The sequence below is a fragment of the Rhodococcus sp. C26F genome, from assembly GCF_053345925.1.
The window spans coordinates 187,104-239,939 of record NZ_JBKFBA010000004.1; the positions used below are offsets into that span (position 1 = coordinate 187,104).

A 52,836-nucleotide genomic window follows, 5' to 3' on the forward strand; every position below is an offset into this window, starting at 1 on the left:
CCGCCGGTGCGGTTTTGCGGGCCGAGGACACCGAAGGCCCCGACCCCGCTGCCGAAGCAGCGGGATCAGGGCCTCGAGTGCCGGACCCCTGGGGGTCAGAGCGCATCCGAACCTCGTTCTCCGGTGCGGACCCGGACCACGGCTTCCACGGGCGTGACCCACACCTTGCCGTCGCCGATCTTGCCGGTACGGGAGGCCTCGACGATGGTCTCGACGACCTTGTCGACAGCGGAGTCGTCGATGACGACCTCGACGCGGACCTTCGGCACGAAGTCGACGGAGTACTCGGCTCCGCGGTAGACCTCGGTGTGGCCCTTCTGGCGGCCGTACCCCTGCACCTCGCTGACTGTCATTCCCAGCACACCGGCCTGCTCCAGGCCTGCCTTGACGTCCTCGAGCGTGAACGGCTTGATGATCGCCGTGATCAGCTTCATATCCTCATCCTTCCCAGAGCCCGCTGGCCGCTGTCATCCCTGCTCGCTGTCGTGGTCTTCTTATCACTTGAGAGCCGGCGCGAAGTCGTATGCGGATTCCGCATGTTCGGCTTCGTCGATACCGCGGGCCTCTTCCTCGTCGCTCACACGCCAGCCCATGGGCTTGAGTGCGAAGGCGATCACCGCGGTGACAATGGCGGTGAACACCAGGGCGACGACTGCGATGACGATCTGGATGACGAGCTGCTTGTAATCGCCACCGTAGAACAATCCGGTCTCGGTGCCGAGGAAGCCGATGGCGACCGTGCCCCACAGGCCGGACACGAGGTGGACACCCACGACGTCGAGCGAGTCGTCGTAACCGAACTTGTACTTCAGACCCACGGCGAGGGCGGACAGGACACCGGCGATGACGCCGAGGGCGATCGATCCGACCGGGCTCAGCGAGCCGGCAGCGGGGGTGATTGCGACCAGGCCGGCGACGGCACCGGACGCGGCACCGAGGCTGGTGGCCTTGCCGTCACGGATGCGCTCGGTGAGGAGCCAGCCGAGGATGGCGGCGGCGGTGGCGGTGGTGGTGTTGACCCAGGCCAGGCCGGCAGTACCGTCGGCGGCGAACGCGGAGCCGGCGTTGAAGCCGAACCATCCGAACCACAGCAGCGCGGCACCGAGCATGACGAACGGCAGGTTGTGCGGACGGAAGGCGGTGCGACCGAAGCCGGCACGCTTGCCGATGACGACGGCCAGGACGAGAGCGGCGATACCGGCGTTGATGTGGACGACCGTGCCACCGGCGAAGTCGATCGGCTCCACCGCGGCGCTGACCTCTCCGCCGTCCTCGACGGTGCCGAACATGGCCGCTGCGATGCTGTCCTCGGAGCCCGAGAGCAGGCCGCCACCCCACACCATGTGGGCGAGCGGGAAGTAGGCGCAGGTGACCCAGATGGCCGCGAACGCCATCCACGTACCGAACTTCACGCGCTCGGCCAGCGCACCACTGATCAGGGCGGTGGTGATGATCGCGAAGGTCACCTGGAAACCGATGTCGATGATCTGCGGGTAGTTGCCCGAACCACTTGCAAGGAACTCACCATCCTCGCCGTACATGGCTCCCTGCAGACCGAACTGCTCGAACGGGTTCGCGAAGATCCCGAGCACGCTCTCGTTGCCGTAGGACATCGACCAGCCCCACAGGACGTAGATGACCCCGATCACGGCCATCGCGCCGAAGGACATCATCATCATGTTGAGCACGGACTTGGAACGGGACATCCCGCCGTAGAAGAACGCCAGGCCCGGGGTCATCAGAAGCACGAGCGACGCTGCTATCAGCATCCACGCTGCGTCGCCGGTGTTCACCACTTCCTCCACTTGCAACCTCCCTGTAGGCCGCGCCGATCGGCGCGTTGTCGAGGGAAAGCTTGCTGCCCGGATGTTTCCGTGGAGGCGCCGCGCTGTTTCGTGGGCGTGAACGCAAGAACCGACCTTGTTTCATCCTTGTTTCACACTTTTCGGACACCGCATCCCCACCGACGGAACCGGCCGCTNGCGGACAGCGGCCGGAACAACGGACGCGGTGCGGATCAGCCCAGCAGGGCTGTGTGTATCAGCCCAGCAGGGCAGCGTCGATCAGCCCAACAGGGCGTCCACGAAGGCTTCCGGTTCGAAGGGGGCGAGATCGTCGGCGCCCTCACCGAGACCCACCAGCTTCACCGGGACGCCGAGTTCGTGCTGCACCTGGAAGACGATGCCGCCCTTGGCGGTTCCGTCGAGCTTGGTGAGCACCACACCGGTGATGTCGACGACCTCGGCGAACACGCGGGCCTGCATCAGACCGTTCTGGCCGATCGTCGCGTCGAGGACGAGCAGCACCTCGTCGACGGCGGCCTTCTTCTCCACGACGCGCTTGACCTTGCCGAGCTCGTCCATCAGGCCGGTCTTGGTGTGCAGGCGGCCGGCGGTGTCGACGAGGACCGCGTCGACACCGTTGTCGATGCCCCTCGCGACGGCATCGAACGCCACCGCGGCCGGATCGGCGGCCTCCTTGCCGCGGACGACCTCGGCGCCGACGCGTTCGGCCCAGGTCTGCAGCTGGTCGGCGGCCGCGGCACGGAAGGTGTCGGCGGCGCCGAGCAGCACCCGGCGTCCGTCCGCGACGAGCACGCGGGCGAGCTTGCCGGTCGTCGTGGTCTTGCCGGTGCCGTTGACACCGACGACGAGCAGCACGGCGGGATGGTCCTCGTGCGGAAGGGCCCGGATGGAACGGTCGAGCTCGGGACGGAGCTCGTCGACGAGCACGCTGCGCAGCACGGCGCGGGCGTCGGCCTCACTGCGCACGTTGTTCACGACCATCTCCTCACGCAGACGGTCGACGATCTTGGTGGTCGTCGCGGCGCCGAGGTCAGCGACGAGCAGCGTGTCCTCGATCTCCTCCCAGGAGTCCTCGTCGAGGTCGCCGCCACCGAGCAGACCGAGCAGGCTCTTGCCGACCGCCGACTGCGAGCGGGCCAGACGGCCGCGCAGGCGGACGAGGCGACCTGCGGTGGGTTCGATCTCCTCGATCGGCGCTGCCGGCGGAACAGCGGCCGGTCCGGCCGGTTCGACGATTTCCGGTTCGACGACCTCGGGTTCGGTGACCTCGGGTTCGGCGACGGTCTCTGTCGCCGGGGCGGGCTCGACCTCGGGCTCGACGGGCTCGGGAGCGGGACGCTCCGGCTCCGGGGCGACCTCGGGCTCGACCGGCTCCGGTTCGGCAGGCTTCGGCTCCGCAGGCTCCGGCTCGGGCTTGGGCTCGACCTTCGGCTCGGGCTTCGGTTCGACCTTCGGCGCAGGCGCCGGTTCCGCCTTCGGCTCCGCGGGTGCGGGTGCGCTCGGCGGAGCTTCGGTGATCTCCTCCGGCAACGGCACCGTGCGGGGCGCGGGCTCCGGCTTCACCGCAGGCTTCGGTGCCGGTTTCGGCGCAGGCCGGGGGGCCGGCGCCGGTGGCGCGACCGTGCCCTGCGAGAAACTGAATCCGCTCTGCGCCTTGTAACCGCCCGAGCGGTCCTTGGTCTCGGCGGAATCGAGCTGCGGGGTCTCGGGCGCCTTCAGCGACACCTGCCGCCGCCGGTAGAGGGTCAGACCGACGACGAGCGCGACGAGAACGACCGCCAGCGCGGCGGCGATGACTATCCAGGCTCCGGTACTCACGCACCCATACTGTCAGGCTTGGAGCTCTTCCTCCGGTTCGGGGACCGGTGTCGCGATCTCGCGTCCGCGCAGTCGCTGCGAGATGACCCGGGTGATGCCGTCGCCCCGCATGCTCACGCCGTACAGCGCGTCGGCGACCTCCATCGTCGGCTTCTGGTGCGTGATGACGATGAGTTGGGACTTCTCGCGCAGCTGCTCGAACAGCCCGATCAACCGTCGCAGGTTGGTGTCGTCGAGCGCGGCCTCGACCTCGTCCATCACGTAGAAGGGCGACGGACGGGCCCGGAAGATCGCGACCAGCATCGCCACCGCGGTCAGGGACTTCTCGCCGCCCGACAGCAGCGACAGGCGCTTGACCTTCTTGCCCGGCGGGCGGGCCTCGACCTCGATGCCGGTGGTGAGCATGTCGCTCGGGTCGGTGAGCACGAGCCGTCCCTCCCCGCCGGGGAACAGCTTCGCGAAGACCTGTTCGAACTCGCGCTCGACGTCGGCGTAGGCCTCGGTGAACACCTGCAGGATCCGCGCGTCGACCTCCTCGACGACGGCGAGCAGGTCCTTGCGGGCGCTCTTGACGTCCTCGAGCTGGGTCGACAGGAAGTTGTACCGCTCCTCGAGGGCCGCGAACTCCTCCAGCGCGAGCGGGTTGACGCGCCCGAGCGTCGCGAGATCCTTCTCTGCGCGCTTGGCCCGCCGCTCCTGGGTGGCCCGGTCGTAGGGCATCGGTTGCGGAGCGACCACCTGTTCGCCGCGTTCGCGTGCCTGCTCGTACTCGGCCATCTCCAGCGGCGTGGGCGGCAGCGGCACGTCGGGGCCGTACTCGGCTACGAGGTCGTGGAGGGCGATGCCGTGCTGCTCGAGGATGGTCTGTTCGAGCTGCTCGATCCGGAGCGAGGCCTGCGCCCGGGCCACCTCGTCGCGATGCACCGCGTCGGTGAGCTGGTCGCGCTGCACGGACAGTTCGCGGACGAGTTCGCGGGCCCGTTCGAGCTGCTCGGCGCATTCGGCGCGGCGCCGGTTCAGGTCGTCGCGCTGTGCGAGTGCCGTCGCCACGGCCACCTCGAGTTGTTCGGCGAGTCGCTGCCCTGATTCGGCCACCGCAGCGGCGACGGCCGCCGCCTGACGACGCGCGATCCGGGCACGTTCGGCACGAGCACGGGCCTCGCGCTCGGCCTGCGCGGCACGACGAAGCGAATCCGCTTTGCCCCGAAGCGCTTCGGCACGTTCCTCGGCCGTGCGCGCCGCGAGTCGCGCCTCGACCTCGACGGCCCGGACCTCGGCGAGGGCGGCCGCGGCCATCTCCCGCTCGGCGGCGGTGTGATCGGTGCCGGCACCGTCGCTACTTCCGGCCGAGTCGTCCTCGGCCAAGCGCAGTCGCTCCTCGAGTTCGACCAGCTTCTCCCGCGCCGCGTCGCGTTCCTTCTCCGCTTCGGTGCGCTGGGCCGCGAGCCGTCCGGATTCGGCGTGGGCGGTGCGCGCCGCCTGGCCGAGCCGGCCGAGTTGTTCGTAGACGGCCGACATCGCCGCGTCGGACTCGTTGAGCGCGGCGAGGGTCTGTTCGACGTGTTCGGCACGTTCGGCCTGCTCCGCGAGTGCGCCCGCGAGGGCTGCGGCCAGTTCCTCGGAGCGGCGTTCGGCCTGTTCGAGACCGGCACGGGAAGTGTCGATCGCCGCCTGGATCTCGAGGGTGCTCGGAGCGCGGTGCGAGCCACCGACCACCCAGCCCGCACCGGCGAGGTCTCCCCCGCGCGTCACGGCGCGCAGGTCGGGCCGGGCGGCGCAGACCCCGAGGGCGGTGGGCAGGTCGTCGACCACGACGGTGCGGGCCAGCAGGCCGTCGACGCCTCCGCGCAGGTCGGCAGGGCACTCGACGACCTCGCGGAGCCATCGGGCACCGGACGGCAGGTCGCCGGTGTCGGTGGGACCGGCAGTGCCGGGCAGGACGAATGCCACCCGACCCTGGTCGGCGTCGGCGAGCGCTGCGACCGCCGAGATCGCGGCGTCGACCGACTCCACCTCGAGGGCGTCGGCCGCGGCGCCGAAGGCAGCTGCGACGGCGGCCTCGTATCCCGAGGACACCCGGAGCCGGTCGGCGAGGCGCCCCACGAGTCCGTCGCCGGACCGCGTGTCGATCAGCCAGGCCGCACCGTCGGTGCGTTCGAGGCCCATCGACAGGGCCTCGATGCGGGCGCCGAGGGAGGCGACTTCCTTGCCCGCGGCGCGTTCGGCCTCCTGCAGTTCGGTGACCCGCTCGTCGGCGAGTCGCTGCGCTTCCAGGGCTCGTTCGTGCTGCGCGTCGGCGTCGATCTCACCGGCGTCGAGATCGTCGATGCGTGCCTGAGCGGTCTCGAACTCGGCCTGTGCGGCGACGCCACGGAGGCGGGCCTCCTCGATGGCGACGGTCAGGCGCGCGATCTCCGCGTCGATCGACTCGGCGCGGGTGCGCATCGTCTCGACTTGGCCCGCGAGACGCGCGAGGCCCTCGCGCCGGTCGGCGACGGCACGCACCGCGGCCAGATGCGCACGTTCGGCGGCCGCTGCGGCCTCCTCCTGCGCGGCGAGCTGCTCGCGAGCCGCCTCGAGGGCTCCGTGCGCGATCTCGACGGCCTCGACCAGTTCCGCTTCCTCGGCGGCGATCCGGTCGGCGCGGGCCTCCATCTCGTCGGGATCCTGACCGGAGCGGTCCTCGGGTTCGGCGTGCAGGTGCCGGGCGCGTTCCTGCGCGACCCTCACGGTCGCCGAGACGCGCTCGGCGAGCGCGGACAACCGGAACCAGGTCTGCGACGCCGCTTCGGCACCCGGCGTGAGCTGCGCGAGGGCCTGTTCGTGACGGGCGAGTTCGGCGTTCGCGTCGTCGAACGCCGCGAGCACGGTGTCGAGCCGCTCCCGGACCATCTTTTCCTGCTCGTCGTGCCCGGCGAGTTCAGCGCGGCGCGTGACGAGGTCGTCGGCGACCAGACGTAACCGCGCGTCGCGCAGGTCGGCCTGGATGGTCTGGGCACGACGCGCGACCTCGGCCTGCCGGCCGAGCGGTTTGAGCTGGCGGCGCAGCTCGGCGGTGAGGTCGGTGAGGCGGGCGAGGTTGGCCTGCATCGAGTCGAGCTTGCGCAGCGCCTTTTCCTTGCGCTTGCGGTGCTTGAGTACGCCGGCGGCCTCCTCGATGAAGGCGCGTCGGTCCTCCGGGCGGGATTCGAGAATCGCGGCGAGGCGGCCCTGACCGACGATGACGTGCATCTCGCGGCCGATACCGGAGTCGGACAGCAGTTCCTGCACGTCCATGAGACGGCAGGAACTGCCGTTGATCTCGTATTCACCCGCGCCGTCGCGGAACATACGGCGGGTGACGGAGACCTCGGAGTACTCGATGGGCAGCGCGCCGTCGGAGTTGTCGATGGTGAGCGTGACCTCGGCGCGTCCGAGCGGTGGGCGGCCGGCGGTTCCGGCGAAGATGACGTCCTGCATCTTGCCGCCGCGCAAGGCCTTGGCGCCCTGCTCCCCCATCACCCAGGTGAGTGCGTCGACGACGTTCGACTTGCCGGACCCGTTGGGGCCGACCACACAGGTGATGCCCGGTTCGAAACGCAGAGTCGTCGACGAGGCGAAGGACTTGAAGCCCTTCAACGTCAGACTCTTGAGGTACATGGGTGAGAACTCTACCGGCGGGTTGTGACCGCTTTCCTAGGCCGGGTGCACCGCGCGGACCGTCCCGTCGAAACCGGTCGTGTACAGGACGTTCGGGTCCCAGCCCGGTCCCGAGCCGAAGGCGAGCGAGGACATCAGCGGGATGCCCTCGGCGATGCGGCAGCTGTGCCCGGTCGCCGGATCGACCCGCAGGACCGCGCCGGCGAGGTTGAGCGCGATGTACAGCGCGCCGTCGGGACCGATCGTGAGGTCGTCGGGCATAGAGAGCAGCCCCGGCCCGGGCAGGTCGATGCTGCGCACTGGTCCTTCGAGGTCGCGTGCGTCGAGGATGTGGAGCCGGTTGACGTTCTCGAAGGTCGTCACGGTGTAGACGGTGTCGCCGTCGACGGCGATCCCGTTGACGGATCCGAGATCGGTACGGACGACGCGGGCCTCGCCACCGCCGGCGGGCACGAGGGTGAGTCCGACCTCGCCGAGATCGCGTGAGGTGAGCATCGATCCGTCCGACAGCCGGCCGAGGCCGTTGGGCATGACCAGCCCGGTGCCGTGGGTGCCGCGTTCACCCGTGTCGAGGTCGAGCGTGTCGATCGTGCCGTCGGCGATCCCGGCCAACCCCGAGACGGTCGTGTTGCCCACGTTCAGGTACACGGTGGGAACGTCGACGACGATGCCGCCCGGACCGGTCACATCGGACAGCACGGTGGTCACGCTGCCGTCGGGAGTGATCCGGCGCAGCGCTCCGGGGCCGACGAAGGAGGTGTCCGAGACGAGCAGACCGCCCCGCTCGTCGAACGCCAGGTTCTCGAGGACACCGAGCCCCGACGCGACCGTCGTGACGGACCGCGGTGCGCAGGCAGCCGGAACGAACGCCGCCGGTGCTGCGGCAGTGGGACCGGCCGCCGCCGGTGCTGCGGCCAGGGGTGCCACTGCCACAGCGNNNNGGCTGCTGCCGCCACCATCGTCGAACGTGCACGCCTGCCCATATGTCTCCCCCTCACCGACCGCGACCCCCCGGCCGCTTGCACCCGATCGCGGCAGGATACCAAGCCGAACGGACAAACAGGACGGATGTCAGCGTTCGACGAAACCGTCGAGGTCGCCGCGCGCGGGATCCCACGATTCGACGACGAGCCGCACCTCACCGGGGGTGTCGCCGGATCGCAGCCACGCGAGGAGCTGTTCGAGTGCCGGCCGGGGGCCTTCGGCCACGACCATGACGCGACCGTCGGGATGATTCGTCGCGTGCCCGACGAGACCGAGTTCGAGTGCGCGGGCACGCGTGAACCAGCGGAAACCGACCCCCTGGACGCGGCCGTGCACCCACGCCGTGAGCCGTTCGACGTCTGCGGGGGCGCTCATCGATCAGTCCTCGGGGGTGATCGTCAGCGAGACCTCGGTGCCCGCCTTGAGGGTGCGGCCCACCGTGCACACCTTGTCGACGGAGCGTTCGACGAGGGCGATGAGGCGGTCCCGTGCGTCTGCGTCGAGCTCCGACAGGTCGAGGGCCATCTCCTCCTCGAGGTGCGGGTAGACCTCGTTCTCGCGGTCGGCGGCACCGGAGACGCGGATCGTCGCGTCGTAGTCGTCGCCGAGCCGGCGGGACAGCGGGAAGTCCGAAGCCATGCCGGAGCACGCGGCGAGCGCGATCTTGAGCAGCTCGCCCGGGGTGAAGACGCCCTCGACGCTCTCCGAGCCGATGAGCACCTCGGCGCCGCGGGAGCTGCGTCCGGTGTAGCGGCGCGTGCCGGTGCGCTCGACCCACAGCTCGGTGGCGGGAAGGTCGGAAGTCTGGTCAGCCATGGGGGAAATCCTGCCATGTCCCGTCGACCGGGATGTCGCGCAGGATGGTCACGAAGTCCTCGACCGCGGCGGACGAGGCGTCGGCGCTGCGTCGCAGCACTCCGACCGGTTCGACGGTGCCCGCGGTGGGCACGTCCAGGCGCCGGACCACGCCGTCGGCGAGGTCGTCCCGGGCCGCGCGTTCGGTGGTGATCCACACGGCGTCGCTGCGCCGGACCACCCCGCGTGCCACGGCGAGGTCGAGTGTCTCGATCAGCCCGACCGGCAGTCGCAGGCCGTGACGTTCGAACAACGCCTCGGTCGCGTGGCGCGGCACGGTTCCGCTGGTCGCGACCACCAGGGGGTGTTCGAGCGTGTCGGCGACGGAGACGGAACGCCCGGCGAGGGGGTGGCCGGGCCGGACGACGAGGATCAGCGTCTCGGCGTACAGGAGCTCGAACGACAGCCCCACCATCCGGGACGGTTCGGCCATGCGCCCGAGGACGACGTCGAGGGCGCCGGCGGCGAGCGCCGACAGCAGGACGGCATTGGGGTCGGTGCGGATCCGGATGTCCAGATCGGCGCGCACGCGGCGCAGCTCCGCCAGAGCTTCGGGGAGTACGGACCCGGCCACGGTGGGCAGGGCCCCGATCCGCAGCGGCTCGCGGGCGGGTTCGGCCGCTCCCGCCAGTGCGGCCACAGCTGCGTCCAGTGAGGTGCTGACGTCCTGCGCGTATCGCAGGAAGCGGTGACCCGCCGCGGTGAGGCGCGCACCGTGTCGGCCGCGGTCGAGGAGTTTCGCTCCGGCGAGCACCTCGAGCTCGTTGAGTGTCTTCGTGACGGCCGGCTGACTCAACTGCAACAGCTCGGCGGCCCGACCGACCTGACCCTCGCGCGCGACGGTGACGAAACATCTCAGGTGCCGGAGGCGGATGCGTCGCGCCTGCTCCGGGACGGACGAGGACGGACCGAACGCGGATTGCATTACTGAAAGTTATGAATCAACTGCTGTTTTGTCAATTTACATGAGTTTTTCTTCACCTTATGGTTGTGTCCACAGCTCAGAGATCGGAGATCGCATGTCCACCGGCGAATACGTCGAGCGCGACCACACGCTGCACCCACCCGCGCTCACCCCCGGCTACCGCACGTCGGTGCTGCGCGCACCGCGGAACGCGCTCATCACGCCGAAGCCGACCCTGTCGGAGATCACCGGACCCGTCTTCCGCAGCGACGAGCTCGGCGCTCTCGACAACGACCTGATCCTGAACTTCTCGAAGGACGGCCTGCCGATCGGTGAGCGCATCATCGTCCACGGCTTCGTCAAGGACGAGTTCGGCAATCCGGTCGAGGGCGCACTCGTCGAGGTGTGGCAGGCCAACGCCGGTGGCCGGTACCGCCACAAGAAGGACACCTATCTCGCCCCCATCGATCCGAACTTCGGCGGTTGCGGGCGGATGCTCACGGACGCGAACGGCTACTACCAGTTCCGGACGATCAAGCCCGGCGCATATCCGTGGGGCAACAGCCGCAACGCCTGGCGCCCGGCGCACATCCACGTGTCGATCCTCGGCCGTGGGTGGGCGCAGCGCCTGATCACCCAGCTGTACTTCGAGGGCGACCCGCTCATCGAGAAGTGCCCGATCGCGCGGACGATCCCGACCGTGGATCAGCTCCGCAGCCTGATCGCCCAGGAGGATCCCGCCTCCAACGCGCCGTTCGACGCCCGCGCCTACCGCTGGGACATCACCCTGCGCGGTCGCCGCGCCACCTTCTTCGAGAACACCGACCTCCCGGGAGCCCCGCGATGAGCCTGCCCACCGATCCCTACCGGCCCGTGCCCCCGCTGCTCCCCCGCGCGATGGTCACGCGTTTCCCGGAGACGCCCTCGCAGACCGGCGGCCCGTACGTCCACATCGGGCTCGCGCCACAGCAGGCCGGCTTCGACATCTTCGACAACAACTTCGGCAACGTCCTCGTCACCGACGAGACCGAGGGCGAGCGAATCGTGTTGGAGGGCCGCGTCATCGACGGCACCGGCACCCCGGTGCGCGACGCCCTGCTCGAGAGCTGGCAGGCGAACGCGCACGGCCGGTACGCACATCCGGACGACGCACAGGACAAGGATCTCGATCCGAACTTCCGCGGCTGGGGACGCACCGGCGGCGACTTCGAGACGGGCGTGTTCACGATCGAGACGATCAAGCCCGGGGCCGTCACCAACCCCGACGGCTCCGTCTCGGCACCCCACATCCTGCTGGTGATCTTCGCGCGCGGCATCAACCTCGGGCTGCACACGCGGGTCTACTTCGAGGACGAGGCCGAGCTCAACGCCGAGGATCCCGTCCTGAAGGGCATCGAATGGGAGGTGCGGCGCAACACCCTGATCGCGTCGCGTTCCGAGCGCGACGGACGCACCGTCTACACGATCGACATCCGGCTGCAGGACACTCCGGACGGTGGCGCCGAGACGGTCTTCTTCGACATCTGAACCACCATCGTTCCGAACGGCCCGGTATGCGCGTGCGCTACCGGGTCGTTCGCGGTCGTGGCTGACACTTCGGGCAGCTGTACGACGAGCGGTTCATGAACTTCTCGCGGCGGATCGGCGCGCCGCAGCGTCGGCACGGCTCGTTCTCTCGTCCGTAGACGTTCAGGGAGCGTTCGAAGTAGCCGGACTCCCCGTTGACGTTGACGTAGAGGGCGTCGAACGACGTACCACCCTGGCCGAGGGCCTCCGCCATCACCTCGGTGGCCGCATCGAGAGCCGACCGGAGCTTCGGACGCGACAGCGCGTCGGTGGGCCGGTTGCCGTGAATCCTTGCGCGCCACAGCGCTTCGTCGGCGTAGATGTTGCCGATGCCGGAGACGACGGTCTGGTCGAGCAGCGCACGCTTGATCTCGGTGTGCTTGGTGCGCAGCACGGCCACGACCGCATCCGGGTCGAACCGGGGATCCATCGGGTCGCGGGCGATGTGCGCGACCGGCAGCGGCAGACGATCACCGTCCATCTCCACGAGCGGGGCCAGGGCCCAGCCTCCGAAGGTGCGCTGGTCGACGAAACGCAGATCGGCACCGTTGTCGAGGACGGCGCGGATACGCAGATGCTTCTCGTCCGGCACGGTCGGAGGCTGCACGAGCATCTGCCCGCTCATCCCCAGATGCACCACGAGAGCCAGATCGGCCGGTTCGAGCACGAGCCACATGTACTTGCCGCGACGCTCGACCGAAGCGACCTTCTGACCGGTCACCTGCAGTGCGAGATCGCGCGGACCGGGCTCGTGCCGGCGGACGGCACGCGGATGCAGCACCTGCACCGAGTCCACAGTCGCGCCGACGACGTGCGCGTCGAGTCCGCGACGGACCACCTCGACCTCGGGAAGTTCGGGCACCTGCGGTCAGTTGTCCTCGGTGGGCGTGTCGGCGGATCCGGACTGCTGATCGGAAGCCCCGGCCTCACCGGTCTCGGCAGCAGTGCCCTCGGTCAGCGCGTTCCACGCGGCCGACGCGGCCTTCTGCTCGGCTTCCTTCTTGGTACGTCCGACACCGGTGCCGTAGGGATTGCCACCGATGAGGGCGGTGGCGGTGAATTCCTTGTCGTGATCCGGACCGGTGGCGGTGATCTCGTAGGCGGGAACACCGAGACCGCGTTCTGCGGTGAGTTCCTGCAGACTCGTCTTCCAGTCCAGACCGGCACCGAGGCGCGGGCCGCGTTCGAGCAGTGCGGCGAACAGGCGCAGAACCACTTCGCGCGCGACGTCGATGCCGTGGGCGAGATGGACGGCGCCGAGGAGCGATTCCATTCCGTCGGCCAGGATGCTGGCCTTGTCACGTCCGCCCGTCAGTTCCTCGCCCTTGCCGAGCAGGAGATGCACTCCGAGCCCGCCCTCTCCGAGACCGCGCGCCACCTCGGCGAGCGCGTGCATGTTGACGACGCTCGCGCGGATCTTGGCGAGTTCGCCCTCGGACTTGTCCGGGTGGGTGAGGTAGAGCTTTTCGGTCACCGCGAGCCCGAGGACGGCATCGCCGAGGAACTCGAGACGTTCGTTGGTGGGCAACCCGCCGTTCTCGTAGGCGTACGAGCGGTGGGTGAGCGCCAAGGACAGCAGTTCTGCGTCCAGAGGCACGCCGAGGGCGGCGAGGAGAGACTCGTGGCTCTCTTCGCCGCCCTCGGTAGCTGTTTCGGAGGACTTGCTCGTCACGTGAATACCGATTAGACGGGCGCGGTCACCTGACGGCCGTTGTAGGTGCCGCACGACGGGCACGCCACGTGGGGCAGCTTCTTCTCTCCGCAACCCCGGTTCGGGCAGGTGACGAGCGTCGGCGCAGTGGTGTTCCACTGGCTGCGCCGCGACCGGGTGTTGGAACGCGACATTCTGCGCTTGGGGACGGCCACGTCTACTTCTCCTCGTTGTTCGAGCTGTCGATTTGACTGCTGGGTTCTTCGGAGCCCGCGCCGAACTTGGCTGCCAACCCAGCCCAGCGAGGATCCATTGTCTCATGACGGTGCCCGGATTCTGCAATCGCCAGGCGAATGCCGCATTCGGGGCACAATCCCGCACAGTCGTCACTACACAACGGCTGCAGCGGAAGTTCCAGACCCACCGCGTTCACGAGGACCGGTTCGAGATCGATCAGATCGTTCTCGACGCGGTACACCTCGTCGTCCTCGGTGGTCTGCTCCGTGACGCTGTTCGGGTAGGCGAACAGCTCGGTGAGGTACACGTCCACCGGCTCGGTGAACGACTCGAGGCATCGAGAGCACTCACCGACGGCGTCGGCACGAACACTACCGGTGACCAGGACGCCCTCGGACACCGACTCCAGGCGGAGATCGAGATCGATCTCGGAGCCTTCCTCGATCGCGATCAGATCGAGCCCGATGCGCGAGGGTGACGGCACCTTCCGCTCGACCGTACGCATCGAACCGGGCCGGCGGCCCAGGGAGAGCGTGTCGAACACCAGCCCCGAGTCCCGGCCGGAACGGGACGTGCTGGAATCACGGGTGGACACGGGGAACTCACCTTCTTCGGACGACGCAGGACACGACTCGGTCGTGATAGGGCAACCGCTCCATGATACGCGATGGGCGGCAGGAGCGAAAATCCCGCGGGTCAGCGGCGACGGCTCGCCCGGTGGTCGGCCTCCGCGAAGTCGGGAGCACCCGACAGTCGCAGCTGCTGCCGGCCGCGGCCGACGGACCGCAGCGTGGTGCCGAGCAGTTCCTCGAACTCCCCCAGCTTGCCGTCGATGTACTCGTCGCACTCCGTCCGGAGACGGTCGGACTCGGCGTGGGCCGAATCGATGACACGCGCCGACTCGGCGTGTGCGGCCTGCACGACCTCGGTCTGCGACACCAGACGTGCCTTCTCGGCCTCGCCCTCGGCCACGGAACGCTCGTAGGACGCCTGCCCGGACTCGATCAGGCGGTCGGCCTCGACGCGGGCACGCCCGGTCACGCTCTCGTACTGCTTGTTGCCCTCGGCGACGAGATCGTCGGCCTCGGCCTGCGCATCGCGCACGAGTTCCTCGGCGTGGGCGCGGGCCTCCTTGACCATGCGGTCCGCCTGGGCCTTCGCGTCCGCGAGCATACGGTCGGCGTCGGCGCGCGCGTCCTCGAGGAGAGTGCGCGCCTCCTCGTCGGCGTCCCCGACGGTCTTGTCGGCCTGGGACCGCGCATCGTTGATCAGCTTGTCGCGGTGATCGAGGACGTCCTGCGCGTCGTCGAGTTCGGGCGGCAGCGCGTCGCGCACGTCGTCGAGCAGTTCGAGGACATCGCCGCGCGGTACCACGCAGCTCGCCGTCATCGGAACGCTACGTGCCTCTTCGACGATTGCGACCAGCTCGTCGAGTGCCTCGAATACCCGGTACACGCCCAACCCCAATCACTCGCTCGACACGACCGGTGCGGCCGCGCCGCCGTCCAGTCTGCCGCAGCGCAGGGCACGCTCGTGTGCCCTGCGCCCCGGTGTGTCGGGATACGGCCGTCACAGGCCGTGCGGAGGGTCCGGTCTATTTCGCGGCGGCCCGCTCGGCCAGGCGCGCGAGCAGACGATCGTGCACGGAGCCCGGCAGCATCTCGGAGACGTCGCCACCGTAGGTCGCGACCTCCTTGACGAGCGAGCTCGACAGGTAGCTGTAGACCGGGTTGGTGGCGACGAACAGCGTGTCGACTCCGGTGAGCTTGTGGTTCATCTGCGCCATCTGCAGCTCGTAGTCGAAATCGTTGGCGCCGCGCAGGCCCTTGACGATCGCGGTGATCCCCCGCTCGCGTGCGTAGTCGACGAGCAGGCCCTGCCAGGCGTCGACCGTGACGTTCGGCAGGTGCGACGTGGCCTCGGTGAGCATCTCGAGACGTTCGTCGATCGTGAACATCCCCTGCTTGTTGGGATTGATCGTGACGGTCACGACGACCTCGTCGAACTGGGCCGAGACCCTGCCGATGACGTCGAGGTGTCCGTTGGTGACCGGGTCGAAGGATCCTGGGCAGACCGCGCGGCTCATGACCCAGCACCGTAGCAGGTGGCGATCTCCACTCTCGTCTCGCCGTAGCGCTTCGACCTGCCGACCTCGAATCCCTGCGGCCACACCGTTTCCGGTGATCGCGACGACCGTTCGACCACGACGATCGAGCCGTCCTCGACCCAGCCTCCGGACACCAGCGTCCCGAGCACGCCGGTGACGGCCTCCTCGGTCACGGCGTAGGGCGGGTCGGCCAGGACGAGGTCGTAGACGCGGTCGGGGGTGCCCGCGAGCACGGCGGATACCGGTGCGGTGCGCAGCACCGCACCGGACAGTCCGACCGTCGCGATGTTCTCGCGGATCACGCCCGCCGCCTTCGCGTCGGACTCGACGAGCATCGCGTGCTCGGCGCCGCGGGACAGCGCCTCGAGGCCGAGCGCCCCCGACCCCGCGTAGAGGTCGAGGACGGCGGCCCCGTCGATGTCCATGCGTGCGTCGAGCGAACTGAACAGGGCTTCGCGCACCCGTTCGGAGGTGGGCCGGGTTCCGCGGGGCGGCACCTTCAGGCGCCGCCCCCCGGCCCGGCCGGCGACGATCCGTGTCACTCGGCGCTGTCTCCCGTGGACACCTCGACGAGCAGGTCGCCACCTTCGACCTGTTGCACCGGCCCGATCGCGACGCGCGTGATGCGTCCGCCGCGCGGCGCGGTGATCGCGGCCTCCATCTTCATGGCCTCGATCGTGGCGACGGTGTCGCCCGCCGAGACGCTGTCGCCCTCGGACACGACGAGGGTGACCATGCCGGCGAACGGCGCCGCGACGTGACCGGGATGGTTGCGGTCGGCCTTCTCCGCGGCAGGGGTCTCCGCGGCCACCGAGCGGTCGCGCACCGACACCGGGCGCAGCTGCCCGTTGAGGATGCACATGACCGTGCGGTAGCCCTTCTCGTCGGCATCGGAGATCGCCTCGAGGCCGATGAGCAGTTCGACACCCTTGTCCAGGCGCACCCGGTGCTCGTCGCCGTGCCGCAGACCGTAGAAGAACTGGTTGGCCGACAGCTCGGTGGTGTCGCCGTAGGTCTCGCGGTGCTGCTCGAACTCCTTCGCGGGGCCCGGGAAGAGCAGGCGGTTGAGCATGCGGCGACGCTCGTCGGACGAACCGCCGAGGGCCTTTTCCTCCTCCGGCGCGAGCGGGGTGATCGGCTTGGGCTCGGCGCGGCCCGACAGCGCCTTGCTGCGGAAGGGCTCGGGCCAGCCGCCGGCCGGGGTCCCGAGATCGCCGCGCAGGAAGCCGATCACCGAATCGGGGATGTCGTACTTGCCGGGCTCGGCGGCGAAGTCGTCGACCGAGACGCCCGCGCCCACGAGGTGAAGCGCGAGGTCGCCGACGACCTTGCTCGACGGCGTGACCTTGATCAGGCGGCCCAGGAGGCGGTCGGCGCCGGCGTAGGCGGCCTCGACCTCCTCGAAGCGGTCGCCGAGGCCCAGCGCGATGGCCTGCTGGCGCAGGTTCGACAGCTGACCGCCGGGGATCTCGTGGGTGTAGACGCGGCCGGTCGGTGCGGGCAGCCCCGACTCGAACGGTGCGTACACCTTGCGCAGCGCCTCCCAGTACGGCTCGAGATCGCACACGGCCTGCAGGTCGAGACCGGTGTCGAACTCGCTGTTCGCCGCGGCGGCGACGATCGCCGACAGGGCGGGCTGGCTCGTCGTACCGGCCAGCGCCGCGGACGCACCGTCGACCGCGTCGGCACCGGCGTGCCAGGCCGCGAGGTAGGTGGCGAGCTGACCGCCCGGGGTGTCGTGCGTGTGCACGTGCACCGGCAGATCGAAGTTGCTCCGCAGCGCCGACACGAGCGTCGCGGCGGCCGGGGCGCGCAGCAGACCCGCCATGTCCTTGATGGCCAGCACGTGCGCACCGGCCTCGACGATATCCTCGGCCAGACGCAGGTAGTAGTCGAGCGTGTAGATCGACTCGTTCGGGTTCGACAGGTCGCCGGTGTAGGACATCGCGACCTCGGCGAGGGTGGTGCCGGTCTCGCGCACCGCGTCGATCGCCGGACGCATCTGGTCGACGTTGTTCAACGCGTCGAAGATGCGGAAGATGTCGATGCCGGTATCGGCGGCCTCCTGCACGAAGGCGCGGGTGACGGCCTCCGGGTAGGGGGTGTAACCGACGGTGTTGCGTCCGCGCAGCAGCATCTGCAGGTTGATGTTCGGGATCGCCTCGCGCAGCGCCGCGAGCCGCTCCCACGGATCCTCGTGCAGGAAGCGCAGTGCGACATCGTAGGTCGCGCCGCCCCACGCCTCGATCGACAGCAGTTGCGGCGTCATCCGGGCCACGTGCCCGGCCACCGTCAGCAGGTCCTTGCTGCGCACGCGGGTCGCGAGCAGCGACTGGTGGGCGTCGCGGAAGGTGGTGTCGGTGACGCCGATCGCCTTCTGCTCACGCAGCGCACGGGCGAAGCCCTCGGGGCCGAGCTCGAGCAGGCGCTGACGCGAACCGGCCGGCGGCTCGGCGTTCAGGTCGATCGCGGGCAGCTTGTCGTGCGGGTAGACCGTCGTGGTGCGCTCGCCGTGCGGCTTGTTCACCGTCACGTCGGCGAGGTACCGCAGGATCTTGGTGCCGCGGTCGGCGGACGAGCGCAGCGTCAGCAGGTGCGGGCGCTCCTCGATGAACGAGGTGTTGACGTTGCCGCCGCGGAAGTCCTCGTCGTCGAGCACCGCCTGCAGGAACGGGATGTTCGTGGCGACACCGCGGATACGGAACTCGGCGACCGCGCGGCGCGCGCGGGCGACGGCGGTCTCGAAGTTGCGGCCGCGGCAGGTGAGCTTGACGAGCATCGAGTCGAAGTGGGCGGAGATCTCCGCGCCGACCGAGGTGCCGCCGTCGAGACGGATACCGGCACCGCCCGGAGTGCGGTAGCCGGTGATGCGGCCGGTGTCCGGACGGAACCCGTTGGCCGGGTCCTCGGTCGTGATGCGGCACTGCAGCGCCGCGCCGCGGATGGTGATGCCCTCCTGCGACAGGCCCAGTTCCTCGAGCGACTCGCCTGCGGCGATGCGCAGCTGGGACTGCACGAGGTCGACGTCGGTGATCTCCTCGGTGACCGTGTGCTCGACCTGGATACGCGGGTTCATCTCGATGAACACGTGGTTGCCGCGTTCGTCGACGAGGAACTCGACGGTTCCTGCGCACTGGTAGCCGATCTCCTTGGCGAAGGCGACGGCGTCGGCGCAGATGCGGTCGCGCAGCTCGGGATCGAGATTCGGGGCGGGGGCGAGCTCGATGACCTTCTGGTGGCGGCGCTGCACCGAGCAGTCGCGCTCGTACAGGTGGATGACGTTGCCGTGCTTGTCGGCGAGGATCTGCACCTCGATGTGCCGCGGGTTGACCACGGCCTGCTCCAGGAAGACGGTGGGATCACCGAAGGCCGCGTCGGCCTCGCGGGAGGCGGCTTCGATGGCCTCGCGCAGCTGGGAGGGCTCGGCGACCCGGCGCATGCCGCGTCCGCCACCACCGGCGACAGCCTTGACGAAGACCGGGAAGTTCATCGTCTCCGAGGCGGCGACCAGCTCGTCGACGTCCGACGACGGCTCCGACGACGCCAGCACCGGGAGGCCGGCGGCCTTCGCCGAGGCGATCGCGCGGGCCTTGTTGCCCGTCAGCTCGAGGATCTCCGCCGACGGACCGACGAAGGTGATGCCCGCTTCGGCGCACGCCGCGGCGAGGTCCGGATTCTCGGAGAGGAAGCCGTAGCCGGGGTAGATCGCGTCGGCACCAGCCGACACGGCCGCTTCGACGATCTTCTCGACCGACAGGTATGCGCGGACCGGGTGCCCCTCCTCACCGATCTGATAGGCCTCGTCGGCCTTCAACCGGTGCAGGGAGTTCCGGTCTTCGTACGGGAACACCGCGACCGTCCCGGCACCCAGTTCGTAGGCGGCACGGAACGCGCGGATCGCGATCTCGCCACGGTTGGCGACAAGCACTTTCGAGAACATTGGTCGACGGTACCGCGACGTAACATGCCGCCTTCGACGCGCGTTCCACATCGTGGGACAAGGCGTCCGGATGGCACGACTGGAACGATGCAGTCGGCCCCGTCGTAACACAGCGTCAACACGCCGGGCACGGCCACCGAAACCTCACCGCGGGTTCTGGGGCACGGTGTACGGAACGTAACTCAGGACTTGTCGAGATAGGCCACGCGCTCGGCGTCGAGCGCCGCCCGCACCATGCTCGCGAGCCCCGGATGGTGTTCGAGGCCGGGATCCTTCTCCGTCACCGTCCGGGAGAAGTCGCGGGCCGCCTCGATGACGTCGGCGTCGTCGACGAGCGAGAGCAACCGCAGCGTCGACACGGTGCCGGACTGGGCGACACCGAGGACGTCGCCCTCCCGGCGCAACTGCAGGTCGAGCTGGGCGAGTTCGAAACCGTCGGTGGTGCCGGCGACTGCCTCGAGCCGCATCATCGTCGGGGTCGCGGGCTTCGCGTCGGTCACGAGCAGGCACAGGCCCTGGTGGCCGCCACGACCGACGCGACCGCGCAGCTGGTGCAACTGGCTGACACCGAACCGGTCGGCATCGACGATCACCATCACGGTCGCGTTCGGCACGTCGACACCGACCTCGACGACGGTCGTGCACACGAGCACGTCGAGCTCCGCGGCGTTGAAGGCCTGCATCACCGCGTCCTTCTCGTCGCCGGGGAGGCGGCCGTGCAGCAGCCCCACCCTCAGGTCGCGCAGCGGACCGGAAGTGAGGAATTCGAATTGCTCGAGCACAGAGACGGTTTCGGGCGGGGCCTGCTTGCCCTTTCCCGATCCCGACGGCTCGGGCCCGTCCGGATCGAAGAGCGCGTCGTCGTCGGAATCGCCGTCGCCGATGCGGGAACACACCACGTAGGCCTGCCGTCCCTCGGCGACCTCCTCGCGGATGCGTTCCCACGCGCGGTCGACCCACTTCGGATGCACCTTCGCCGGCACCACGCGGCTGACGATCGGCGACCGTCCTCTGGGGAGTTCGCGCAGGGTCGAGACCTCGAGGTCGCCGAGCACCGTCATCGCGATGGTGCGCGGGATGGGTGTTGCGGTCATCACCAGCACGTGCGGGGACGCGCCGTCGCGACCCCGCGAGCGCAGTGCGTCGCGCTGTTCGACACCGAAGCGGTGCTGCTCGTCGATCACCACGAGACCGAGATCCCAGAACTTCACCGTGTCCTCGATCAGCGCGTGCGTGCCGATGACGATCCCGGCATCGCCCGTCACCGCCTCGTTGAGCGCGGCCCGCTTGCGTGCGACCCCCATCGAGCCGGTCAGCAGGGTCACGCGGGTCGCGAGTTCATGGGCGCCGAGTTCGCCCGCCGCGGCGAGATCGCCCAGCATCTTCGTGAGCGAGCGCGCGTGCTGCGCCGCGAGCACCTCGGTGGGTGCGAGCAGCGCGCACTGCCGACCGGAGTCGATCACCTGCAGCATCGCCCGCAGCGCCACGATGGTCTTGCCGGAACCGACCTCGCCCTGGAGCAGCCGGTTCATGGGGTGTTCGCGTGCGAGATCGGCCGCGATCTCGTCGGCCACCGAGAGCTGCCCGGCCGTCAGATCGAAGGGCAGCCGCCGGTCGAACTCGTCGGCGATCCCGCCCTCGCGGCGCGGGCAGGACGGCGCCGACCGCACCTCGACGTCGTGCCGGCGTCCGGCGAGCACGAGCTGCACCGCGGCGGCCTCGTCGAACCGCAGACGGTCGCGTGCCCGGTCGATCTCCTGCTTCGTGTCGGGCAGGTGGATCGAGCGGAGCGCCTCGTCGAGGCCCACGAAGCCGTGCTCGTCGCGCACCCACTCGGGCAGCGGATCGTCGACGTGGTCGAGCTGGTCGAGCACCTGCCGCACGCAGCGCATGACGGTCCACGACTCGACCTCGCGCGTCGCGCGGTACATCGGGATCAGCGCGCGGTCGAAGACCGACATGTCGACTCCCGATCCGTCCTGCGCGGTGCGGGCGAGACCCGCCAGGGCGCCGGCGCCCCGCACCCGCGCGGGGGTTGCCGAGACCAGGTCCTCGGCGTCGCGCGGCTCGGGCAGCACGAGATAGCTCGGGTGGGTCAGGCTCCACTTGTCGCGGAAGTACTTCACGGTCCCCGAGAACATCGCGCGCACGCCGGGCTTGATGTTGTGCTTGACCCGGTGCGGGTTGAAGAAGGTGACGTCGATGCTGTGGCGATCGGAGCGCAACCGCACCGCGAGGCGTTTGCCGGCGCGGGACTTCATCGGCACCTCCTGCGCCGACTCGACCCGCGCGATGATCGTGATGTGCTGGCCCTCGGCAGGCCGACTCTCGCCGAGTTCGGCGCCCTGGGTGGCGTAGCGGTGCGGATAGTGCCTCAGTAGATCCTCGACGGTGGTCATCCCGAACGCGTCGTGCAAGGCGTCCGCCGTCTTGCGGCCGAGGACATGATCGAGCCGGTCCGCGAGTGTCGCCACTGCCGTCCCTTCCGCTACTCCTGCGGTGGCCTCGCGGCGCACCGGTTACTCGACGCCGAGCTGCAGCAGGTCGCTGCGCTGACCGCCCTGGTAGACCGCCACGTCGATCTCCGGGTGACGGCGATCGAGGTGAGCGGCCAGTTGCTCGACGAGTCCGTCGGGGGCGTCGGCGCCGACCAGCATCGTCACGAGCTCGCCGCCCGCGGCGAGAATCCTGTCGAGCAGCGACGCTCCCGCTGTCACCAGATCATGCTCGATCACTACGACATCATGGCCGGCCAGTCCGAGACTGTCGCCGGGCTCGCACGTTCCGACCCAGGTCAGCGCACGTTCGTTCGCGTACCGCAGCGATCCCCAGCGCACGCACGACGCCGCCTCCGACATCGCGAAGGCGTCGTCGACGGTGGCGCGCATCGGGTCGTGCACGGCCAACGAGGCCAGTCCCTGGACCACGGAGGAGGACGGCAGGAACATCACGTCGCGGTCGTCCCGCCGCGCCCGGGCGCCCACAGCGACGACGTCCTGCGCGGAGAGCGCACCGTTGGGCAGCACTAGGACGTCCCGACTCGGCAGTGCCCGGATCGCCTCGAGCAGTTCGTCCGGGGCTGAGATCTCCTCGGCCCGCAGCACCCGGGCACCCTCCGCCTCGAACAGTTCGGCCGCGCCCTCGCCGCCCACCACTGCGAGGACCGCCCGGGACTGCTCCTCCGCCGACTCGGCACGGACCGGGGCGGGAGCCGTGCCCAGCGCCACGGGACCGTCGCCGCACCCGCGACGCGCGGACTCGAGCGCGAAGCACGTGATGTCGATGCGGCTCAGCGAACCCGCCGCGAGACCGGCCTCCACGGCGGCTCCGGGCTCGCAGCAGTGCACGTGAACGGACCAGCACCCCGATCCCCCGGCAACGATCGCGACCGAGTCGCCGAGCGCGTCGAGGGAGGACCTCAAGGCATCCATGCGCGCGTCGTCGGAATTCCCGACGAGATACATCACCTCGTATTCCTGCTGGTCGCTGTCGTGACGTTCGTCGACGATCTCGGGTTCGACGACGGGCCGCGAGGTGCCGGCGAGCACCATCCGGCGATCGGGCCGTGTTCCGGTAGTGACCTCCACCAGGCAGTCGAGCAGCACGAGCAGGCCGAGGCCGCCGGCGTCGACGACCCCTGCCTCGGCGAGGACGTCGAGCTGGGTGGTGGTGCGCTGCAGCGCGTCGGCGGCGGCGTCGGCACTCGCGACTGCGACATCGCACACGGTCGCATCCGTCTCCGAGGCGACGCGGGTCGCGCCGTCGGCCGCAGCTTCGAGGACGCTGACGATGGTGCCCTTCGCGGGTGCGCTGAGCGCTCCGGTCACGAGCGTCGCGGCGTTGGAGAAGGCGGCGGCGAGGTCCCGGGCGCCGACCGTCGTCAGTCCCGCGATCGCGTCGGCGAGACCGCGCAGTGCCTGCGCCAGGATGATCCCGGAGTTGCCCCGCGCCCCGGCGAAGGCGCCACGCGCGAGCCCTTCGGCGACGTCGGATGCGGTGAGCGCGCCGTCCACGGGCCCGCCGATCCGGGCCGCCGCGGCCTGCAGGGTGATCAGCAGATTGTTTCCGGTGTCCCCGTCGGGCACCGGGAAGACGTTGAGCGAGTTGATCTCCGCTCGGCGCTGTTCGAGCGCTTCCACACCGAACTCGACCCACCGGCGCAGCGCCCGCCCGTCCACCGTGTCCTCGGCTCCGAGCAACGATTCCACCCCCTTCGCCTCGTCCTACGAGCATCGTCCACCTCTACGATCGGTACCGTTGCGCACGGTGCCGAGCCCTGGCGAACAGGTTAGCCGCGAGTCGTCGCACCGTCCGGTTTGGCCAACCGCCCTCGAGTTCGCTAAGCTTGCCGGGTTGCCTCGCACGGGCGGCTCGTTCCCCGTGTTCGCAAGGCGAAACAACAGACAGAAGATCTATCCACTAGACACAAGGAGTTCGCGACATGGCTGCCGTCTGCGACGTATGCGCCAAGGGCCCCGGCTTCGGGAAGTCGGTCTCGCACTCGCACCGGCGTACCAACCGTCGCTGGAACCCGAACATCCAGAGCGTGCGCGCTCAGGTTGCACCGGGCAACACCCGCAAGATGAACGTGTGCACCTCCTGCCTCAAGGCCGGCAAGGTCGTCCGCGGCTGATTCCCGGTCGAGTCGTAGCGAAGGCCCCCTNCCTTCGCCGTTGGATCCTGCGGCCGGATATCGTGCGGGAATGACCGAGAACCAAGTTTCCTTCCCCGACAGCGACTCTCTCCGTTCACTGGTGAGCGTGGAGGACCGCGTCCTGCGGATCGCCGTGGCGACCTCCGAGCACGGCACCTCCCTGTCCCCCGCAGGGATGGAGCAGGGCATCGCAGCCCTGCGTGCGGCAGGCCCGGAGATCGGCGCCGTGCTGCTCGTCGGTGAGGGTGCGAACTTCTGCGCGGGCGGCAACGTCCACGGATTCGCCGCGGCCGAGGACCGTGGCGCCCACCTGCTCGAGATCGCGAACCTCTTCCACGACTTCGTGCGCGAACTGGAGAAGGCGGCCGTGCCGGTCGTCGCCGCCGTGCACGGCTGGGCCGCCGGCGCCGGCATGAGCCTGGCGCTGCTCGCCGACATCGCGCTCGCCGGCCCCGGCACGAAGATGCGCGCCGCGTACCCGTCGATCGGCTTCTCCCCCGACGGCGGCATGTCGTGGACCCTGCCGCGGATCGTCGGCCCGTCGCGGGCACGGGAGATCATCATGACCGACGCCGTGATCGGCGCCGACGAAGCCGTGCGCCTGGGTCTGCTCAGCCGGCTCGTCGCCGACGGCGAGATCCAGAGCGAGGGGTTGCGACTCGCACGGACCCTCGCGCACGGCCCCACGCAGTCCTACGCCGCCATCCGCTCGCTCGTGGCGGGCTCGGCCGGACGATCGCTGTCCGACCACCTCGATGCCGAAGCCGCCTCGATCTCCGCGGCCGCGACGACGCCCACGGGTATCGAGGGTGTCGACGCCTTCGTCGCCAAGCGGCGCCCGGACTGGGATTCGGCCCGCGCCTGACATCCGGGCGGCGGATCGGTGGTCAGGGCAGTCGCCAGTCCACCGGTTCGCCGCCCTGCTCGACGAGCAGGGCGTTCGCGCGGCTGAACGGACGCGACCCGAAGAATCCGCGTGAGGCCGACAGCGGGGACGGGTGCGCCGACTTCACGGTGGGCACACCACCGAGCATGGGTTCGAGGGTCGCCGCGTCGCGGCCCCACAGGATCGCGACGAGCGGGGTACCGCGCGCGACCAGCGCGCGGATCGCCTGCTCGGTGACGGCCTCCCAGCCCTTGCCGCGATGCGAGGCCGGCTGGCCCGGCGCGACGGTGAGGACCCGGTTGAGCAACAGGACACCGTGCTCGGTCCACGGCGACAGGTCGCCCGTGGAGGGCTGCGGCAGACCGAGATCGTCGGTGTACTCGCGGTAGATGTTGGCGAGACTGCGCGGGATCGGCCGGACGGCCGGAGCCACCGAGAAGCTCAGTCCCACAGCGTGACCCGGAGTGGGATAGGGATCCTGCCCGACGATCAGAACGCGGACGGACTCGAACGGCTGTGTGAAGGCACGCAGCACGTTCGGACCGGACGGCAGGTAACTGCGGCCCGCGGCGAGTTCGGCGCGGAGGAACTGCCCCATCGCGGTGATGTCACCTGCGACGGGTTCGAGTGCTCGCGCCCAGCCCGGGTCGACGAGTTCGGACAGGGGCCGACCGGCACGGGGCTCGTCCGCTCCCCCGGCCGCGGACTGTGTGTCGACGGTGTCGGCCACCTGTCACTCCTGGTCGATGCGGCGGAGGGCGGTCCGGTAGTAGGCGGCGTTCGCCGCATACATCTCGGCGTTGGCGTCGAAGTTGTTCTCGGGGACCTCGTAGCCCTCGCGGACCTTCGCGGGGATGCCCATCGCCATGCGGCGGGGCGGAAGTTCGAAGCGCGGTGGGATCAGGGCGCCGGCGGCGACCTGCGCTCCGGCGCCGATGACCGATCCGTTGAGGACGAGCGAACCCGAGCCGATCAGCGCGCCGTCACCGATCGTGGAGCCCTCGATGTGCGCGTTGTGCCCGACGACGCACCGCGCGCCGATGACGGTGGCCTCGATCGCGGTGCAGTGGATGATCGTGCCGTCCTGGATGTTGGTCTTCTCCCCCACGGTGATCGTGCCGTAGTCCCCGCGCAGCACCGCCGAGGGCCACACGGAGGCACCGGCACCGAGGGTGACGTTGCCGATCACGACCGCGTCGGGGTGAACCCACGCGTCGGGATGGATATCGGGGACACGCTCGCCGAGTGCGTAGACAGCCATGACTGCAGAACCTATCTCGAGCGAACCCCACCCGGAGAGGTCGCCCTAGTGACCAGCGCCCGCCGCAAAGCTCTCCCAGCCTCCGGATCCGTCGCGGCGCTGTCCGTCGACCGTGACGCCGGAGCCTTCCAGGACCACGCCGATCGGCCGCCATCCGTCCGGCAGGGCGACCTCGCGAGGGAAGCACGCTGCGAGGGCATGGTCCTCGCCGCCGGTGAGGATCCAGTCCCACGGGTCGGCCGCCAGTACCCGACCGGCCTCGCGGAGTTGCGTGTCGGGAGCGAGCGCACCGGAGTCGAGGTCGATCGCGACCTCCGAAGCCGTGCAGATGTGCCCGAGATCGGCGACGAGACCGTCGGAGATGTCGGTGCATGCGTGGGCGCCTGCTGCGGCCGCTGCAGGACCTGCGGCGTAGGGCGGAGTGGGCACACGATGCGCCGCGACGAGTTCGGGGAAGTCCCGGTTGCCGGCCAGCAGCAGGGCCAGACCCGCCGCGGAGCGACCGGTGCGACCGGCGAGGGCGACGACGTCGCCGGGGCGGGCGGTGGAGCGGAGCAGCGGTGGCCGTCCGTCGAGTTCGCCGAGCACGGTGACCGAGACGATCACCTGACCCGCTTGCACGAGATCGCCTCCCACGACTCCGGCGCCGATCTCCTCCGCAGCCTCCCCGATTCCCGCCGAGATGCCGTCGAGCACGGCGACGGGAGTCTCGGGCGGACAACCGAGGCCGACGACGAAGGCCGTGGGGCGTGCGCCGACCGCGGCGACATCGGCTCCGTTCTGGGCGACCGACTTGCGTCCGACCTCCTCCGGGCTCGACCAGTCGAACCGGAAGTGACGTCCTTCGACGAGCATGTCGGTCGAGATCGCGATGCGCCCGTCGGATGCTGTCACGACCGCTGCGTCGTGGCCCGGCCCGACGAGTGTGCTGTCAGGTTGCCGCCGTGCTCTCACCGCGCGCTCGATCACGGGGAATTCGCCGATGTCGGCGACGGTGGGTCCGGTCGGGTTCGTCACGGTGACGGTCGCCTCTTTCTCGGTCGGCGGTGGGAGAGAGCCGGCACGTGCCCTGCTACGTTCGATCACGCTACCGCCCCCTGTCCCCGAGCCCGGATGCTGGACACGATGAACGACACCTCTGCTTCCGATCGCGAACCTTCCGACGACGCCCCCGCCGAGGCACCCGGATCGGACGGGACGCGACGCAGTCCCGCGCTGATCGCCACGGCGATCGCACTGCCCGTCGCTCTGCTGGTCGGCGTGGTGGTGGCGGCCGTGATCGTGTCGCAGTCACCGGTGAACACGCCTGTCGGCCTCGGTCCCGTGCCCGCTCCGGAAGCAGAATCCGAATCCTGCTCGCAGTTGCTCGACGCGCTGCCGGAGGAGCTCGGTGACTACACGCGCGCCGAACTGGCCGATCCGGCACCGGTGGGTGCGGCGGCCTGGCAGTCGGACGACGGCGAGGAGGTCGTCCTGCGCTGTGGTCTCGACCGGCCCGACCAGTTCGACCAGGCGGCGGCGCTGCAGGTGATCGACGACGTGCAGTGGTTCGAGGTGTCGGGAGCCGAGCAGGGTATCCCGGCGAGCACATGGTTCGCCGTCGACCGGCCGGTCTACGTGGCGCTGACCGTGCCCGACGGATCCGGGCCGACCCCGCTGCAGGACATCACGGCGACGATCTCGGCCACGCTCCCGCAGCAGGAGATCGATCCGGCGCCGATCCGCTGAGCGGGATCGACCCCGCCGTCTCCACTACGACCCACGAACGAAGGTCGGCCCCGGCACCGTGGTGTGGTGCCGGGGCCGACCGTGTTCGTCGCCGCGTCGATCAGGACGCGTGCATGGTCCCCGTGCGCTGGTAGCGCTCGTGGAAGGAGAACGCCTCACCGAGCAGGTGCGGGGTGTGACCTGCTCCGGGGGCGGCTTCTGCGCGCTCGATGTAGTCGAGCAGTTCGGCGCGGTAGTCGGGATGCGCGCAGCGCTCCACGACGACCCGCGACCGACGGCGGGGAGACAGTGCGCGCAGATCGGCGAGACCCTGTTCGGTCACGATGACCTGCACGTCGTGCTCGGTGTGATCGACGTGCGGCACCATCGGGACGATCGACGAGATCGCGCCGTCGCGGGCCGTCGACGGGCTCAGGAACATCGACAGGTAGCCGTTGCGCGCGAAGTCGCCGGAGCCACCGATGCCGTTCATGATGCGGGTGCCCATCACGTGGGTGGAGTTGACGTTGCCGTACACGTCGGCCTCGAGCATGCCGTTCATGGCGATGATGCCGAGTCGCCGCACGATCTCGGGGTGGTTGCTGATCTCCTGCGGCCGCAACATGATGTGGTCGCGGTAGAAGTCGATGTTCTCGACGAAGTCGTTCAGCCCCGCTTCGGACAGTGCGAGGGCAGTCGCCGAGGCGAACCGGACGGTGCCGTGCTTGACGAGGTCGAGCATGCCGTCCTGGATGACCTCCGAGTAGCAGGTCAGCCCCCGGTACGGTCCGCTGTCGAGACCGGCGAGCACGGCATTGGCGACGTTGCCGACACCCGACTGCAGCGGGAGCAGCGTATCGGCGGGCAGCCGTCCCGCGGCGACCTCGTGCGCGAAGAAGTCGAGGACGTGGTCGGCGATCGCCCGGCTGGTGGCGTCCGGCGCCGTGAGCGCCGTGGCGCTGTCGGGACGGTCGGTCTCGACGACCGCGACGACGCGTTCCGGATCGATCCGGAAGTAGGGCTGGCCGATGCGGTCCTCGACGTCGGTGAGGTCGATCGGACGACGGTTCGGGGGAAGCGCGGTGCCGTAGTAGACGTCGTGCACGCCGTCCATTGCGGCGGGGATCCACGTGTTGACCTCGAGGATCACCTTCTCGGCAACGTCGAGCCAGGTCTTGTTGTTGCCGATGGACGTGGCGGGGATCAGCTCGCCCGTCTCGGTGATGCCGGAGATCTCGACGACGGCGACGTCGACGTGTCCGTAGTAGCCCTCCCAGACCTGCTGGGCGACGTGCGACAGGTGGATGTCGACGTAGTCCATGCGGCCTTCGTTGATCCGCCCTCGGGCGGTGGGCTCTGCCTGGTACGGCATACGCAGCGCGATTCCGTCGACATCGGCGAGCATGCGCTCGGTGTCGGAGGCCACCGACGCTCCGGTGAGCAGGTTGATCCGGAAGTCGCCGCCGGTCGCCCGCGTGCGCCGGATGTGTTCGGCGAGGGCCGGGGTCACGGCCTTCGGGGTACCTGCGCTGGCGAAGCCGCTGATGGCGACCGTGTCGCCGGGACGGATCCACTGGACGGCGTCCTGCGCCGACACGATCTTCTTGCGGTAGGTCTCATGACGTACCCGAGCCTCGGCCGGGGTCACGACGACCGACTCCACAGACGGTGCTGCGGGGGATGAAAGGGCTGCGTACATGACGACGACCATAGCGGCGCGGGTGATCCGCTCGTCACACTCGGGCCGGACCGGCGATCGCCGTCACCAATTTGGACACAGAGTGTCACGAGTCGCACTCCAAGATCGATGTAATCGGAAGTTGTTGTTTCGCAAGATTTTACATGATGATTTCCGCTACGCGGACTGACACTGGGTGCCACCAACTTTCGCGAGAGCCGCTCCGCCGCCATCTCTACGGTATCCCCGTTCGCCGCCGCATCAGTACCGTTCGCCGCCCCCGGAGAACCGTTCACCGCCGCCGTGACGGAACGCCGTCGGGCACGATTGCAGCATGACGAACTCCACCGACCTGTTGCGCGACGATGCCGAGCACCTTCTCCGCGAGCTGGCAGGCCCCGATGCCCGGCTCCGAGACGACCAATGGGTCGCGATCGAGGCGCTCGTGGTGCACCGTCGCCGCGCCCTCGTCGTCCAGCGCACGGGCTGGGGGAAGTCGGCCGTCTACTTCATCTCCGCCAAGCTGCTGCGCCGGCAGGGCCGGGGCCCCACGGTGATCGTCTCGCCGCTGCTCGCCCTGATGCGCAACCAGGTCGCGGCCGCCGAGCGGGCCGGCGTCCACGCCGCGACCATCAACTCCGGCAACGTGACGGAATGGGCGGCGATCCACGAGCGGATCGCGGCGGGCGAGGTCGACGTCCTCCTCGTCAGCCCCGAACGCCTCAACAACCCCGACTTCCGCGACCAGGTGCTGCCCTCCCTCGCCCGCGACGCCGGACTGGTGGTCGTCGACGAGGCGCACTGCGTGTCGGACTGGGGTCACGACTTCCGGCCCGACTACCGCCGCATCCGCACCCTCGTCGCCGAACTCGGCGACGACATCCCGGTCCTGGCGACGACCGCGACCGCCAACGACCGGGTGGTCGCCGACATCGCCGCCCAACTCGGTGTCGGCGGGGGCAGCGACCGCGGTGGAAGCAGCAATGCCGGCTCCGACGGCACGCTCGTGCTGCGCGGCGGACTCGACCGTCCGTCGCTGCACCTGTCGGTGGTGCGGATCGACGAACCGGCACGACGCGCGGCGTGGCTCGCGCAGCATCTGGAGGATCTGCCGGGCTCGGGCATCGTGTACGCACTGACGGTCTCCGCCGCCCGCGACCTCGCTGCGCTGCTCACCGACCACGGCTATGCAGTGGCGGCATACACCGGTCAGACCGAACCGACCGAGCGTGAACAGCTCGAGGCGGATCTCCTCGCCAACAAGGTCAAGGCGCTCGTCGCGACCTCGGCGCTCGGCATGGGCTTCGACAAGCCCGACCTCGGCTTCGTGGTGCACCTCGGCGCTCCCTCGTCCCCGATCTCCTACTACCAGCAGGTCGGGCGTGCGGGTCGCTCCACCGAGCGCGCCGAGGTGGTTCTGCTCCCCGGCCCGGAGGACCGCCGGATCTGGCAGTGGTTCGCCTCGGTCGCCTTCCCGGACGAGGCGCTCGTACGACGCGTGATCGCGGCGCTCGATACCGAACGGCCGGTATCGACCCCAGCGCTCGAACCGCGGGTCGACCTCACGCGCTCCCGCCTGGAGATGGTCCTCAAGGTCCTCGACGTCGACGGAGCGGTGAAGAGGGTCAAGGGCGGCTGGATCGCCACCGGGCAGCCCTGGACATACGACGAGGAGCGCTACGGGCGGCTCGAGGAGGCGCGCGCCGCGGAACAGGAGGCGATGCTCGAATACGAGCGCACCACCGAATGCCGCATGGTCTTCCTCCGCCGTCAACTCGACGACCCCGATCTCGAGACCCGGAGCCCCGGCTCCGATCACACCGCCGGAGGCCCCGGCTGCGGACGGTGCGACAACTGCATCGGCTCCCGATGGGAGACGTCCGTCGGCGACGACGAGGTCGCCCGGACCCGCGCCCGCCTCGAACGCCCCGGCGTCGATCTGCAGCCACGCCGGCAGTGGCCCACCGGGATGTCCACCCTCGGGATCCCGCTGTCGGGCCGGATCACGGACGGTCCGCGCCCCGGGCGCGTGCTGGGCCGGCTGTCGGATCTGGGATGGGGGCCGCGACTGCGCGAACTGCTCGACGGACCGGACCGCGAAGTGCCGAAGGGGGTGGTCGACGCGTCGATCGCGGTGCTCGCCGCGTGGGACTGGGAGGAGCGGCCCACCGCCGTCATGGCCATGGACTCCCCCACACATCCCCTGCTCGTCGAGTCACTCGCGTCCCGATTGGCACAAATCGGACGATTACGAGATCTAGGTGTATTGCGACGCCGAAGCGGGAATACGGAGCCGACGGCAGCGAACTCGGCATATCGGGTCACCGCACTGGTCGACGCGTGGGAGCGACCCGACAACCTCGGGTCGAGTGGTCCGATCCTTCTCGTCGATGCGGTGACCGACACCGGCTGGACGTTCACCATGGCGGCGAGAACTCTCGTCGCCGCGGGAGCCGACGCGGTGTTGCCGTACGCACTCGCGAGCCCGAAGTAATCGCCACGAGGAGGACCGACGTAACATGTTTGTGACCGGCATCACAACATGCGCTCGACCTGCACGGACCACAGGGTTCCGATCCCGATTCCGGACACGGGCGTGATCTCGACACCGGAAGTTGTTAGGTTGAAAGGACATATGAGGCCCGTCAAGGAAAGAAGTACCCCGACCCCCGACTCGGCTGAATCGAATACCGCGACCACCTCTTCGGACGTGGCCGCAACCGAGTCCGGTAGTGAGCCGGCTGCAATCGAATTCCGGCGTCCGCGTATCGCCGACGGTAGACGACTCTGGCAGATTGCGCGTGATTCGCAGGTTCTCGACGTCAATTCCGGTTACGCATATGTGCTGTGGTGTCGCGATTTCGCCGACACATCGGTCGTCGCAACGGACGACACCGATCGCCCCGTGGGATTCGTGACCGGCTACCGCCGCCCCGACTCCCCGAACACCTTGTTCGTCTGGCAGGTGGCAGTCGACGCAGACCAGCGTGGACGTGGAGTGGCCGGTCGTATGCTCGACGCTCTGCTCGACCGACTCGAGCCGCTCGGCGTGACCCGTCTGGAAACGACGGTGAGTCCCGACAACGAAGCGTCGATCGCAATGTTCACCGCTCTCGCGCGTCGCCGCGGAACGCATATCACTCGCACCGAGTTGTTCGCGCCCGACGATTTCCCCGATTCACATCTGGCCGAGGATCTCTACACCATCGGCGAATGATCGCAGCGCATGTGCGCGCGACATCTTCATAATTCTCGAATAATCACAGGAGGACCACGACATGACCATCCTGGAAAACAAGCCCGAGACCACCAGTAAGCCCGATACTGCGATTTTCTCGCACCTCGAATCCGAGGTCCGGAGTTACAGCCGCGGCTGGCCCGCCGTTTTCGACAAGGCATCGGGATCCTGGCTGCGCAGCGAGGACGGCAAGGACTACCTCGACTTCTTCGCCGGCGCCGGAGCCCTGAACTACGGCCACAACAATCCGGTTCTCAAGTCGGCCCTGGTCGACTACATCATGAGCGACGGCATCACCCACGGCCTCGACATGTACACCGTCGCCAAGCGCAAGCTGCTCGAGACCTTCGAGTCGCACGTGCTCGCGCCGCGCGGCCTGGACTACAAGGTCCAGTTCCCCGGCCCGACCGGCACGAACGCCGTCGAGGCGGCTTTGAAGCTCGCCCGTAAGGTGACCGGTCGCGAGTCGATCATCAACTTCACCAACGCTTTCCACGGCATGACCCTGGGTGCGCTGTCGGTGACCGGCAACTCGATGAAGCGCGCCGGCGCGGGTGTCCCCCTCGTCCACGCCACGCCGATGCCGTTCGACAACTACTTCAACGGCGTCACCGAGGACTTCCAGTGGTTCTCGCGCGTCCTCGACGACGCGGGCAGCGGCCTGAACCGTCCGGCCGCGGTCATCGTCGAGACCGTGCAGGGTGAAGGCGGCGTGAATGTTGCTCGCCCCGAGTGGCTTCGCGCTCTGGCCGACCTGTGCAAGGAACGCGACATCCTGCTGATCGTCGACGACGTGCAGATGGGCTGCGGCCGCACCGGCCCGTTCTTCTCGTTCGAGATCGCCGGCATCACGCCCGACATCGTGACCCTGTCGAAGTCGATCGGCGGATACGGAATGCCGCTGGCGCTCACCCTGTTCAAGCGTGAGCTCGACGTGTGGGGCCCGGGCGAGCACAACGGCACCTTCCGCGGCAACAACCCGGCTTTCGTGACGGCGGCTGCCGCCCTCGAGCACTACTGGGCCGACGACAAGCTCGAGCGCGACACCCTGCGCAAGGGCGAGCGCATCCGCCAGACCTTCATGAACCTGTCGGACATGTTCGACGGCGTCTCGACCCGCGGCCGCGGCCTGGTCCAGGGCCTGGTCTTCGACAAGCCGGAGGACGCCGACAAGGTCTGCGCCCTGGCCTTCGAAGAGGGTCTGCTCGCCGAGACCTCCGGTCCGTCGGACGAGGTCGTCAAGCTGCTGCCGCCGCTGACCATCACCGACGACGAACTCGAGTTCGGGCTGAACATCCTGGCGGAAGCGACCGCCAAGGTCCGTTCCTGAGCGGTCCCCCGCTCCGCCCGTTCCGAACCCACTTGCAGAAGAAGGACTTTCGACACCCATGATCGTTCGTACGACAGAAGAGATCACCGGCACCGAGCGCGACGTCGTCTCGGAGGACGGCCAGTGGCGCAGCAAGCGCATCGTCCTCGCCGGCGACAAGGTGGGCTTCTCGTTCCACGAGACCACCATCGAGCCCGGCACCGTCAACGAGTTCCACTACGCCAACCACGTCGAGGCCGTGTGGCTCGTCGAGGGCACCGGCAAGCTCCAGGACCTCGACAACGACGTGGAGTACGACCTCGCTCCGGGCACGATGTACCTGCTCAACGGACACGAGCGTCACCGTGTGCTCCCCGAAACGCGCATGCGCATGCTGTGCGTCTTCAATCCCCCGGTCACCGGCCGTGAGGTGCACGACGAGAACGGTGTGTACCCGTTGATCGTCGAACCCGCCTGAGTGCGGTAACCACGTGACCGATGCGGGGCGGACGCTTAGAGTCGAGACCATGACTCCCGAGCGTGCGCCCCGCATCGCTGTCGGCCCCGAGCGCGACCCCCGTTTCGAACGGGCGGTCACGGGCGGGGGCGGCGTGCCCTGCGGACTCGAGGACACCCCCGACGCGCTCGTCTGGACGGCCGGGCCGCAGGACTTCCCCGAGGTCCTCCCCGCCTCCGTCCGCTGGGTGCAGCTACCGTCCGCCGGTGTCGAGTACTGGCTGTCGCAGGGCGTCGTCAAGGCTCACCCTCGCGTCACCTGGACGTCGGCGGCCGCGGCCTACTCCACGACCGTCGCCGAGCACGCGCTCCTGCTCCTGCTCGCCGGGGTCCGGGCCCTGCCGGCCCATCTGGCGGCCACCTCGTGGACACCCGAGAGTCTCGCGCCGGTCGTCGGCACCCTCCGCGGCGCGACGGTCGGGATCATCGGCGCCGGGGGTGTCGGCCGGGCGCTGATCCCGATGCTGGCCGCGCTGGGGGCGCGCGCGCTCGCCGTCACCCGCAGCGGTCGTCCCGTGCCGGGAGCCATCGAGACGTTCCCCGTCGAACGTATCGACGAGATATGGCCTCTGGCAGATCATTTCGTCATCTCCGCGACGGCCACTCTCGACGTCGAGCAGCTCGTCGGCGCAACCGAGCTCGCAGCGATGAAGTCCACGGCGTGGGTCGTCAACGTCGCCCGGGGCGATCTCGTCGACACCGACGCCCTCGTCGCCGCTCTCCGATCCGGCGCGATCGGGGGTGCGGGGCTCGACGTCACCGATCCCGAACCGCTCCCCGACGATCATCCGTTGTGGACGCTCCCCAACGCCGTGATCACTCCCCACGACGCCAATCCACCCCCGCTGCGCATCCCGGCCTATCTCGAGCACGTGACCGAGAACGTCACACGGTTCGCGTCCGGCCTCGTGCCGATCGGGGTCGTCGATCCCAGCGCCGGCTACTAGGCCACGTCTACCGGGCCACAGGGCTCACTCCGACGCCTTCTCCTGCTTCTCGTCGCGTTCCGCCCATTCCAGGAGCGGATCGAGGGAGAAGACCGCGTCGTCGATACCCGCGTGCAGGTCGCCGAGTTCCTCGAACCGCTTCGGCACGGTCCGGATCGTGAAGTCCCGTGGTTCGAGGTCGTCGATCTCGTCCCACCGCACCGGAGCGGAGACCGTCGCCTCCGGCACACCGCGGACCGAATAGGCACTGGCGATCGTGTGGTCGCGCGAGTTCTGGTTGTAGTCGACGAAGACCGCCGACGGGTCGCGTTCCTTGCGCCACCATGCCGTCGTCACGTCGCCGGGCGCGCGTCGTTCCACCTCCCGCGCGAAAGCCCATGCGGCCCTTCGGACGTCGTCGAACTCCCATTCCGGCGCGATCCGGACGTAGACGTGCAGGCCGTCGCCGCCCGAGGTCTTCGGCCAGCCCACGGCACCGAGTTCGTCGAGCACCGCGTGCGCCACCGACGCCACGCGCCGCACCCGGTCGAAATCGCACTCGGGCATCGGATCGAGGTCGATCCGCCATTCGTCGGGCCGCTCCACGTCGCTGCGCCGCGAGTTCCACGGATGGAACTCCACGGTGGACATCTGCACGGCCCACACGACGTCGGCGAGACGGGTCACGCACAGTTCGTCGGCGTCGCGGTCGTAGCGCGGGAAGTGCACCCGCACGGTCTCGACCCAGTCCGGAGCCCCGCGCGGCAGCCGCTTCTGGTGCACCTTCTGCCCTTCGAGACCGTCGGGGAACCGGTGCAGCATGCAAGGCCGCTCACGGAGTGCCCGGACGATCCCCTCCCCCACGCTCAGGTAGTAGTTCGCGAGATCGAGCTTGGTCGCCCCGATCTCGGGGAAGTACATGCGGTCGGGGTGCGTGATGCGCACCGTGCGACCGTCGACGTCGAGTTCGACTGCATCGGCGTCCTTGCTCATCCGCGTCTCCCGTCCCTCCCCCGCCTGGAGGCGTCCTGTGCACCATCCTGGCCTCTCGATTCCCACCCGCGTGCGGAAATACACCCCGGCGCACGATTTCCTCCGCGTGGCACGTCCGGGCGCTAACGTCGAAGCGATGCTGCTGCACTCGGTTGTCGACACCTCCGTCGCCGTCGCCGCCACACGGTCACGACGCACCAAGATCGATCTGCTGCGGGAATTACTCGGGCGCGCCGAACCTCACGAGGTCGAAGCGGTGGTCTCATGGTTGTCCGGAGAGATGACCCAGGGTCGCCTGGGTGTCGGTTTCCGCACCCTCGCCGGCCTCTCCGCACCGGTCGCCGACGATCCCATGCTCTCCGTCGACGAGGTGTCCGGCTTCCTCGACCGCCTCGCCGGCATCTCCGGTTCCGGATCCACCGCCGCGCGGCAGCAACTGCTCCTGGATCTGTTCGGACGGGCCACCGAGGCCGAGCAGCGCTTCCTCGTCGCGCTCCTCGGCGGTGAGCTGCGGCAGGGTGCGCTCGAAGGGGTGATGACCGATGCGGTCGCAGCGGCAGCCGGTCTCCCCGTCGAACCGGTCCGTCGGGCGGTGATGTTGTCGGGCCGACTCGCGCAGGCCGCAGCGGCGGCCTTCGAGGGTGGTGTCGACGCGCTGGCGGAGTTCGGCCTGGAACTCGGCCGACCGGTTCGGCCGATGCTGGCCTCGCCCGCCGAGTCGCTCGAGGCGGCACTCATCGAGTTCGACGGGGCGGTGAGCGTGGAGTACAAACTCGACGGTGCACGCATCCAGGTGCACCGCCACGAAGACGCGGTGTGGATCTTCACCCGCACGCTGCGCGACATCACCGCATCGGTCCCCGAACTGGTCGAACTCGTCCGGGCGCTGCCGTGCCGCAGTGTCGTGCTCGACGGCGAGACACTCGCGCTCACCGATGCCGGCCGTCCCCGACCGTTCCAGGAGACCATGAGCCGGTTCGGGGCCCGCTCCGAACGCGAACTGCTCCTCCACCCGTACTTCTTCGACTGCCTGCACCTCGACGGCGACGACCTGCTCGACGAGCCGCTGTCGGTGCGTCTCGACCATCTCGCCCGCGTCGCGGGTGAGCACCGCATCCCCACGCTCGTCGCGCCGGACACCGACAGCGCCGAGGCGCATCTCGGTGACTCGCTCGGCAACGGTCACGAGGGCGTCATGGTGAAGTCGCTCACGTCGACCTACACCGCCGGACGTCGGGGCCGAGCCTGGCAGAAGGTCAAACCCGAGCACACCCTGGATCTCGTGGTGCTCGCCGCCGAGTGGGGTTACGGGCGCCGCACCGGCTTCCTGTCCAATCTGCACCTCGGTGCCCGCGACCCCGACGGTGGTCCGCCGATCATGGTCGGGAAGACGTTCAAGGGACTCACCGATGCGCTGCTGCAGTGGCAGACAGAGGAATTCCCGCGCCACGAGACACACCGTGACGAGCACACCGTCCACCTACGACCCGCGATCGTCGTCGAGGTCGAACTCGACGGAGTGCAGACCAGCAGCCGCTATCCGGGCGGGGTGGCGCTGCGCTTCGCACGGGTGCTGCGGTACCGGCCCGACAAGTCGGCCGCCGACGCCGACACCATCGATGCGGTCCGCGCGCTGCTGCCCGCGGCACCGGTTCCCGGAAGCGGCCTACCGTAGAAGGAGTGATCGACGTTCCACTCCGTTCCGACGACCTGCCCGCTCTCCTGCACGGCCGTCGGATCGCTGTTCTCACCGGCGCCGGGCTGTCGACGGACTCCGGTATCCCCGACTATCGCGGACCGGACTCGCCGCCCCGCAACCCGATGACCTACCAGCAGTTCGTCGGCGACGCGGAGTTCCGGCAACGCTACTGGGCCCGCAACCACGTCGGCTGGAAGCACATGGACGCCGCGCGCCCGAATGCCGGGCACCGGGCGCTCGCGGCCCTCGAACGCGCCGGTTCCGTCGTCGGCGTGATCACCCAGAACGTCGACCTGCTGCACACGAAGGCCGGCAGCCGGCGGGTCGTCGACCTGCACGGCACCTACGCGCAGGTCCGATGCCTGTCGTGCGAGCACCGTATCTCGCGATTCACGCTGCACGAACGGCTGTGCGCGGCCAATCCGGGATTCGACGACCGGATGCGCGCGACGACCGGTCTCGAGGTCGCCCCCGATGCGGACGCGGTGGTCACCGACACCGAGGACTTCGTCGTCGTCGATTGTGAGCGCTGCGGCGGGATGCTCAAACCCGACATCGTGTACTTCGGGGAGACGGTGCCGCGCTCGCGCGTCGATCTCGCCTTCTCGGTGGTGGACGGTGCCGACGCCCTGCTGGTCGCCGGGAGTTCGCTGACGGTGCAGTCGGGGTTGCGTTTCGTGCGTCGCGCCGCGCAGCGGAACATCCCGGTGGTGGTGATCAATCGTGGCCCCACCCGCGGGGATGCGCTGGCGACCCTCAAGCTCGAGGCGGGTACCTCGGAGACCCTCGCTTTCCTCGCCGACGCGGTGACCGCACCGACTTCGTGAGGTTCTCAGACCACCCGGACGAGATCGTCGGCGTGCACGACGGGTCGCTGGAGATCCGGCGGCAGCTGCCCGGTCGAGAAGCCGATCATGAAATCGAGTTCGGACGCGTCGTAGGCCACCACCCCGCGCGCGACCGTGCGACCGTCGGGCGCGACGATGCCCACGACGTCGCCGGCGTGGAAACCGCCACTGGTGCCGGTGATTCCGGCGGCGAGCAGCGAGCGTCGCCGCTCCATCACGGCCCGCACGGCACCCTCGTCGAGATACAGCGAACCGTGGACGTCGGCGGCGTGCCGCACCCAGAAACGCCGCGCCGACAGACGCTGCGGGCGGGCTGCGAAGGCCGTGCCTACGTCGGCGGCGCCCAGCGCGCGATCGGCCTGGGAGGCCGCGGCGAGCAGCACCGGCACCCCGGAGTCCGCCGCGAGACGGGCCGCGGACAGTTTCGACGCCATGCCACCGGTGCCCAGCGCGCCGCCCGACCCGGCGACCACACCGTCGAGATCCTCGGGGGTGCGGACCTCGGGGATGAGGTTCGCCGAGCCCTTGCGGGGATCCCCGTCGTACAGGCCGTCGACGTCGGACAGCAGGATCAGCGCGTCGGCGCCGATGAGATGCGCGACGAGGGCGGCGAGCCGGTCGTTGTCGCCGAAGCGCAGTTCGACGGTCGCGACGGTGTCGTTCTCGTTGACCACCGGGACCGCCCCGAGCGAACGCAGCCGGTCGAGGGTGCGTTGCGCGTTGCGGTGCTGAGTACGCCGGCCGATGTCGTCGGCGGTGAGGAGCACCTGGCCCACCGTGCGGTCGTAGCGGGCGAAGGAGGTGCCCCAGGCGTGGGCGAGGGTGAGCTGCCCGACGCTGGCCGCGGCCTGCTTCGTCGCGAGATCACGCGGCCGACTCGTGAGACCGAGCGGTGCGAGCCCGGCACCGACCGCACCCGAGGAGACCACGACGACACTCGAACCCGTGCGGATCCGGGCCTCGATGGCATCGACGAGACGATCGAGCCGGCCACGGTCGAGCCCGCCCACCAGACTCGTGATCGCCGACGAGCCGATCTTGACCACTACGCTGCGGGCGTGGGAGACGACCTCCCGGGTGTCGCTCATGTTCTCCTCGGTACGCTTCGGGGCTTCCTGAACGGTGGGAACGCTGGGCCGGTTACTCGAACTCGTCGTCGGTGGCCAGACCGCGGCGCACCTTCTTCGCGTGGCGACGCTCGGCGGCGCCGACGCGGTCGACCTGGTCGAGACGGGCATCGGTGCCGCGACCGGTGGGCACGACGTCCACGCCGGCCTGCGTCTGCGGTTCCCACTCGAAACCGACCTCGCCGATGGTGACCCAGCATCCGGGTTCCGCGCCGAGCTTGACGAGCTTGTCCTCGACGCCGAGACGGGCGAGGCGGTCGGCGAGGTAACCCACGGCCTCGTCGTTGTCGAAGGCCGTCTGGCGCACCCACCGCTCGGGACGGGTGCCCCGCACGATGAATCCGCCGGGCACCTCGGGATCGCGGACCACGGTGAAGGCCTCCTCGTCGCGGGCGACGGGACGGATCACGGGGCGGGTGGGCGCGGCCGGCGGATGCGCCGCCCGGTACTCGTCGACCATCTTCGCGAGGGCGAACGTCAGCGGACGCAGGCCGTCGCGACTGACGGCCGAGATCGTGAAGACCGGCCAGCCGCGGGCCTCGAGTTCGGGGGTGACGAACTCGGCGAGCTCCTTCGCGTCGGGCACGTCGGCCTTGTTGAGGATCACGATCCGGGGGCGCTCGGCGAGGTCACCGAGTCCGCTGTCGCCCGACAGCGCGGGCTGGTAGGCGGCGAGTTCGGCCTCGAGCGCGTCGATGTCGGAGATCGGGTCGCGGCCGGGTTCGAGGGTCGCGCAGTCGACAACGTGCGCGAGCACGGCGCAGCGCTCGAGATGACGGAGGAAGTCGAGGCCGAGACCGCGACCCTCACTGGCGCCGGGGATCAGGCCGGGCACGTCGGCGACGGTGAAGGTCGTGTCGCCCGACTGCACCACACCGAGATTCGGCACGAGGGTGGTGAACGGGTAGTCGGCGATCTTCGGCTTGGCGGCCGACAGCACCGACACGAGCGACGACTTGCCGGCCGAGGGGAAGCCCACGAGGCCGACGTCGGCGACGGACTTCAGTTCGAGGACGAGGTCGAGTTCCTCGCCTTCCTCGCCGAGCAGCGCGAAGCCGGGGGCCTTGCGTGCCTTCGATGCGAGTGCGGCATTGCCGAGACCACCGCGACCGCCGTGCGCGGCGACGAAACGCGTGCCGGTGCCCACGAGGTCGGCGAGGATGCGGCCGTCGCGGTCGAGTACGACGGTGCCGTCGGGAACCTTCAGGACGAGGTCGCCGCCGTTGGCACCGTTGCGGTGGCCGCCGGCGCCCTGGGCACCGTTGGTCGCCTTGGCGTGCTGGTGGAAGTGGAAGTCGAGCAGGGTGTGGACGTTGCGGTCGACTTCGAGGACGACATCGCCGCCGTTTCCTCCGTTACCGCCGTCGGGGCCGCCGAGCGGCTTGAACTTCTCGCGGTGGACGGAGGCGCAGCCGTTGCCGCCCTTGCCGGCGCTGACGTGCAGCACCACCCGGTCGATGAAGCGGGACATGGGTGGACCTTCTCTCGTCCTAAAAAACAAACCTGGTGATCAACGCAACAAGGGCGGGTCAGGGTGTGCGACCCTGGCCCGCCCCTATTGGGAGTATGTCGCGGGAGCTGGTCCCGCGGTGTCCGTTACCGGACGGCAGATCAGGCGTCTGCCGCAGCCGGAACGATGTTGACGGTCTTGCGACCGCGCTTGGTACCGAACTCGACGGCACCGGCCGCGAGGGCGAACAGCGTGTCGTCGCCGCCGCGTCCCACGTTCACGCCGGGGTGGAAGTGGGTGCCGCGCTGGCGCACGATGATCTCGCCGGCGTTGACGGCCTGGCCACCGAAGCGCTTGACGCCGAGTCGCTGTGCGTTCGAATCGCGACCGTTACGGGAGCTGGATGCGCCCTTCTTGTGTGCCATGACGAACCCTCCTGGGGGTTGAAGCTCGAAGCTCGGTTTACTTGATGCCGGTGACCTTGACGACCGTCAGCTTCTGACGGTGGCCCTGGCGCTTGTGGTACCCGGTCTTGTTCTTGAACTTGTGGATGCGGATCTTCGGGCCCTTGGTGTGCTCGACGATCTCGCCGGTGACCGAGACCTTGGCCAGCTTGTCGGCGTCGGTGGTCAGTTCGGATCCGTCGACGACGAGGACCGGGGCAAGCGAGACAGCAGCGCCGGGCTCACCCTCGATCTTCTCGACCTTGACGAGGTCGCCTTCAGCGACCTTGTACTGCTTACCGCCGGTCTTGACGATCGCGTACGTTGCCATCGGACGGCTACCCCTTGCTTCTTCGAACGTGCTCGCGCCACAGTGCTGCGGACGCGACTGGTCTGGTGTGGTTGCTGACTCGGGTCCCGCCGGCATCCTGAATCCGGACGCGGCTGGGCACTATCGCCGAGTAGCGACTGAACAAGATTACGGGAAGGTGACTCCCAGGGTCAAACCGGGTGGCACGGTAGTGCCTGCTTCCGGGCCGGTCGTGACCGGCCCGGAAGCGGAGGGTCACGCTTCGGCGTCCACCGGAGGTCCGGCGGGGCGCCCTGCGGCACGCCGCGAACGCGGCCGCCGCACGATCTCCACCGGCGTCTCGACCGGTGTGCTCGGCCGGGAGTCCGACTCGGCCCCCGTGGACGTCCCGGTCGTCGCGGGGACGACGAACACCTTGGCTGCAGGCCCACCGTCCCCGGCGGGCGCTGCGGCCGCCCGGGCGACCCTGCGTGCCCGACGGCGACGCGGAGCCGGTTCTGCGGCCTCGACGGAAGCCGCTCCGTCGGTGCTCTCCCCTGCGCCGGAGACGGCCGTCTCGGACACGGCAGCCTCGGGAACAGCGGTCTCCGCGACTGCGGCTTCGGCTGCTGCGACCTCTGCCTCGATCTCGGCGGGCTCGTCGGAGGCGGTCGTCACCGTGGTGGCGTCCTCCCCTGCGACGGGCTCCTTCGTCGGTGCGGCGACCTTCTCGGGCTCGACGGCCCGCAGCGGCTCGGTGACCTTGACCGGGTCGACGTCGCCCGCAGGTGCGGACGCCGCCTCGGATGCGGTCTCGGTCGCTGCCGGCTCTGCGGCCGGAGCGTCCGCGGCCGGTGTCGAGTTGTGCGCGGCCATCGCGAGCGCGACGGGGTGCGCGGCACGCTTGACGACCTCTTCGGGCGACGGCGTCGTGTGCGTCTCGGCGGCGGGCTCCTGCGAGCTCTTGTCGCGTCCACGCTTACGCCGCGAACCACCGCCGGACGAACGACCGGAGTCGTCCGAGGACTTCGACTCGATCGGCTCCGAGTGCACGATGAGGCCGCGGCCGCTGCAGTGCTCACAGGTGGTGGAGAACGCCTCGACGAGACCGGTCCCGAGCCGCTTGCGCGTCATCTGGACCAGGCCGAGCGAGGTGACCTCCGAGACCTGGTGGCGGGTGCGGTCCCGGCCGAGGGCCTCGGTCAGGCGACGCAGCACGAGGTCGCGGTTCGACTCGAGCACCATGTCGATGAAGTCGACGACGATCATGCCGCCGATGTCGCGCAGGCGCATCTGGCGGACGATCTCCTCGGCCGCCTCGAGGTTGTTACGGGTGACCGTCTCCTCGAGGTTGCCGCCGGAACCGGTGAACTTGCCGGTGTTGACGTCGATGACGGTCATCGCCTCGGTGCGGTCGATGACGAGCGTGCCGCCGGACGGCAGCCACACCTTGCGGTCGAGCGCCTTCGCGAGCTGCTCGTCGATGCGGTGCGCACCGAAGACGTCCACCGAGTTCTCCGAGCGGTAGCGCTCGACGCGCGGCAGCAGGTCGGGTGCGACCGTCCGGATGTAGCTCTCGACGGTGTCCCACGCCGAGTCGCCCTCGATGACGAGCTTGGAGAAGTCCTCGTTGAACAGGTCGCGCACGACCTTCACGAGCAGATCCGGCTCCTCGTAGAGCGTCTTCGGCTGGCCCGAGGCGTCGGCCTGCAGCTTCTCGGACTGCTCGCGGATCGACTCCCACTGCGTCTGCAGGCGGGTGACGTCGCGCGAGAGTTCCTCCTCGCTCACGCCCTCGGCGGCGGTACGGATGATCACGCCCGCCTCGGAGGGGACGATCTCGCGGAGGATGTCCTTGAGGCGCTTGCGCTCGGTGTCGGGGAGCTTGCGGCTGATGCCCGTGGACGAGCCTCCCGGCACGTAGACCAGGAAGCGTCCGGCGAGGCTGATCTGGGTGGTCAGACGTGCGCCCTTGTGACCGACCGGGTCCTTGCTGACCTGCACGACCACCTGGTCGCCGGGCTTGAGGGCCTGCTCGATCTTGCGGGAGTTGCCTCCGAGGCCGGCGGCCTCCCAGTTCACCTCACCGGCGTAGAGCACGCCGTTGCGGCCACGGCCGATGTCGATGAACGCCGCCTCCATGGACGGGAGGACGTTCTGCACGCGGCCGAGGTAGATGTTGCCGACCATCGACGCCGAACCGGAGGTCGTGACGAAGTGCTCGACGAGGATGCCGTCCTCGAGCACCGCGACCTGCGTCATGCCCGCGTGGGAACCGCCCGTGCGTTCGCGCACGACCATGACCCGGTCGACAGCCTCGCGGCGGGCGAGGAACTCGGATTCGGTGAGGATCGGGGGCCGGCGGCGACCGGCCTCGCGACCGTCGCGACGACGCTGACGCTTCGCCTCGAGACGCGTCGAACCGCTGATGCCCTGGACCTCGTCCTTGGCGCGGCTCTTCGGACGCGGCTCCCGCTCGTGGACGACCGTGGGAACCGAGTCGTCGTCGGTGCTCGCGGTGTCGGTGTCGGAACCGCGACGACGACGGCGACGGCGGCGGCGACGGGACGTCCCCCCGCCCTGCTCGTCGTCGGTGTCGTGCTCGTCGCTGCTCTGCTCGTCGCCCGAGGCGGACTCGTCGGAGGTGCTCTCCTCGGTGCCGGCGGTCTCCTCGGCGGGAGTCTCCGCTGCGGTGGACTCCGCTTCGGCGGACTTCTCCGTCTCCGCGGCGGCGGACTCGGAGTCCTCGCCGGTTGCGGTGGTCTCGTCCTGCTGGTCGGTATCGGTGCCGTCCCCGCGGCCACGTCCACGACCGCGACGTCCGCGGCGGCGGCGACGCGGCTGGTCGTCCTGGTCTTCGTCCGCCTGCTGCGACGGCGCTTCCTCGGTGGACTCGGCGGACTCGGCGGCGGCCGGCTCGACGGTCTGCTGCTCGTCCTCGGCCGGTGCCTGCTCGGTGTCCTTGCCGCGGCGTGCGCGCCGGCGACGCGGGCGGGTCCCCTCCTCTTCCTCGGCAGGCGAGGGCACCTCGGGCTGGAGGAACAGCGGTGCAGCGACGATCGGCTCGGCCGTGGTGGACGGCTCGGGCATCTCGAACAGCGGCGTGCTCTGCTCCACCGACGTGAACAGCCCGGTGGGTCCTCCGACGGAGGGGATGTCGAGTGCCTGCGGTGCGGTCTCGTCCGCGGTCTTCTCGGCGGGTCGCAGCTCGTCGCTCTCGACCGGCACGGCCTCGGCGGTCTCCGCAGCCTCGGTCGCAGGCGCGGGAGTCGTCTCGACGGCAGGCTCCGGCGCGGTCTCGGCCTCGGGAGCCGTCTCCGCCACAGCTTCGGGAGCCGTCTCGGCTGCAGCTTCGGGAGCCGTCTCGGCTTCCTGTACGGCGGGCGCGGGCGTGCCCGTGTCGTCGCTCAACGCGGCGTGCAGGTCCTCCGCGACGTCGCGTGGGAGGGTCGAGTGCGCACTGCGCAGCTCGGTGCCGCGCTCGGCGGCTTTCGCGATCACCTGCTTACTGGTCAGCCCCAGCAGCTTGGCGAGGGCATGGACGCGGATCTTGGCAGGCAGACCGAGGAGGTTCCGTCCCCCTGCGTCCGACGCTTCGATCGAGTTGTTCTCCGGCGGCTCTTGATCGGCCACGTAGGTCTCCTAAGGCCCCCGGGCGCGTCCACCACCGACAACAGCGATGTGAGCGGCCACGCGGGGGCGCAGCTTGTGTACTCGCGCCGGGTGGGCGCGAGTCCTTCCGGTCTCGCATCGCGCGGTCGTCCGGTGCCCGTTTTCACTGCACGGCCGAGCAATGCCTGGCTTGATCGCGGGTCGAGCGCCGGAACATCCAGCGTGCCGCCGAGCGAGGTGTCTCCTTCGTCCTCGGCCACAGCGATGTCGGGCATCGATCCGTGATGTCGTTCGGCCGCTCCGCACGCGGTGTGTGCGGGGCAACCTCTGCCAGTATCCCACACGGAGATGCACGGATACGCCAACGGCGCCCCGGAGGGCGCCGTCGGCGGTGTCGGGAGGCGCGAAGCGCGACGCCCGAGAGGTTTCGTGAGCGACACGCCAGGCGCCGCTCGTGCGGGGCTGTTACTTCGCAGCCAGGGCGGGGAACCAGAGAGCGATCTCGCGCTCGGCGGACTCCACCGAGTCGGAGCCGTGGACCAGGTTCTCGCCCGGGTCCAGGCCGAGGTCGCCGCGGATCGAGCCGGGCACGGCCTTCTCGACCGGATCGGTGCCACCGGCGAGTTGACGGAACGCCGCGATCGCGCGCGGGCCTTCGAGGACCGCGGCCACGAGGGGGCCGCCGGTGATGAACTCGATCAGCGAGGGGTAGAAGGGCTTGCCCTCGTGCTCGGCGTAGTGCGCTCCGGCGACCTCCTCGGTCGCAGTGCGCAGCTCGAGAGCCACGATGTCCAGCCCCTTGCGCTCGATGCGCGAGAGGATCTCTCCGACGTGACGGCGTGCGACGCCGTCGGGCTTGATCAGTACCAGGGTCCGCTCAGTCACGCGACAAGCCTAGAGGTCGTCCCGCTGGCCCGGCAGCAGACCCCTGGATTCGCGATCCCTGATGTCCTTGCGCAGGTAGAAGATGTACGCCCACACCACGGCGAAGAGCACACCCACCGCACCGAACGCGAGGTCGACGAAGAAGCCGAGCACGGCGAGCACCTGCAGCGTGATGTTGAACGGGATCGCCCACGACTTCTTCTGCACCCCGGCTCCGAGGAACATGAGAACGGCGAGGCCCACGACGTAGGTCGTCGACCACGCGCTCAGTCCCCCGCCGACGGTCGCGATCACCGGCAGCACCAGCAGCACCACGATCGCCTCGAGCACGAGCGTTCCCGCCATCACGCCGCGGAAGCCCTTCCAGGGGTCCGTCGTCGGCGGCCGGAACTTCTGTTCCTCCGGCTTGTCGTTGCTCACGCGGGATCCTTTCCGAACAGACTGCGGGCCGCACCTGCGGTCACCACCGAACCGGTGACCACGACCCCGGCGCCCGACACCGCTTCGCCGGGCTCGCCGACCTCCTCCGCGATCGCGATCGCGGTTTCGATCGCATCCGGGAGCGTCGCCGCGGTGACGACCCGTTCGTCGCCGAATCGGGCGACGGCGATGTTCGCGAGATCGTCGACGTCCATCGCCCGCGGCGACCCGTTGTGGGTGACGACGATCTCGTCGAAGACCGGTTCGAGCGCCTCGATCAGACCTGCGACGTCCTTGTCGGCCATCACGCTCACGACGCCCACGAGCTTGCGGAAGTCGAATTCCTGGGCGAGCGCGGCCGCGAGGGCCTTCGCACCGTGCGGGTTGTGCGCGGCGTCGAGGAATACGGTGGGCGCGTTGCGCACCCGCTCGAGCCGGCCCGGCGTGGTCACCGACGCGAACGCGTCGCGCACCGCATCGACATCGAGCTGCTTGCCGGGGCCCGCCCCGAAGAACGCCTCGACCGCGGCCAGCGCGACCGACGCGTTGTGCGCCTGGTGCTCGCCGTGGAGCGGCAGGAAGATGTCGGTGTAGAGACCCCCGAGACCCTGCAGGTCGATCTGCTGTCCGCCGACGGCGACCGCACGCCGCACCACCGCGAACTCGGAACCCTGACGGGCCACGGCCGCGTCGGCCTCGACGGCCTGCCGCAGCAGCACGTCCATCGCCTCGGGTTCCTGCTGCGCGATGATCGCCACGGTGTCGCGGGGCACGAGACCGTCGTCGGGTGCCTTCTTGATGATCCCGGCCTTCTCCCCCGCGATCTCCGTGAGGGTGTCGCCGAGATAGCCGGTGTGGTCGATCCCGACCGGCGTGATCACCGCGACCTGCCCGGTGACGACGTTGGTGGCGTCCCACCGTCCGCCGAGACCGACCTCCACGACCGCCACGTCGACGGGTGCATCGGCGAACGCCGCGAACGCCATGGCCGTGGTGACCTCGAACTTGCTCATCTTCGGACCACCGGCCGCCTCGGACTGCTCGTCGATCATCCGGACGTACGGTTCGATGTCGCGGTAGGTGTCGACGTAGGTCCGCGGCGAAACCGGCGCGCCGTCGATGCTGATCCGCTCGGTGGCGAGCTGCAGGTGCGGGCTCGTCGTCCGGCCGACCCGGTGGTGCATGCGGGTGAGCAGCGCGTCGATCATCCGGGTTGTCGACGTCTTGCCGTTCGTGCCGGCCACGTGGATCGAGGGGTAGCTGTTCTGCGGCGACCCGAGGATGTCCATCAGCGCGGCGATCCGCGCCAGGGACGGCTCGATCTTCGTCTCCGGCCAGCGCTTGTCGAGCTCGGCTTCGACGAGCGTCAGTTCGGCCAGGTCCACCGGGGACGGCGCCCCCGGGGTGTCGGTGCTCACGCCGCGCCCAGCTCCTTCAGTCGTGCGGTGATCCGTGCGATCTCCTCTTCCGCGATCTGCTTGCGACCGCGGATCTTCTCGACCACCTGATCGGGTGCCTTCGCGAGGAAGGCCTCGTTCGACAGCTTCGCGGAGGTGCCCATCAGTTCCTTCTCCGCGGCGGCGAGATCCTTGCGCAGGCGCGCGATCTCGGCGCCGACGTCGATGCTGCCGGAGGTGTCGAGCTCGACGGTGACCGTCGCGCGGCTCAGCCGGACCTCGATCGACGCGGTGGCCGAGAACGAGTCCTCCGGCGCGGTCAGGCGCGCGAGCGACTGCACGGCCGGCACCTGCGCGACGAGATCGGCGTCCTCGACACCGACGAGCCGGGCCGCGACCTTCTGCGACGGCTTGAGGCCCTGGTCGCTGCGAAACCGGCGGATCTCGGTGACGAGCCTCTGCAGGTCGGCGACCCGCTGCGCCGCGGTCTCGTCGGTGGCGACGCCGGACGCCTCGGGCCAGGACGCGACGACAACGGACTCGCCGCCGGTGAGCACCTTCCACAGGGTCTCGGTGACGAACGGGATGACCGGGTGCAGCAGGCGCAGCAGCTGGTCGAGGACGGTGCCGAGCACGACCTTGGTGCCGTCGGCGTGGGCGCTGCCCTCGACGAGCTGGACCTTGGCGAGCTCGAGATACCAGTCGCAGACCTCGTCCCACGCGAAGTGGTAGAGCGCCTCGCACGCCTTCGAGAACTCGTAATGATCGAAGGCCGCGTCGACCTCGGTCCGCACCTGCTCGAGGCGGTCGAGGATCCACCGGTCGGCGTCGGTGAGCTGCTGGCGGGCCGGGAGCTCGCCGATCACCGCGCCGTTCATCAACGCGAACTTGGTCGCGTTGAACAGCTTGTTCGCGAAGTTGCGCGACGACTGGGCGTGGTCCTCACCGACGGCGAGATCGCCACCCGGGTTCGCGCCGCGCGCCAGCGTGAAGCGCAGGGCGTCGGCGCCGAAACGCTCGACCCAGTCGAGGGGGTCGATGCCGTTGCCGCGCGACTTCGACATCTTCTTGCCGAACTGGTCGCGGACGAGGCCGTGCAGGAACAGATCCCGGAACGGAACCTGCGCCTGGTGCACCGCGTCGTCGCCCGACACGTAGGTGCCGAACATCATCATGCGGGCGACCCAGAAGAACAGGATGTCGTAGCCGGTGACGAGAACGCTGGTGGGATAGAACTTGTCGAGCTCGGGGGTCTTCTCCGGCCAGCCCATCGTGGAGAACGGCCACAGGCCGGACGAGAACCACGTGTCGAGCACGTCCGGGTCCTGCTCCCAACCCTCGGGTGCGCTCTCGTCGGGGCCGAAGCACTCGACCTCGCCGTTCGGGCCGTACCAGATCGGGATGCGGTGACCCCACCACAGCTGACGCGAGATGCACCAGTCGTGCATGTTGTCGACCCAGTCGAACCAGCGCGGTTCCTGGCTCGCCGGGTGGATGACGGTGTGACCGTTGCGCACCGCGTCGCCGGCGGCCTTGGCGAGCTTGTCGACCTTGACCCACCACTGCATCGACAGCCGCGGCTCGATGGTCTCGCCGGACCGCTCGGAGTGGCCGACGCTGTGCAGGTAGGGGCGCTTCTCGGCGACGACGCGGCCCTGCGCGGCGAGTTCCTCGCGGATCGCGACGCGCGCCTCGAAACGGTCCATGCCGTCGAAGCGGGTGCCGGAGTCGGCGATACGACCGGCCTTGTCCATGATCGTGGGCATCGGCAGGTCGTGCCGCAGGCCCATTTCGAAGTCGTTGGGGTCGTGCGCAGGCGTGATCTTCACTGCGCCCGTACCGAATTCGGGGTCGACGTATTCGTCGGCGATGATCGGGATCTGACGGCCGGTGATCGGGTGCTCGAGCGTCGTGCCGATGATGTCCTTGTAGCGCTCGTCTTCGGGGTGCACCGCGACGGCGGTGTCGCCGAGCATCGTCTCCACACGAGTGGTAGCGACGACGACGTGCGGCTCGTCGTCGTTCAGGGAGCCGTAGCGCAGGGAGACGAGTTCGCCCTCGACCTCCTCGAACTTCACCTCGATGTCGGAGATCGCGGTCTGCAGCACGGGCGACCAGTTGACCAGGCGCTCGGCGCGGTAGATCAGCCCCTCGTCGTAGAGGCGCTTGAACATCGTCTGCACCGCGCGGGACAGCCCCTCGTCCATGGTGAAGCGGTCGCGCGACCAGTCCACACCGTCGCCGATGCGACGCATCTGGCCCTGGATCATGCCGCCGGACTCGGCCTTCCACTGCCAGACCTTCTCGATGAAGGCCTCGCGACCGAGGTCCTCCTTCTTCTTGCCGTCGGCGGCGAGCTGCTTCTCGACGACGGTCTGGGTGGCGATGCCGGCGTGGTCCATGCCGGGCAGCCACAGCACCTCGTAGCCCTGCATGCGCTTACGGCGGGAGAGCACGTCCATGAGGGTGTGGTCGAGGGCGTGACCCATGTGCAGGCTGCCGGTGACGTTCGGCGGCGGCAGGACGATCGAGTACCCGGGCTTGTCGCTCGTGGGGTCGGCCTCGAAGTAGCCGGCGTCGACCCACTGCTGGTAGAGCTCCGCTTCGACGGCGCTGGGGTCCCAGCTCTTGGGAAGGGCGTCGGCGGGGTTCTGCGAGTTCTCTGGCGCACTGGTCACCCGTCAATCGTAAGCGTCGCGGCGAACCTCCTGGACACGGGCCACGACAGAGATGGACACGGGTCGCGACAGAGCCGGACAGGGGTCGCGACAGAAGAGTGTGGCCCGCTCCCCGACCGGGTATCGCAGTGCCGGGCGGCCGAATGCGCGGACGCCGAACGGACAGTACGGAGGACACCGTCATGATGCGGGCATTGATCTTCGCTGCAGGTGCAGCCGCGGGATTCGTCGCGGGGACCCGGGCGGGACGCGAGACCTACGACAAGATGCGGGGGCGTTCGAACGAGCTGTGGCACAACCCGGCAGTGCAGGAAAAGGTCATTCCTGCGGTACAGGACAAGGTGACGGAAGCGGCCGGCGTCGTGAAGGAGAAGGCACCGCACCTCCAGGAGACGGTCGGTGGTCTCGCCGAGAAGGTCACCCATCGCGGCGGATCGGGTCAGCACTCGGCCGGTTCCGGTTCCGCGACGAGCGAGTCGACACCGGCCACCGACGAGCCCACGCGTCCGCCGGTCTCGCCGGGCGACCAGCCGCGCCCGCCCGAATAGCGAGGCAGTAGACCCCGAGCGGACGTCCTCGGTCAGCCCAGCTCGTCCGGCAGGTCGAGCGGGCGGCCGAGCACGTGCTCGGACAGGAACGCCTCGACGGTCCGGTACCAGATCTTCGAGTGCTGAGGCTTCAGCACCCAGTGGTTCTCGGACGGGAAGTACAGGAAGCGGTGGACGGTGGTGCCGTCGTCCTCGGCGGGCCGGCCCGATTCGTTGAGCAGCTCGTACCACAGGCGCAGGGCTTCGCCGATCGGGACGCGATAGTCCTTGTCGCCGTGGATCACGAGCATGGGCGTGACGATGTCGGCGACGAACAGGTGCGGTGAGTTCTCGACCGCCATCTCCGGGGTCATCTCCCGCTGCCAGTACCAGGCCACGTCGGTGGTCGGGGTGAACTGGTCCAGCGCCCACAGGCCGGCATGGGTGACGACCGCGCGGAACCGGTCGGTGTGCCCGGCGATCCAGTTGGCGAGATATCCGCCGAACGATCCGCCCATCACCGCGGTCCGCTCCTCGTCGATGTCCTCGCGCGCGACCGCGGCATCCGTGATCGCCATCAGATCGGTGTACGGTTCGCTCCCCCACCGTCCCCAGCCTCGCCGGAGGAAGTCGTCGCCGTATCCCGTGGACAGTGCGGGATCGGGCAGCAGCACCGCATAGCCGCGGGCGACGAGGAGCCACGGGTTCCAGCGCCACGACCACGTGTTCCAGCTGCTCAGCGGACCGCCGTGCACCCACAGCAACAACGGCGCGGGGTCGTCGGCGG

At 69.4% G+C, this 52,836-nt stretch carries 46 protein-coding genes and 1 pseudogene (1 of these 47 cut by a window edge); 13 read left to right on the plus strand and 34 right to left on the minus strand.

Going from position 1 to position 52,836, the window contains the following annotated elements:
- The 9 genes and pseudogenes from ACLBYD_RS07805 to ACLBYD_RS07845 form a co-directional block, all read right to left on the minus strand.
- Positions 1-106: pseudogene (locus ACLBYD_RS07805) on the minus strand ([protein-PII] uridylyltransferase family protein); its annotated part reaches 1,027 nt to the left of the window's first position; the annotation flags it as partial.
- Positions 96-434 carry a P-II family nitrogen regulator gene (locus ACLBYD_RS07810; RefSeq protein ID WP_006551220.1) on the minus strand — a complete coding sequence of 113 codons (339 nt, stop codon included), beginning with the start codon at positions 432-434 and terminating at the stop codon, positions 96-98. The pseudogene ACLBYD_RS07805 and the gene ACLBYD_RS07810, both read right to left, overlap by 11 nt.
- 63 nt (positions 435-497) lie before the next feature.
- The gene (locus tag ACLBYD_RS07815) at positions 498-1,805 is read right to left on the minus strand and encodes an ammonium transporter (RefSeq protein WP_447815975.1); all 1,308 of its coding nucleotides are present in this window, start codon (positions 1,803-1,805) and stop codon (positions 498-500) included.
- A 258-nt stretch (positions 1,806-2,063) separates the two neighbouring features.
- The gene (gene ftsY, locus ACLBYD_RS07820) at positions 2,064-3,623 is read right to left on the minus strand and encodes a signal recognition particle-docking protein FtsY (protein ID WP_447815976.1); all 1,560 of its coding nucleotides are present in this window, start codon (positions 3,621-3,623) and stop codon (positions 2,064-2,066) included.
- Between the two features lie 12 nt (positions 3,624-3,635).
- Positions 3,636-7,262 carry a chromosome segregation protein SMC gene (gene smc / locus ACLBYD_RS07825; RefSeq protein WP_447815977.1) on the minus strand — a complete coding sequence of 1,209 codons (3,627 nt, stop codon included), beginning with the start codon at positions 7,260-7,262 and terminating at the stop codon, positions 3,636-3,638.
- A 36-nt stretch (positions 7,263-7,298) separates the two neighbouring features.
- Positions 7,299-8,195, minus strand: coding sequence for an SMP-30/gluconolactonase/LRE family protein (locus ACLBYD_RS07830; protein WP_447815978.1), 897 nt, complete (start codon positions 8,193-8,195; stop codon positions 7,299-7,301).
- Between the two features lie 138 nt (positions 8,196-8,333).
- Positions 8,334-8,621, minus strand: coding sequence for an acylphosphatase (locus ACLBYD_RS07835; RefSeq protein WP_019289083.1), 288 nt, complete (start codon positions 8,619-8,621; stop codon positions 8,334-8,336).
- Positions 8,622-8,624: 3 nt separating this feature from the next.
- Entirely contained in the window at positions 8,625-9,062 is a 438-nt protein-coding gene (locus ACLBYD_RS07840; protein ID WP_447815979.1) for an OsmC family protein, read from the minus strand.
- The gene (locus tag ACLBYD_RS07845; protein ID WP_447815980.1) at positions 9,055-10,026 is read right to left on the minus strand and encodes a LysR substrate-binding domain-containing protein; all 972 of its coding nucleotides are present in this window, start codon (positions 10,024-10,026) and stop codon (positions 9,055-9,057) included. The genes ACLBYD_RS07840 and ACLBYD_RS07845 overlap by 8 nt, the downstream gene beginning before the upstream one ends.
- 94 nt (positions 10,027-10,120) lie before the next feature.
- Here ACLBYD_RS07845 and pcaH point away from each other — a divergent pair, with 94 nt between their 5' ends.
- Both pcaH and pcaG read left to right on the plus strand, forming a co-directional pair.
- Positions 10,121-10,852, plus strand: a complete 732-nt coding sequence (gene pcaH / locus ACLBYD_RS07850) for a protocatechuate 3,4-dioxygenase subunit beta (RefSeq protein WP_006551212.1) — start codon at positions 10,121-10,123, stop codon at positions 10,850-10,852.
- Positions 10,849-11,532, plus strand: a complete 684-nt coding sequence (pcaG, locus tag ACLBYD_RS07855; protein WP_059381151.1) for a protocatechuate 3,4-dioxygenase subunit alpha — start codon at positions 10,849-10,851, stop codon at positions 11,530-11,532. The genes pcaH and pcaG overlap by 4 nt, the downstream gene beginning before the upstream one ends.
- 37 nt (positions 11,533-11,569) lie before the next feature.
- Here the strand turns inward: pcaG and mutM are convergent, their stop codons facing one another.
- From mutM to ACLBYD_RS07905, 10 genes are all read right to left on the minus strand, one after another.
- Positions 11,570-12,433 carry a bifunctional DNA-formamidopyrimidine glycosylase/DNA-(apurinic or apyrimidinic site) lyase gene (mutM, locus tag ACLBYD_RS07860; protein ID WP_447815981.1) on the minus strand — a complete coding sequence of 288 codons (864 nt, stop codon included), beginning with the start codon at positions 12,431-12,433 and terminating at the stop codon, positions 11,570-11,572.
- A gap of 6 nt (positions 12,434-12,439) precedes the next feature.
- Positions 12,440-13,243 (minus strand): ribonuclease III, encoded by an 804-nt coding sequence (gene rnc / locus ACLBYD_RS07865; protein ID WP_447815982.1) that lies wholly within the window; start codon positions 13,241-13,243, stop codon positions 12,440-12,442.
- 11 nt (positions 13,244-13,254) lie between these two features.
- A complete protein-coding gene (gene rpmF / locus ACLBYD_RS07870) occupies positions 13,255-13,437 on the minus strand; it encodes a 50S ribosomal protein L32 (protein WP_006551208.1) in 183 nt (60 codons plus the stop codon).
- A 2-nt stretch (positions 13,438-13,439) separates the two neighbouring features.
- Positions 13,440-14,054: a YceD family protein gene (locus tag ACLBYD_RS07875; RefSeq protein WP_120282236.1), complete on the minus strand. Its 615-nt coding sequence runs from the start codon at positions 14,052-14,054 to the stop codon at positions 13,440-13,442.
- A 101-nt stretch (positions 14,055-14,155) separates the two neighbouring features.
- On the minus strand, positions 14,156-14,914 hold the full coding sequence (locus tag ACLBYD_RS07880; RefSeq protein ID WP_060651082.1) for a DivIVA domain-containing protein: 759 nt from the start codon (positions 14,912-14,914) through the stop codon (positions 14,156-14,158).
- A 139-nt stretch (positions 14,915-15,053) separates the two neighbouring features.
- Positions 15,054-15,545 carry a pantetheine-phosphate adenylyltransferase gene (gene coaD, locus ACLBYD_RS07885; protein WP_271038202.1) on the minus strand — a complete coding sequence of 164 codons (492 nt, stop codon included), beginning with the start codon at positions 15,543-15,545 and terminating at the stop codon, positions 15,054-15,056.
- A complete protein-coding gene (gene rsmD, locus ACLBYD_RS07890; RefSeq protein WP_006551204.1) occupies positions 15,542-16,108 on the minus strand; it encodes a 16S rRNA (guanine(966)-N(2))-methyltransferase RsmD in 567 nt (188 codons plus the stop codon). The genes coaD and rsmD overlap by 4 nt, the downstream gene beginning before the upstream one ends.
- Positions 16,105-19,506 carry a pyruvate carboxylase gene (locus ACLBYD_RS07895; RefSeq protein WP_447815983.1) on the minus strand — a complete coding sequence of 1,134 codons (3,402 nt, stop codon included), beginning with the start codon at positions 19,504-19,506 and terminating at the stop codon, positions 16,105-16,107. Before ACLBYD_RS07895 ends, rsmD begins: the two co-directional genes overlap by 4 nt.
- A gap of 182 nt (positions 19,507-19,688) precedes the next feature.
- Positions 19,689-21,980: an ATP-dependent DNA helicase RecG gene (gene recG / locus ACLBYD_RS07900; protein WP_447815984.1), complete on the minus strand. Its 2,292-nt coding sequence runs from the start codon at positions 21,978-21,980 to the stop codon at positions 19,689-19,691.
- A 45-nt stretch (positions 21,981-22,025) separates the two neighbouring features.
- Complete coding sequence (locus ACLBYD_RS07905; RefSeq protein WP_447815985.1) at positions 22,026-23,714, minus strand: DAK2 domain-containing protein; 1,689 nt, start codon at positions 23,712-23,714, stop codon at positions 22,026-22,028.
- 233 nt (positions 23,715-23,947) lie between these two features.
- Between ACLBYD_RS07905 and rpmB the strand changes: the two genes are divergently transcribed.
- Together rpmB and ACLBYD_RS07915 are read left to right on the plus strand one after the other, a co-directional pair.
- Positions 23,948-24,139 (plus strand): 50S ribosomal protein L28, encoded by a 192-nt coding sequence (rpmB, locus tag ACLBYD_RS07910; protein WP_006551201.1) that lies wholly within the window; start codon positions 23,948-23,950, stop codon positions 24,137-24,139.
- Positions 24,140-24,209: 70 nt separating this feature from the next.
- Positions 24,210-25,025 (plus strand): enoyl-CoA hydratase/isomerase family protein, encoded by an 816-nt coding sequence (locus tag ACLBYD_RS07915; RefSeq protein WP_060651087.1) that lies wholly within the window; start codon positions 24,210-24,212, stop codon positions 25,023-25,025.
- A gap of 22 nt (positions 25,026-25,047) precedes the next feature.
- Here ACLBYD_RS07915 and ACLBYD_RS07920 read toward each other — a convergent pair whose 3' ends face one another.
- Genes ACLBYD_RS07920 through ACLBYD_RS07930 form a run of 3 tightly spaced genes read right to left on the minus strand, consistent with a single transcriptional unit; the run spans position 25,048 to position 27,324 of the window.
- Complete coding sequence (locus tag ACLBYD_RS07920; RefSeq protein ID WP_447815986.1) at positions 25,048-25,776, minus strand: uracil-DNA glycosylase; 729 nt, start codon at positions 25,774-25,776, stop codon at positions 25,048-25,050.
- Between the two features lie 3 nt (positions 25,777-25,779).
- Positions 25,780-26,307 carry a gamma carbonic anhydrase family protein gene (locus ACLBYD_RS07925; RefSeq protein ID WP_016932499.1) on the minus strand — a complete coding sequence of 176 codons (528 nt, stop codon included), beginning with the start codon at positions 26,305-26,307 and terminating at the stop codon, positions 25,780-25,782.
- A 45-nt stretch (positions 26,308-26,352) separates the two neighbouring features.
- Positions 26,353-27,324, minus strand: a complete 972-nt coding sequence (locus tag ACLBYD_RS07930) for a thiamine-phosphate kinase (protein ID WP_447816065.1) — start codon at positions 27,322-27,324, stop codon at positions 26,353-26,355.
- Between the two features lie 96 nt (positions 27,325-27,420).
- Here ACLBYD_RS07930 and ACLBYD_RS07935 point away from each other — a divergent pair, with 96 nt between their 5' ends.
- Entirely contained in the window at positions 27,421-28,035 is a 615-nt protein-coding gene (locus ACLBYD_RS07935; protein ID WP_447815987.1) for a DUF3515 domain-containing protein, read from the plus strand.
- A 100-nt stretch (positions 28,036-28,135) separates the two neighbouring features.
- Here the strand turns inward: ACLBYD_RS07935 and ACLBYD_RS07940 are convergent, their stop codons facing one another.
- Positions 28,136-29,677 carry an acetyl-CoA hydrolase/transferase family protein gene (locus ACLBYD_RS07940; RefSeq protein ID WP_120284166.1) on the minus strand — a complete coding sequence of 514 codons (1,542 nt, stop codon included), beginning with the start codon at positions 29,675-29,677 and terminating at the stop codon, positions 28,136-28,138.
- Between the two features lie 349 nt (positions 29,678-30,026).
- Between ACLBYD_RS07940 and ACLBYD_RS07945 the strand changes: the two genes are divergently transcribed.
- The 5 genes from ACLBYD_RS07945 to ACLBYD_RS07965 all read left to right on the plus strand — a co-directional run bounded on the left by ACLBYD_RS07945 (position 30,027) and on the right by ACLBYD_RS07965 (position 35,702).
- Positions 30,027-32,186: a RecQ family ATP-dependent DNA helicase gene (locus ACLBYD_RS07945; RefSeq protein ID WP_447815988.1), complete on the plus strand. Its 2,160-nt coding sequence runs from the start codon at positions 30,027-30,029 to the stop codon at positions 32,184-32,186.
- A gap of 216 nt (positions 32,187-32,402) precedes the next feature.
- Entirely contained in the window at positions 32,403-32,909 is a 507-nt protein-coding gene (ectA, locus tag ACLBYD_RS07950) for a diaminobutyrate acetyltransferase (RefSeq protein WP_006551193.1), read from the plus strand.
- Between the two features lie 61 nt (positions 32,910-32,970).
- Positions 32,971-34,260, plus strand: coding sequence for a diaminobutyrate--2-oxoglutarate transaminase (gene ectB / locus ACLBYD_RS07955; RefSeq protein ID WP_447815989.1), 1,290 nt, complete (start codon positions 32,971-32,973; stop codon positions 34,258-34,260).
- Between the two features lie 58 nt (positions 34,261-34,318).
- On the plus strand, positions 34,319-34,717 hold the full coding sequence (locus tag ACLBYD_RS07960) for an ectoine synthase (RefSeq protein ID WP_006551191.1): 399 nt from the start codon (positions 34,319-34,321) through the stop codon (positions 34,715-34,717).
- 49 nt (positions 34,718-34,766) lie between these two features.
- On the plus strand, positions 34,767-35,702 hold the full coding sequence (locus tag ACLBYD_RS07965; RefSeq protein ID WP_060651095.1) for a D-isomer specific 2-hydroxyacid dehydrogenase family protein: 936 nt from the start codon (positions 34,767-34,769) through the stop codon (positions 35,700-35,702).
- 24 nt (positions 35,703-35,726) lie between these two features.
- Here ACLBYD_RS07965 and ligD read toward each other — a convergent pair whose 3' ends face one another.
- Positions 35,727-36,674 (minus strand): non-homologous end-joining DNA ligase, encoded by a 948-nt coding sequence (ligD, locus tag ACLBYD_RS07970; RefSeq protein WP_447815990.1) that lies wholly within the window; start codon positions 36,672-36,674, stop codon positions 35,727-35,729.
- A 136-nt stretch (positions 36,675-36,810) separates the two neighbouring features.
- Here ligD and ACLBYD_RS07975 point away from each other — a divergent pair, with 136 nt between their 5' ends.
- Both ACLBYD_RS07975 and ACLBYD_RS07980 read left to right on the plus strand, forming a co-directional pair.
- Entirely contained in the window at positions 36,811-38,349 is a 1,539-nt protein-coding gene (locus tag ACLBYD_RS07975; RefSeq protein ID WP_447815991.1) for an ATP-dependent DNA ligase, read from the plus strand.
- A 5-nt stretch (positions 38,350-38,354) separates the two neighbouring features.
- The gene (locus ACLBYD_RS07980) at positions 38,355-39,200 is read left to right on the plus strand and encodes an NAD-dependent protein deacetylase (protein ID WP_447815992.1); all 846 of its coding nucleotides are present in this window, start codon (positions 38,355-38,357) and stop codon (positions 39,198-39,200) included.
- A 5-nt stretch (positions 39,201-39,205) separates the two neighbouring features.
- On the opposite strand, the gene proB is transcribed toward ACLBYD_RS07980, so the two are convergent.
- From proB to ACLBYD_RS08025, 9 genes are all read right to left on the minus strand, one after another.
- Positions 39,206-40,309, minus strand: a complete 1,104-nt coding sequence (proB, locus tag ACLBYD_RS07985) for a glutamate 5-kinase (protein ID WP_447815993.1) — start codon at positions 40,307-40,309, stop codon at positions 39,206-39,208.
- Between the two features lie 52 nt (positions 40,310-40,361).
- Positions 40,362-41,819: a GTPase ObgE gene (obgE, locus tag ACLBYD_RS07990; protein ID WP_060651100.1), complete on the minus strand. Its 1,458-nt coding sequence runs from the start codon at positions 41,817-41,819 to the stop codon at positions 40,362-40,364.
- Between the two features lie 140 nt (positions 41,820-41,959).
- Positions 41,960-42,223, minus strand: coding sequence for a 50S ribosomal protein L27 (gene rpmA, locus ACLBYD_RS07995; RefSeq protein ID WP_006551184.1), 264 nt, complete (start codon positions 42,221-42,223; stop codon positions 41,960-41,962).
- Between the two features lie 37 nt (positions 42,224-42,260).
- Positions 42,261-42,572 (minus strand): 50S ribosomal protein L21, encoded by a 312-nt coding sequence (gene rplU / locus ACLBYD_RS08000; protein ID WP_006551183.1) that lies wholly within the window; start codon positions 42,570-42,572, stop codon positions 42,261-42,263.
- 234 nt (positions 42,573-42,806) lie between these two features.
- The gene (locus tag ACLBYD_RS08005) at positions 42,807-46,163 is read right to left on the minus strand and encodes a translation initiation factor IF-2 N-terminal domain-containing protein (RefSeq protein ID WP_447815994.1); all 3,357 of its coding nucleotides are present in this window, start codon (positions 46,161-46,163) and stop codon (positions 42,807-42,809) included.
- A gap of 444 nt (positions 46,164-46,607) precedes the next feature.
- Positions 46,608-47,027 (minus strand): nucleoside-diphosphate kinase, encoded by a 420-nt coding sequence (gene ndk / locus ACLBYD_RS08010; protein ID WP_006551181.1) that lies wholly within the window; start codon positions 47,025-47,027, stop codon positions 46,608-46,610.
- 9 nt (positions 47,028-47,036) lie between these two features.
- Positions 47,037-47,447 (minus strand): DUF4233 domain-containing protein, encoded by a 411-nt coding sequence (locus ACLBYD_RS08015; protein ID WP_060651102.1) that lies wholly within the window; start codon positions 47,445-47,447, stop codon positions 47,037-47,039.
- Positions 47,444-48,865: a bifunctional tetrahydrofolate synthase/dihydrofolate synthase gene (gene folC / locus ACLBYD_RS08020; RefSeq protein ID WP_258259240.1), complete on the minus strand. Its 1,422-nt coding sequence runs from the start codon at positions 48,863-48,865 to the stop codon at positions 47,444-47,446. The genes ACLBYD_RS08015 and folC overlap by 4 nt, the downstream gene beginning before the upstream one ends.
- On the minus strand, positions 48,862-51,522 hold the full coding sequence (locus tag ACLBYD_RS08025; RefSeq protein ID WP_447815995.1) for a valine--tRNA ligase: 2,661 nt from the start codon (positions 51,520-51,522) through the stop codon (positions 48,862-48,864). The genes folC and ACLBYD_RS08025 overlap by 4 nt, the downstream gene beginning before the upstream one ends.
- 182 nt (positions 51,523-51,704) lie before the next feature.
- On the opposite strand from ACLBYD_RS08025, the gene ACLBYD_RS08030 reads away from it, so the two are divergent.
- Positions 51,705-52,070, plus strand: a complete 366-nt coding sequence (locus ACLBYD_RS08030; protein WP_024100597.1) for a hypothetical protein — start codon at positions 51,705-51,707, stop codon at positions 52,068-52,070.
- 32 nt (positions 52,071-52,102) lie between these two features.
- Here ACLBYD_RS08030 and ACLBYD_RS08035 read toward each other — a convergent pair.
- On the minus strand, positions 52,103-52,836 hold a 734-nt coding region (locus ACLBYD_RS08035; protein WP_447815996.1), incomplete at its 5' end, for an alpha/beta hydrolase family protein.

Bases quoted from the DNA above. Each gene is read 5' to 3' on its own strand.
- ACLBYD_RS07935 (WP_447815987.1), top strand. From the start codon at position 27,421: ATGCTGGACACGATGAACGACACCTCTGCTTCCGATCGCGAACCTTCC.
- ACLBYD_RS07845 (WP_447815980.1), bottom strand. From the start codon at position 10,026: ATGCAATCCGCGTTCGGTCCGTCCTCGTCCGTCCCGGAGCAGGCGCGA.
- obgE (WP_060651100.1), bottom strand. From the start codon at position 41,819: ATGTCCCGCTTCATCGACCGGGTGGTGCTGCACGTCAGCGCCGGCAAG.
- ligD (WP_447815990.1), bottom strand. From the start codon at position 36,674: ATGAGCAAGGACGCCGATGCAGTCGAACTCGACGTCGACGGTCGCACG.
- rpmB (WP_006551201.1), top strand. From the start codon at position 23,948: ATGGCTGCCGTCTGCGACGTATGCGCCAAGGGCCCCGGCTTCGGGAAG.
- ACLBYD_RS07960 (WP_006551191.1), top strand. From the start codon at position 34,319: ATGATCGTTCGTACGACAGAAGAGATCACCGGCACCGAGCGCGACGTC.
- rplU (WP_006551183.1), bottom strand. From the start codon at position 42,572: ATGGCAACGTACGCGATCGTCAAGACCGGCGGTAAGCAGTACAAGGTC.
- ACLBYD_RS07965 (WP_060651095.1), top strand. From the start codon at position 34,767: ATGACTCCCGAGCGTGCGCCCCGCATCGCTGTCGGCCCCGAGCGCGAC.
- ACLBYD_RS07895 (WP_447815983.1), bottom strand. From the start codon at position 19,506: ATGTTCTCGAAAGTGCTTGTCGCCAACCGTGGCGAGATCGCGATCCGC.
- ACLBYD_RS07810 (WP_006551220.1), bottom strand. From the start codon at position 434: ATGAAGCTGATCACGGCGATCATCAAGCCGTTCACGCTCGAGGACGTC.
- ACLBYD_RS07975 (WP_447815991.1), top strand. From the start codon at position 36,811: ATGCTGCTGCACTCGGTTGTCGACACCTCCGTCGCCGTCGCCGCCACA.
- ACLBYD_RS08030 (WP_024100597.1), top strand. From the start codon at position 51,705: ATGATGCGGGCATTGATCTTCGCTGCAGGTGCAGCCGCGGGATTCGTC.
- rpmA (WP_006551184.1), bottom strand. From the start codon at position 42,223: ATGGCACACAAGAAGGGCGCATCCAGCTCCCGTAACGGTCGCGATTCG.
- ACLBYD_RS07835 (WP_019289083.1), bottom strand. From the start codon at position 8,621: ATGAGCGCCCCCGCAGACGTCGAACGGCTCACGGCGTGGGTGCACGGC.
- smc (WP_447815977.1), bottom strand. From the start codon at position 7,262: ATGTACCTCAAGAGTCTGACGTTGAAGGGCTTCAAGTCCTTCGCCTCG.
- pcaG (WP_059381151.1), top strand. From the start codon at position 10,849: ATGAGCCTGCCCACCGATCCCTACCGGCCCGTGCCCCCGCTGCTCCCC.
- coaD (WP_271038202.1), bottom strand. From the start codon at position 15,545: ATGAGCCGCGCGGTCTGCCCAGGATCCTTCGACCCGGTCACCAACGGA.
- ectB (WP_447815989.1), top strand. From the start codon at position 32,971: ATGACCATCCTGGAAAACAAGCCCGAGACCACCAGTAAGCCCGATACT.
- ACLBYD_RS07945 (WP_447815988.1), top strand. From the start codon at position 30,027: ATGACGAACTCCACCGACCTGTTGCGCGACGATGCCGAGCACCTTCTC.
- proB (WP_447815993.1), bottom strand. From the start codon at position 40,309: ATGAGCGACACCCGGGAGGTCGTCTCCCACGCCCGCAGCGTAGTGGTC.
- pcaH (WP_006551212.1), top strand. From the start codon at position 10,121: ATGTCCACCGGCGAATACGTCGAGCGCGACCACACGCTGCACCCACCC.
- ACLBYD_RS07925 (WP_016932499.1), bottom strand. From the start codon at position 26,307: ATGGCTGTCTACGCACTCGGCGAGCGTGTCCCCGATATCCATCCCGAC.
- ACLBYD_RS07840 (WP_447815979.1), bottom strand. From the start codon at position 9,062: ATGGCTGACCAGACTTCCGACCTTCCCGCCACCGAGCTGTGGGTCGAG.
- ACLBYD_RS07915 (WP_060651087.1), top strand. From the start codon at position 24,210: ATGACCGAGAACCAAGTTTCCTTCCCCGACAGCGACTCTCTCCGTTCA.